The sequence below is a fragment of the Micromonospora sp. NPDC007271 genome, from assembly GCF_040634005.1.
Classification (GTDB): Bacteria; Actinomycetota; Actinomycetes; order Mycobacteriales; family Micromonosporaceae; genus Micromonospora.
Genome location: NZ_JBEYER010000007.1, coordinates 52103 through 100308, shown reverse-complemented (window position 1 = coordinate 100308; position 48206 = coordinate 52103). Strand labels below are relative to the sequence as shown.

Here is a 48206-nt window from a genome sequence, read left to right as displayed (position 1 = left end):
ATCCGCCCGATCGTCGACTTCGACAACCCCGATTTCTCGGCCATCGACTTGCGGGGGCCGGCGGTGTTCCAGTCGCGGCCCTCGCCGACGGAGACCTCCAGCGGCACCGACAGCGGGTACGCCTCGCCCATCTCCTTGCGGACCAGGGCCTCCAGGGTGGCCCGCTCGCCGGGCGCGACCTCGAAGACCAGCTCGTCGTGCACCTGAAGCAGCATCCGCGAGCGCAGCCCGGCCGCGCGCAGCGCGGTGTCGACGTGCAGCATGGCGACCTTGATGATGTCGGCCGCCGAGCCCTGGATCGGGGCGTTGAGGGCCATCCGCTCGGCCATCTCGCGGCGCTGCCGGTTGTCGCTGACCAGGTCGGGCAGGTAGCGGCGGCGACCCAGGATGGTGGAGGTGTACCCGTCCTGGCGGGCCCGGGCCACCACCTCGTGCAGGTAGTCGCGGACCCCGCCGAAGCCGGCGAAGTAGTTCTCCATCAGCCCGCGCGCCTCCTCGGCGCTGATCCCGAGCTGCTGGGAGAGGCCGAACGCGCTCAGCCCGTACGCCAGGCCGTAGTTCATCGCCTTGATCTTGCGCCGCTGGTCGGCGGTGACCTGGTCGACCGGGACGCCGAAGACCGAGGAGGCGGTGGCGGCGTGGAAGTCGTGCCCGCTGTTGAACGCCTCGATCAGCGCGTCGTCCGACGACAGGTGCGCCATGATCCGCATCTCGATCTGGCTGTAGTCGGCGGTGAGCAGGCACTCGTAGCCCGCGCCGACCACGAACGCGCGGCGGATCCGCCGCCCCTCCTCGGTGCGGATGGGGATGTTCTGCAGGTTGGGCTCGGTCGAGGAGAGCCGGCCGGTGGCCGCCACGGTCTGGTTGAACGTGGTGTGGATCCGCCCGTCGTCGGAGATCGACTTGAGCAGCCCGTCGACGGTCGACTTGAGCTTGGCCACGTCCCGGTGGCGCAGCAGGTACTCCAGCACCTTGTGCGGATTCTGCGCGTAGAGCCACTGGAGGGCGTCGGCGTCGGTGGTGTAGCCCGTCTTGATCTTCTTGGTCTTGGGCAGGCCCAGCTCACCGAAGAGGATCTCCTGCAGCTGCTTGGGCGAGCCCAGGTTGAACTCCCGGCCGACCGCCGCGTACGCGCCCTGGGCGGCGGCCTTCACCTCGGCGGCGAAGTGCGCCTCCAGCTCCGACAGGTAGTCGGTGTCGGCGGCGATGCCGGTGCGTTCCATCGTCGCGAGGACCCGCATCAGCGGCAGCTCCACGCCGGCCATCAGCCGGGCCGACTGCTCGCCGTCGCGGGACAGCTCGGCGTCGATCGCGTCGGCCAGGTCGAGGGTGGCCCGGGCCTGGAGCATCAGGTTCTGCTCGGCCTCGCCGTCGTTGCCCAGCCCCTCCAGGGTGAGCTGGCCGCTCTCCGGCGCGTCGACCCGCAGCTCCCGGTGCAGGTAGCGCAGCGCCAGGTCGGTGAGGTCGTAGGAGCGCTGGTCGGGGCGGGCCAGGTAGGCGGCGATCTGGGTGTCGCGGGCGATGCCCCGCAGGTCCCACCCGTGCGCGGCGAAGGCCAGCACCGCCGGCTTGCTGTCGTGCAGCACCTTGAGGCGCTCGGCGTCGGCCAGCCAGCCGGCCAGGGCGGCCTCGTCGGCGGCGTCGAGGGTGGCCGGGTCGAACCAGGCGGCCGCGCCCGCGGCGGTGGCCAGGGCCATCCCGGTCACCGCCGCGGTGTGCCGTCGGTTGGGGCCGGTGTCGAGCTTGACCGCCACGCCGACCGGGGTGCCGGCCGGGGCGTGGGTCTCCAGCCAGCCGGCGAGGGCGCCGGGCGCGGTGAGCACCTCCCCGGCCAACTCGAAGCCCGCCTCGGCCTCCGGCTCGACGGCCTCCAGGTACTGATAGAGCCGGTCGCGCAGGATACGGAACTGGAGGGTGTCGAAGACCTGGTGCACGGCCTCCCGGTCCCAGCCCTGCCAGCGGGCGTCCTCCGGGCGGATCGGCAGCTCCAGGTCGGAGACCAGGCAGTTGATCTCGTAGTTGCGGATCACGTCGGCAAGCCGCTCACGCAGGCTGTCGCCGGCCTTGCCCTTGATCTCGTCCGCTCGGGCGATCACGCCCTCGACCCCACCGTAGGTGTTGATCCACTTGGCGGCGGTCTTCGGGCCGACGCCCGGGATGCCGGGCAGGTTGTCGCTGGTCTCGCCGACCAGGGCGGCCAGGTCGCGGTAGCGCTCCGGGCCGACGCCGTACTTCGCCTCGACCGCGGCCGGGTCCATCCGGGCCAGGTCGGAGACGCCCTTGCGGGGGTAGAGCACGGTGATCCGGTCGCCGACGAGCTGGAACCCGTCCCGGTCGCCGGTGGTGATCAGCACCTCCATGCCCTGGTCGCGGGCCTGGCAGGCGAGGGTGGCGATGACGTCGTCGGCCTCGTACCCCTCCTTCTCCACCACCGGGACGCGCAGCGCGGCGAGGACCTCCTTCACCAGGCTGACCTGGCCCTTGAAGTCGGTCGGGGTCTCGCTGCGGCCGGCCTTGTACTCGGCGTACTTCTCGGTGCGGAAGGAGCGGCGGGAGACGTCGAAGGCGACCACGATGTGGGTGGGCTGCTCGTCACGGAGCACGTTGATCAGCATCGAGGTGAAGCCGTAGACGGCGTTGGTCGGCTGCCCCGTGGTGGTGGAGAAGTTCTCCACCGGCAGGGCGAAGAAGGCCCGGTATGCCAGGGAGTGTCCGTCGACGAGGAGCAGGCGCGGCGTCGTAGCTGTCACGGCTGCGACTCTAGTCCGTACCGCCGACAAGCCCGGCCCGCGGCACGGCCGGTCGGGCACGGCCCGTCCCGGATCCACTCGGGTGTCCGTTTCGTGGGATCCGGTGCGGCGGCGGACGCCGCACCGGACCCCACCGGGTCACAGGACCTTGGCCAGGAACGCCTTGGTCCGATCGTGGCGCGGGTTCCCGATCACCTCGCGCGGATTGCCCTGCTCGACGACCACGCCGCCGTCCATGAAGACCAGCGAGTCGCCGACCTCCCGGGCGAAGCCGATCTCGTGGGTCACCACGATCATCGTCATGCCGTCGCGGGCCAGGTCCTTCATCACGTCCAGCACCTCGCCGACCAGCTCCGGGTCGAGCGCGCTGGTCGGCTCGTCGAAGAGCATCAGCTTCGGCTGCATCGCGAGGGCGCGGGCGATCGCCACCCGCTGCTGCTGGCCACCGGAGAGCTGACCCGGGTACGCCCCGAGCTTGTCGCCCAGCCCGACCCGCTCCAGCAACTGCGCCGCCCGGTCCCGGGCCTGCGCCTTCTTGGCTCGGCGCAGCAGCACCGGCGCCTCGACGATGTTCTGCAGCACGGTCATGTGCGGGAACAGGTTGAACCGCTGGAACACCATGCCGATCGTCCGGCGCTGCGCGGCCACCTCCTTGTCCCGTAGCTCGTGCAGCTTCCCGCCGCGCTCCCGGTAGCCGATCAGGTCGCCGTCCACCCAGATCCGGCCAGCGTTGATCTTCTCAAGGTGGTTGATGCAGCGCAGGAAGGTCGACTTGCCGGAGCCGGACGGCCCGAGCAGGCAGCACACCTCCCCGGCACGGACCTCCAGGTCGATGCCCTTGAGCACCTCGAGGGACCCGAACGACTTGTGCACCTGCTCGGCCCGGACCATCAGGTCCGGCATCTCCTCCGCCGAACCCGCCTGCTGAGGAATGGCCATCTCAGTCATCGTTCCGCCGTCCCGCTCGCGTTGCCGCCGCTCTCGGCGACGATGTCACGCAGCCGCTGCCGGGCCCGCTCGCTGCGCCCGACGCCCTTCGAGAAGTGCCGCTCCAGGTAGTACTGCCCGACCAGCAGGATGCTGGTCAGGAACAGGTACCAGAGGGTGGCCGCGACGTACATCGGGAAGGGCTGGAAGGTCCGGGTGACGACCGCCTTGAGCTGGAAGAACAGCTCGGCGCTGACCGGCACGTAGGCCACCAGCGAGGTGTCCTTGAGCATCGCGATGGTCTCGTTGCCGGTGGGCGGGATGATCACCCGCATGGCCTGCGGCAGCACGATCCGGCGCAGGATCTGCCCCCGGCTCAGCCCGAGCGCCTGCGCGGCCTCGGTCTGCCCCTCGTCCACCGACTGGATGCCGGCCCGGACGATCTCCGCCATGTACGCGGCCTCGGAGAGGCCGAGTGCCAGCACGCCGGCGACGAACCCGGTGAGAACGTCCTTCGCGGAGAACCCGAACAGCCGCGCCTCGAAGTCGTGGAGGCCGAACAGCGCGCCGATCTGCCGGTCGAAGGGCAGGCCGAACTCCAGCCGGGACCAGAGAATGCCCAGGTTGCCGAAGAGGATGCCCAGCACCAGCCGGGGCACCGCCCGGAAGAACCAGGTGTAGACCCAGGCGACGCCCTTCAGGATCGGGTTCGGCGACAGCCGCATGATCGCGATGGCGATGCCGAGCCCGATGCCGATCAGCATGGAGAACACGAGCAGCGCGAGGGTACCGCGCAGCCCGGCGATGATCGGCGGCCGGAACATCTCGTCGACCATCAACGGCCAGTTGAACGCCGTGTTCGTCACCAGCAGGTGCACGAACATGGCGACCAGCACCCCGATCACCGCGATGGCGAGCCAGCGGCCGGGATGCCGCACGGGCACGGCCTGGATGGGTTCCGGCCGTGCCCGTTCGGGTGTATCCGTCTCGACCGACATGGTCAGCTGGTGGGGTTCAGTTCGGAGCTGGTGACGGCGCCGCCCTCGACGCCCCACTTCTCCAGCGCGGTCTTGTAGCTGCCGTCGGCGATGACCGCCTGGACGGCCTCCTTCAGCACCTCGGCGAACGCCTGCTGGTCCTTCTTCACCGCGTAGCCGTACGGGGCCGACTCGTAGATGTCGCCGAGCAGCTCCAGCTGGCCGCCGCTCTGCTTCACCGCGTACGCGCCGACCGGGGAGTCGGCGAGCATGGCGTCGTCCTTGCCGCTGATCACGGCAGCGGTGGCGTCGCTCTGCGCCTGGTACTGGTCGATGGTGATGGCCGGCTTGCCGGCGTCGGTGCACTTCTTCGACCGGGCGGTGATGTCGTCGACCTGCACGGTGCCGACCTGCACGGCGATCTTCTTGCCGCAGGCGTTCTCGTTGTCCACCCCGGACGGGTTGCCCTTCTTCGTCGCCCACTGGGTGCCGGCGGAGAAGTAGCTGACCATGTTGACGCTCTTGAGGCGCTCGGGGTTGATGGTGAACGACGAGACACCGACCTCGTACTTGCCGGAGTCGACGCCGGGCAGGATCGCGTCGAACGGCGCCGACTCGTACTCGGCCTTGAGGCCGAGCTTCTGGGCGACCGCGTTGAACAGCTCCACGTCGAAGCCGATGACCGTCTTGCCGTCGTTGTCGAGGAACTCCGCCGGAGCGTACGTGGAGTCGGTGCCGACCTTGATCACGCCGTCGGCCTTGATCGAGTCCGGCACCTTCGCGGCCAGGTCCGTGTCGGCCGCGGCCGTCACCGAGGGACCGCCGCCGGGCGTGCCGGCGTTCTCCTTCTCGCCGCAGGCGGCGAGGGAGAACAGCAGGACCGCCGCGCCGGCGACGCCCACTGCCGCCCGCCGGCCGCCAATGAGGTTGCGCATGGTTGAACTCCTTTGAGGGGTGACGGCCCGTCAGGCTACGCCGAGGTACGCCTCTTTGACCGCCGAGTCGTGCAACAGTTCCGCACCGGTGCCGCTCTTCACGATCCGGCCGGTCTCCAGCACGTACGCCCGGTGTGCCCGGGCCAGCGCCTGCTGGGCGTTCTGCTCCACCAGCAGGACCGTGGTGCCCTGCTGGTTGATCTCGGTGATGATGTTGAAGATCTGCTGGATCAACATCGGCGCGAGACCCATCGACGGCTCGTCGAGCAGCAGCAGCTTCGGCCGGCTCATCAGTGCCCGCCCGACCGCCAGCATCTGCTGCTCGCCGCCGGAGAGAGTACCCCCAGCCTGCTTGCGCCGCTCGGCCAGCCGGGGGAAGAGCTCCAGCACCCGGTCCAGGTCCTGGGCGATACCCGCGCGGTCGCGGCGGGTGTACGCCCCCATGTCCAGGTTCTCCAGCACGGTCATGCCCGGGAAGATGCCACGCCCCTCGGGGGCCTGGCACAACCCGCGCCGCACCCGCAGGTCCGCCCGGAGCTTGGTGATGTCCTCGCCCTCGAACCGGATGCGCCCGGAGGCCACCGGCCGGAGCCCGGAGATCGCCCGCATCGTGGTGGACTTTCCGGCGCCGTTGGCACCGATCAGCGCCACGATCTCACCCTCGCCCACCGTCAGGCTGATGCCGTGCAGCGCCTGGATCCGCCCGTAGAGCAGGCTCACATCTTCGATCTCAAGCAGCATCGTCCGGCACCCCCAGGTAGGCGGCGATCACCTTCGGGTTCTCCCGTACCTCGGCCGGCAGACCTTCCGCGATCTTCTTTCCAAACTCCAGCACCGCGATGCGGTCGGTGACGCCCATGACCAGCTTCATGTCGTGCTCGATGAGCAGCACGGTGGTGCCCCGATCACGGATCTTGCGGATGAGCTGCAGCAGCTCCTCCTTCTCCGCCGGGTTGAAGCCGGCAGCCGGCTCGTCCAGGCACAGCAGCACCGGGTCGGTGGCCAGGGCCCGGGCGATCTCCAGCCGGCGCTGCTCGCCGTACGAGAGATTGCGGGCCGTCTCGTGCATCCGCCCGGCGATCCCGACGAAGTCCAGCAGGTCGCGAGCCTTTTCCTGCCCCTCCCGCTCCTCCCGCCAGTGCCGGGGGAGCCGCAGCAGCGCCGAGATCACGCTCGTCTTGTGGTGCGCGTCCGCGCCCACCTGCACGTTCTCCAGCGCGGTCATCTCGGGGAAGAGCCGGATGTTCTGGAAGGTGCGGGCCATCCCCATCTTGGTGATCTGGTGCCGCTTCTTGCCGTTGATCCGCTCCCCACGGAACCGGATCTCGCCCTCGGTCGGGCGGTAGATGCCGGTCATCGCGTTGAAGCACGTGGTCTTGCCCGCGCCGTTGGGCCCGATCAGCCCGAAGATCTCACCCTTGTAGAGAGTGAAGTCCACGTCGTTGAGCGCGACGACGCCGCCGAAGCGGAGCGTGACGTGGTCGACCTCGAGCAGCGGCTCCCGTTCGACCTCGACCGACGCGGTCCGCTGCGCGGGAACGTTCTGCACCATCTCAGCCACCGACGATCACCTCCTTGCGCCGATCCTTGAACTCGGCCGCTCGACGCCGGTTGGCGATCAGGCCCTGCGGCCGGTAGATCATCATGATGATCAGGGCCGCACCGAAGAACATGAAGCGATACTCATACAGCTCGATGCCGAACAACTCCACGCCGCGGAAGCGTTCGATCAGGTAGAAGGCCAGGCCGCCGCCGACGATGGCGCCGAGGATGTTGCCGGAACCGCCGAGGATCACCGCCGCCAGGATGATGATCGAGTTCAGCAGTTCGAAGCTCTGGTTGTTGACGAAGTTCTGCTTACCGGCGAACAACGCCCCCGCCAGGCCACCGATGGCGGCACCGGCGGCGAACGCCCACAGCTTGAACTTGAACGTCGGCACCCCCATCAGCTGCGCCGCGTCCTCATCCTCGCGGATGGAGACCCAGGCGCGGCCGACCCGGCTGTTGGTCAGGTTCCGCACCCCGAGCACCACCAGGATGATCAAGGTGAGGACCAGCCAGTAGTACGGCTTCGAGTCCAGCACGCCGAAGACCGGCGTCCCGTCCGTGTTCTTGCCCGGCGGGTGCGGGATCTGGTTGAAGCCGCGCTGGCCCTTCAGGAACCCCGCGCTGGTCGCCGTCAGCCGGATCATCTCCGCGAAGCCCAGCGTCACGATCGCCAGGTAGTCGCCGCGCAGCCGCAGCGTCGGCAGACCCAGCAGCACGCCCGACACCATCGCCAGGCCGATCGCGATCGGCAGCACGGTCAGCCACGGCCACACCGTCTTGAGGTCGCTGTTGGGTGAGGTCAGCACCGCCACCGTGTACGCGCCGACGGCGAAGAAGCCGAAATAGCCCAGGTCGAGCAGGCCGGCGAAGCCGACCACGATGTTGAGGCCCACGGCCAGCAGCACGTAGATCGACATCATGAACAGCACCTGGCCGAAGTTGGACCCGGTGGTCGGGATCGGCCCGAGCCACTGGTAGAACTCCTTGTTCGGCAGGGCGTAGAAGAAGGCGATGACTGCCGCCACGGCAATCCAGTGCACCCAGCGCGGCAGTGCCCGCCAACGCTCGCCGGCCGCGTTCCGGCCCGCCCGGATCTTCTCCATCACGCTCGTCATGCCCGCGCTCCCCGCAGTGATTCGCCCAGCAGGCCGGTCGGCCGGAACATCAGCAGCACGACCAGCACCACGAAGGCGGTCAGGTCCTTCCACTGCGCACCGAACAGGCCCGAGGCGTAGTTCTCGGTCAGGCCGAGCAGCAGGCCGCCGAGCAACGCGCCGCGCAGGTTACCGATGCCACCGAGCACCGCGGCCGTGAACGCCTTGAGCCCCAGCAGGAATCCGACGCTGTAGGCCAGGGCCCCGATCCGCACGTTGTACAGCACGCCCGCCACGCCGGCCATCAGGCCACCGGCGATGAAGACGATCATGATGATCCGGTCCTTGTTCACGCCCATCAGCGCCGCGGTGTTCGGATCCTGGGACACCGCCCGGATCCCGCGACCGATCCGGCTGCGGTTGATGAACTGGTCGAGCGCGACCATCATCACCAGCGCGGAACCGACGATCAGCAGCTCCACCCAGCCGATCTCCGCCTTGCCGATCCGGAACAGGGGCTCGGTCGGCACCACCGCCGGCGCACCCCGCGACAGCCGCCGCGTGTAGACGCCGAACGCCTCCGAGATGACGATCGACGCGCCGATCGCCGTGATCAGGAAGGCCAGGGGCGGCGCGTTGCGCTTACGGAGCGGGCGGTAGGCCACCCGTTCGACCACGGTCGCCACCGTCGCCGAGGCCAGCGCCGCCACCAGCATCGCCACCAGCAGATAGAACAGGATCGAGCCCACCCCGGTGACCCGAGAGTTACCGGTCAGGCCGAACGCGGCCCAGGTGAACAGCGCGGCGTACGCGCCAGAGATGAAGACCTCGGAGTGAGCGAAGTTGATGAGCCTCAATACACCGTAGACCAGTGTGTAACCGAGCGCGACCAGGGCGTAGATCGCCCCCACGGTCAGGCCGGTCGTCGTGAGCTCTCCGAAGTTGGAGATCAATCCGTCGACGTTCAAGAAGGGTGCTCCAGCGACTTGAAGAGAAGCCAGGGTGCGGCCGGGAAAGGTGCTCCCGACCGCACCCGCAGCGATTTTCTGGCAGTCAGAACTGCCGTGGCACTACGTCAGCGGAACCCGCTTCACCGGCACGATCGCGCCGTTCTCGACCTTGTACGCCCAGATCTGGACGGCCGACGGGTCCAGCTCGCCGGTGTCGGTGAACTTGTACGACCCGACGACACCCTCACCGGTGTAGCCCTTCACGTACGCCAGCAGGTCGGCACGGGTGGTCTTGCCCGCCTTGATGCCGGACAGCAGGATGTTCGCCGCGTCGAAGGCGTTGTCGCTGTAGGTGCCCGGGTCGACGTTGAACATCGCCTTGTAGTCCGCGGGGAAGGTGCCCTTCACCTCGCTCGCCGGCAGGCACGGGCAGGTGAAGATGGTCCCCTCGGCCGCCGCCTTGCTCGCACCGTCGATGAAGGCCGGGTCCTTCATGCCGTCGGCGCCGATCATCGTGGCCTTGACACCGGCGTTGGTCAGCGCCTTGCGGATCAGACCGCCCTCGGCGTAGTAGCCACCGTAGAACACGGCCGTGGCGCCGGAGGCCTTCACCTTGGTGACGGTGCCGGAGAACTCGGTCTGCTTGCCACCGCCCTGCACCTTGTCCGTGTCGACGACCGCGGCACCGAGCGCCTTCTTGACCTCGTCGGCCAGCCCCGCGCCGTACGCCGACTGGTCGTCGATGACGAAGACCTTCTCGGCCTTGAGCTCTTCCTTGATGTACTTCGCCGCCGCCGGGCCCTGCGCGTTGTCGTTGCCGACCGAGCGGAAGAAGGTCTTCCAGCCCTGGCCACTCAGGCTGGGCCGGGTCGCGGACGCGGTGATGTGCACCAGCCCCGCCTCCGAGAAGAGCGGGTTGGCCGCCTCCGACTCACCGGAGAAGGCCGGCCCGACGATCCCGAGCACCTTCGCGTCGTCGATGGCCTGCTGGGCGAGCTGCGGCGCCTGGTCCGGGCTGCCCTGCGAGTCCAGCTGAAGCAGCGTGACCTGGCAGTCCTTGTTTTCCTTGTTGTACTTGTCGAGGGCGAGCTTCACGCCGTTGTTCTCGTTGATGCCCAGCCCCGCGTCGGGGCCGGTCAACGCCCCGAAGAACGCAATCTTGTAACCGCACTCGCCACCGGACGCCTCATTGCCGCTGTCGCTCTTGCATGCCGCGGTGCCACCAACGGCAAGCGCCAGAGCAGCGACTCCGCCGAGCACTCGTGTGAGCTTCTGCCTCAAGGCCCAGACCCTCCTCCGTCCCATGGTCCGAACCACCCGCTGCCGATTGGCCCTTGCGGGGGCGACCGAACCAGACCGTCGTCGCCGGTCTGGGGCCGGACGCTATCCCACCTAGCAGGTGTGACGTAAGCCCCAGGAGAGCGCGTTGACCGAACCGTTACACGCCGTGGCGGATTGGGAACGATCGCTGTAAGAGATCTACACTCGCGGAAGCCTTTTGGCGACATTCCGCCGGTAAGCACCGGAGGTTCGTTCACCCGCTACCGGCCGATCGCCGGCAGCCCCGCCCACCAGGCACGAGCCCCCACACCGTCATCGGCGAGCAACACCATTCGATCTTCGTCGGACGTTACCGCGACCGCCTTGTCCCCACCATCGGGCACCGCGACCGGCACCACCACGGGACGCCACGAAACACCCGCATCGGCCGAGAACCACAGACCATGACCGCTCCCGTCAGCGGTCACCGCCACCAACCCGCCGCCACCCACCGGCGCCAGCACGCGCACCGACGACACCCCCGTGCCCGCCGCACCGAACCCACCGACCCGCCGCCAGCCGGCGTCACCGATCCGCTCCGCACCGCCACCGGGAAGCGCCGCCCGCCACACCCCGAAACCAGCCCGCACCGGCCCGACCGCCACCACCGCGCCACCCACCAGAGCGACCCGCTGCGCCTGGCTCCGCCCGTCCGACGCCGGCAACGCCAGCCGCCGCCAGGTCCGCCCGTCCGCCGAAGCCCAGGCGAGCGGCAACGTCGCCGTCCCGTGCGGCGGCAGCACCGCACCCACCGCCAGCCACCCCGGCGGTACGGCCACCGCGTCGAGCCCGATCGTCCTGCCCCGCCCGTCCCCGGCCAACTCCGGCACACCCTCGTGCAGCGTGAACCGCTCGCCGTCCGGCGAGGTCCAGGCCGCTGCCCCGTCGGCCCGCGAGCCGACCACGAGCCATCCGCCCGGCCCGGCGACCAGTCGCGAGACGCTCACCGCCCGCGGCCCCCCGTACAGTTCGAACGGGGCCGCCGCCTCCCGCAGCCTGCCATCGGGGGCCAGCGCCCAGGTGCCCGTACGCGGATTGCCGTGCGCGCCCCCGCCCCGGGCCCCCAGCGCCCCCAACCGACCCTCCCGGCAGGCCGCCGCGTAGAGCACGTGCCGCCGGCCGTAGAAGGTGGACGCCGCGACCGGCACGGACGACCACGAGAGACCGTCCACACTGGCCCACGCCGCCGGACGGGTCTCCCCCGCCGGGCCGGCCACCGCGCCCACCACGAACCAGCGCCCCGCGCAGGCCACCACGTCCCGCAGCATCAGCCGGCCGGGCGCTCCCGGTGGCACCGGCAGGGTCAGCGCCCGCCATCGTGGACGGAGCGGTTCGGGCTCGACGCGCGCCGGCGACCGCACGCAGCCGGCGAGCAGCACGACGACGACGCCGAGCACCACCGTCAGCCGTCGCGCCGTCACGGATCACACTCTATCGATCAGCGCCGCTCCCGCGCATCGGCGAACCGGTGGCCCTCAGGTGGCCGGCTGCGCCACCTCACCGCCGGCGGTCTCGGCGAGGATCCGCTCGGCGACCTCCTTCATGGTCATCCGGTGGTCCATCGCCGTGCGCTGGATCCACTTGAACGCCTGCGGCTCGGTCATCCCGTACGTGGTCATCAGGGCGCCCTTGGCCCGCTCCACGGTCTTGCGGATCTCCAGCCGGTCGGTGAGGCCGGCGACCTCCGCCTCCAGCGCGGCGATCTCGGAGTAGCGGGACAGCGCGATCTCCACCGCCGGGACCAGGTCGCTCTTCTGGAACGGCTTGACCAGGTACGCCATCGCGCCGGCGGCCCGGGCCCGCTCCACCAGGTCCCGCTGGCTGAACGCGGTCAGGATGATCACCGGGGCGATCCGGGCGCCGGCGATGCGCTCGGCGGCGGCCAGCCCATCCATGATCGGCATCTTGATGTCGAGGATGACCAGATCCGGCTTCAGCTCCTCGGCGAGCCGCACGGCGGTCTCGCCGTCACCGGCCTCGCCGACCACCTCGTAGCCCTCCTCGGCGAGCATCTCGGCCAGGTCCAGCCGGATGAGCGCCTCGTCCTCGGCGATCAGCACCCGCCGGCGCTCGGCGTCCGTCTCCGTCTCGGCCACGAGCCACTCCCACCAGTTCAAGCCCGACACCGCCGGGCCGGGTGTCGTCGCTCCTAGCCTAGTAGGTAGTCTGTCAACGCCGAATGACGGAAGCCCCTGTACTCCAACCGGAAGAGAGACGGAGCTCAAACCTCCGACAGTGTGGGTTCGAGTCCCACCGGGGGCACAAAGTGTCATACAGGCGTTCGAAGATGCTTGGGTGCATCCACCCGAGATACGTGCCAGAGCACGCCGCCTGTACCTAGCCGGCGCTACCGTCGCGGAGGCCGCACGCGCCGTCGGGGTCTCCTACCCCACCGTCCGGCACTGGTGCAAGATCCAACCTGAGCCAAGGCAGCAGGGCACCGCGCTGCGCTGCTTCCGCTGCCGCCCCGACGTCGACCATCCGACAGATCCCGCTCAATACGCTTACCTGCTCGGCCTCTACCTCGGCGACGGTCACCTGGTCACCACCGCCCGAGTCCCGGTGCTGCGCATCAGCTGCGCCGATGCCTGGCCCGGTCTGATCGGCGCCTGTGAGGATGCCATGAAGAACGTCCTCGCGGCCTCGGTGCAGCGGGTGCAGAGCCAGGGCTGCGTCAGCGTGCAGAGTTACGGCAAACACTGGCCCTGCCTGCTTCCCCAGCACGGCCCGGGCAAGAAGCACGAGCACCCGATCGTCCTGGCCGACTGGCAGCGGGGCATCGTTGCAGCGCAAGCAGGAGACCTGCTGCGCGGGCTCTTCCATTCCGACGGTTGCCGGTTCAGCAACCGGGTCAGAGTCCGGGGAAAGGAGTACGTCTACCCGCGCTACATGTTCACCAACCGATCCACCGACATCATGGAGCTCTGCCAGTGGGCCCTCGATCTGCTCGGCATCCCGTGGAAGATGAACCGCGGCAACTGCCTCTCCGTCGCGCGGCGGGAGGCCGTGGCGGCGCTGGACCGCCACGTCGGCCCGAAGTCCTGAGCCCCGAGCGGCGGGTCAGATCGCGGCGAGCGCCTGTTCCAGGTCCACCCGCAGATCCTCCGGGTCCTCGAGGCCGACGGAGAGTCGCAGCAGGGCGCCGCCCGGCTTGGCGTCGCCCTCGACGGGCCGGTGGGTGAGCGAGGCCGGGTGCTGGATCAGCGTGTCGACGCCGCCGAGCGACACGGCGTGGGTGATCAGCCGGCAGGCGCCGGCGACGGTGGCCGCGGCGGGGGCGCCGCCGCGTACCTCGAAGGCGAGCAGGCTGCCGGGGCCGGACATCTGGCGGCCGACCAGCCCGGCCGGGTCGTGCAGCGAGGGGTGGTGGACCCGTTCGACGCTCGCGTGGCCGGTGAGCCAGGCGGCGAGTTTCTCGGCGCCGGCCTGCTGGGCGCGGACCCGCAGCGGGAGGGTCTGCAGGCCGCGGTGCAGCAGGTACGCGCCGAGCGGGTGCAGGATCGCGCCGGTGACGGCGCGGACCTGGCGCAGCCGGGCGGCCCAGGCGGGATCGCAGGCGACGGCGCCGGCGAGGACGTCGCCGTGGCCGCCGATGCTCTTGGTGGCGCTGTGCAGCACGAGGGCGGCGCCGTGCCGGGCGGGTTGCTGGAGCACCGGGGTGGCGACGGTGTTGTCGACGAGCAGCGGGACGTCGCCGGCGGCGGTGGCGAGGGCGGCGATGTCGACGAGGTCGAGGGTGGGGTTGGCCGGGGTCTCGACGACGACCAGGGCGGTGTCGGGGCGGATCGCCGCGGCGACCTCGTCGGCACGGGCCCAGGTGACGTCGGTGCCGAGCAGGCCGGTGGCGAGCACGTGGTCGGTGCCGCCGTAGAGGGGGCGGACGGCGACGACGTGGCGTTTTGCGTCGCGGGTGGCGGCGAGCAGGGTGGCGGTGAGGGCGGCCATGCCGCTGGCGAAGGCGACGGCTTCGGCGGTGCCTTCGAGGGTGGCGAGGGCGGTCTCGAAGCGGGCGACGGTGGGGTTCCAGAGCCGCTGGTAGACGGCGCTGCCGCCGGGCGGGAGGGTGCCGCCGGTGGCCAGGGTCTCGTACGCGTCGCCCCCGCTGGCGACGGACGGCAGCGGGTTGGTGGTGGAGAGGTCGATGGGCGGCACGTGGACGCCGAGCCCGGCGAGGTCGTCGCGCCCGGCGTGCACGGCTGTGGTGTCCACGGCGGTCATGGCCGGAAGCTTCGAACATGACGCCGGGATCTGGCAAGGCAGTCGAACAAGATTCTGTGAAATCCGCTTTCCATGCCGCAACATTCGATGGAAGATGCTTCCATGCCTGTCGCACCGAATGATGTACGGCGGTTCGCGGCGCTCGACGACGTCGACCGCGCGATCCTGACCGAGCTGGCGGCCGACGGCCGGCTGCCGAACAATGCCCTCGCCGAGCGGGTCGGGGTGGCGCCGTCCACCTGCCTGGCGCGTACCCGGGCGCTGCGCGAGTCCGGGGCGATCCGCGGCTTCCACGCCGAGGTGGATCCGGCGGCGGTGGGGTTGCCGTTGCAGGCGCTGGTGTCGGTGCGCCTGACGGCGCACGAGCGGGCGGCGGTGGACGCCTTCCGGGCCCGGTCGGTGCGGTTGCCCGGGGTGGTGTCGGTGTTCCACGTGGCCGGGGCGGAGGACTACGTGCTGCACGTCCGGGCGGCGTCGGGGGATGCGCTGCGGGACTTCGTGCTGGACCATCTGGCGGTGGATCCGGCGGTGCAGCACACCCAGACCAGCCTGATCTTCGAGCAGGCGCGCGGGGTGGGGTAGGCGGAAGGAACAATTCCGGCGCTCGGCGGGTTGATCAGGTTCGTGATCGACGTACCCTTGTCTGTTCTTGATCTTGCTCCGGTCGCTGCCGTCGGCAGCGTCGGGGAGGCCCTGCGGCACACCACCGAGCTGGCCCGGCGTACGGAGGAGCTGGGCTACCGCCGGTTCTGGGTGGCCGAGCACCACAACATGCCCTCGATCGCCTCGTCCGCGCCGGCCGTGCTCCTCGCGCACCTGGCCGCGCGCACGAGCACGATCCGACTCGGCTCGGGTGGGGTGATGCTGCCCAACCACGCACCGCTGGTGGTGGCCGAGCAGTTCGGCACCCTGGAGGCGCTGCACCCGGGCCGCATCGATCTGGGCCTCGGCCGGGCGCCGGGCACCGACCAGGTGACCGCGCTGGCGCTGCGCCGGAGCATGGAGGGATTGTCGGCCGAGCACTTCCCCCGGGAGCTGGCCGACCTGATGAACTACTTCAGCGGCGCCGAGCCGGGCCCGATCACGGCCACCCCCGGCCGGGGCCAGTCGCCGGCGATCTGGCTGCTCGGGTCGAGCGGGTTCAGTGCCCAGCTCGCCGGCCTGCTCGGGTTGCCGTTCTCGTTCGCGCACCATTTCAGCGCACAGAACACGCTGCCCGCGCTGCAGCTGTACCGGCAGAGCTTCCGGCCGTCGCGGTGGCTGGAGCGGCCGTACGCGATGGTCGCGGTGAACGCGGTCTGTGCGGAGACCGACGAGCGGGCGGAGTGGCTGGCCGGTCCGGCCGGGCTGTCCTTCCTGAAGCTGCGCTCGGGGCGGCCGGAGCCGCTCGTCACGCCGGAGGAGGCGGCGGCCTACCCGTACACGGAGCTGGAGCGGGAGTTCGTCGCGCAACGCCGGGAGGGGCAGGCGACCGGCGCGCCGGAGACGGTGGCCCGGCAGCTCGGCGCGCTGCTGGAGCGTACCGGCGCGGACGAGCTGATGCTGACCACGATGGTGTACGACGTGGCCGACCGGGTCCGCTCGTTCGAGCTGATCGCCGAGCGGGTCGCCGGCGGCCTGCGCCGGAACGGCTGAAACACGCTCTTCACAGCCGCGTCACCCCGCCGTCGCCCGGCGCCCCTAGGTTGGTGACCGGTGGTGGTACGGCACTCCCGGTCGGGACGGGTCAGGAGTGCCGCGGTGTGGTGCACCGGGCCGTCGTCGCGGGTTCCGCGGCCGGCGGCCCGGTGCCTTCCCGTTCAGCGCAGGTAGATGTCCGGTGCGGGTGGGCTGGCCATGCCGTCGCCGAGGTGGAAACCGGGGGTGCGGCGGCTGGTTGTACGCGGTGCTCTGCCCGGCGATGGCGACCCGGTACTGCGGGTCGTGCATCAGGGTGTGGATCCGCACGCTGGTTGTCGATCTTCGTGGCGCCGAGCGGTTCGCGGACCGGGTCGCCCACAACCACCACGGCGGCCCTTGCTCCGGCCGGTCCCGCCCTGATCCACTTCACGGCATGGCTGAGCACATGGATCCGGAGGAGTTCCGCCGCGCCGGGCACGCCGTCGTGGACTGGATCGCCGACTACTGGACGACGCTCGGGCGGCGGCCGGTGACCTCGCAGGACCCGCCCGGCGTGGTGGCCGCCGCGCTGCCCGCGGGGCCGACCGAGCGGGGCGAGCCGGTCGAGGCCGTCCTGGCCGACCTGGACCGGATCGTCACGCCCCGGCTGACCCACTGGCAGCACCCGGGCTTCTTCGGGTACTTCCCGGCCAACACCTCCGGCCCCAGCGTGCTCGGCGACCTGGTCAGCTCCGGGCTCGGCGTGCAGGGGATGCTCTGGGCGACCGGCCCGGCGTGCACCGAACTGGAGACGGTCATGCTGGACTGGCTGGCCGGCCTGCTCGACCTGCCGGAGCGGTTCCGCTCGACCGGGCGCGGCGGCGGGGTGATCCAGGACTCCGCCTCGTCGGCGACGCTGGTCGCCACGCTGGCCGCGTTGCACCGGGCCAGCAAGGGCCGCTGGCGGTCCGACGGCATCGACCGGCGCTACCGCGCGTACGCCTCGACGCAGGGGCACTCCTCGATCGAGAAGGCGGCTCGCATCGCCGGGCTGGGCGAGGAGGGGGTCCGCGCGATCGAGGTGGACCCGACGACGCAGGCGATGCGTCCGGCGGCGCTGCGGGCGGCGATCGAGGCCGACCTGGCGGCCGGGGTGGTGCCGACGGTCGTGGTGGCCACCATCGGCACCACGTCCACCACCGCCGTCGACCCGCTGCCGGAGATCGGCGCGATCTGCGCCGAGCACGGCGTCTGGCTGCACGTCGACGCCGCGTACGCGGGCGCCGCCGCGGTCTGCCCCGAGCTGCGGTGGTCGCACGCCGGGGTCGAGTACGCCGATTCGTACTGCTTCGACCCGCACAAGTGGCTGCTCACCGGCTTCGACTGCGACGCGTTCTGGGTGGCCGACCGGGGTGAGCTGATCGAGGCACTGACGGTGATGCCGGAGTTCCTGCGCAACGCGGCGACCGAGTCCGGGGCGGTGATCGACTACCGGGACTGGCAGGTACCGCTGGGCCGCCGGTTCCGCGCGCTCAAGCTCTGGTTCGTGCTGCGCTGGTACGGCGTGGAGGGGCTACGGGCGCACATCCGCTCCGGGGTGGCGCTCGCCGACCGGTTCGCCGCGCGGGTCGCCGCCGACGACCGGTTCGAGCTGGCCGCGCCGCATCCGTTCGCGCTGGTCTGCTTCCGGCTGCGGGCCGGCGACGAGGCGAGCGCCGAGCTGCTGCGCCGGGTCAACCACACGGGACGGGTGCTGCTGACCCACACCCGGATCGGCGGCCGCTACGCGCTGCGCCTGGCGGTCGGGTCGCCGCTGACCACCGAGCAGCACGTCGACGAGGCCTGGGACCTGCTCTCCGCCACCACCGACGACCTCCGCGCCGGCTGACCGCACCGCACCGCACCGCGCCGGGCTCAGGCGGCGGGCCCGTGCTCGATCCGGGAAGCAGTGGCCTCGACAGCACCGGGAGGCCACTACTTCCACGATGTAGCGCGATCTTGGCGGTCTGCGGCGGCTCCCCCGGCGGTGGCGCGGGGTGGGGTGTCCGGGTCAGCGCTCGGCCGCGGCGGCGAGCCGCTGGGACTCCTTCGGCGTCGCGGTGTCGGGCTGGGCCACCGCCGCGCCGGGCCCGGGCACGGCCTCGGGACGCGCGCCGAGGGCCACCTCGGTCACCGCCGCGCCGGGCCCGGGCACGGCCCCGGCCCGCGCGCCGAGGGCCGCCTCGGCGACGGCCCGGGCCCGGCGGGTACGGCGCAGCGCCCGCACCGCCAGCCCCAGCGCGACCAGCCAGCCGGCGCCGAGGACCGCGTAGAGCAGGGGCGGGAGTGGGCCGCCCAGCTCGCCGGCCCGCAGCAGCGTCCGGGCGTTGGTCAGCACGATCACCCCGCCGATCACCGCGCCGAGGAGCTGGGCGGGAACGATCCGGACCAGCCAGGCGGCGATCGGCGCGGCGATCAGGCCGCCGATCAGCAGTGCGGCCACGGTGGACAGCAGGAAGCCCTCGGCGCCGAGCCCGATGAGGAAGCCGGCACTCGCCGCGCCGGCCACCAGGAACTCGGCGGTGTCGACCGAGCCGATGACCTTTCGCGGCTCCATCCGACCGGAGACCAGCAGCGCCGGGGTGGCGACCGGGCCCCAGCCCCCACCGCCGGTGGCGTCGACAAAGCCGGCCACCAGCCCGAGCGGGGCGAGGAAGCGGCTGCGCAGGCGGCCGGCGGCCCGGTTGGCCCGCAGTGGCCGGGCGAAGCGGACCAGCAGGTACGTGCCCAGGGTGAACAGGATGGCGGCCATCCACGGGGCGGCAGCCCCGGTGGAGATGGAGCTGAGGAAGGTGGCGCCGGCGAACGCGCCGAGCGCTCCGGGCAGCGCGATGCGGGCGACCACCCGCCAGTCGACGTTGCCGAACCGCCAGTGCGCCACGCCCGCGGCGAGGGTGGTGCCGATCTCCGCGAGGTGCACCGAGGCGGACGCGGCGGCCGGCGCCACCCCGGCGAACAGCAGCAGGGTGGAGGAGGTCAGCCCGTACGCCATGCCGAGCGCGCCGTCGACCAGCTGCGCGGCGAGCCCGACCAGGGCGAGGATCAGCAGCTTGCGCACGAGCGCCCCCCGACTTTTCGGTATCTCCTATCGACTTGGTCGACAATGCGGCACGGCGGCGCTCCGGTCAAGTCCTCCATCCGGTTGGTGGGAACGCGCCGGACGGCGCGAGCGGGGCACGAGTCAGCGCACCGCCCGCCGGTGACCGGGCGGGGCCGCGGCCGTCAGGTCCAGGCGCTCGGGTCGGCGGCGAGGTCGTTGACCCGGCCGGGCAGTTGACCGCTGGCCACGTCGGCGATGGTGACCAGCTCGAGGATCTCGCGTTCGCTGGCTCGCAGGGCGATCCAGACGTCCTGCAACGCCCGGGCCGCCCCCTGGTAGCCGAGCTGCTCGGGGCGCTGGCCGCGGACGTGCGCCAACGGACCGTCGATCACCCGGATCACCTCGGCCAGGGAGATCTCCGCGGCGGGCCGGGCCAGCCAGTAGCCACCCTCGGGGCCACGCTGGGCGTGCACGATGCCGCCCCGGCGCAGCTGAAGCAGGATGCTCTCCAGGAACTTCGGCGGGATGTCCTGGGCCCGGGCGATCTGCTCGGCGGTCACCGGCCGGCTCCGCCGGGCGCCCGTGCCGCCGGCCACCGCGGCCAGCTCGGCGGCCGCGCGGAGGGCGTAGTCGACCCGGGCGGAGAGACGCATGCCGGCTAGGTTAGCCCGCTTGTCCGCCGACCGGTCTTTCGACCCTGGACCGAACGGTCACGACTCGCAGGTCAGGCGCCGACCCGGCGCAACAGTCCCTCCTGCACGGCGCTGGCGATGTGCCGGCCGTCGGTGGTGAACATCCGGCCGGTGGCCAGGCCGCGAGCGCCGGAGGCGGACGGGCTCCAGCAGTCGTAGAGGAACCACTCGTCGGCGCGGAAGGGCCGGTGGAACCAGAGCGCGTGGTCCAGGCTCGCGCCCACCACTCCCCCGGGCCCCCAGACCTCGCCGTGCACGGACAGCACCGAGTCGAGCAGGGTCAGGTCCGAGGCGTACGTCAGGGCACAGGCGTGCAGCAGCGGGTCGTCGGGCAGCTTGCCGTCGATGCGCATCCAGACCCGCTGGTGCGGCTCGGCGGGCCGGTCGCCGGGGCGCACCCAGCCGGGCTCGCCGACGTAGCGGACGTCGATCGGGCGGGGGATCTGGCCCCAGATGCCGAGCCGCTCGGGGTAGCGGGAGAGCCGGTCGGTCATGGTCGGGACCTCGTCCGGACCGGGCACGTCGAGGGGGGCCGGTGCCTGGTGGTCCAACCCCTCCTCCTGCCGCTGGAACGAGGCCGACATGAAGAAGATCGGCTTGTCGTGCTGGAACGCGACCGACCGGCGCACCGAGAACGAGCGGCCGTCGCGGATGTTCTCCACCTGGTACTCGATCGGCTCGGCCGGGTCGCCGGGGCGGACGAAGTAGCCGTGCAGGGAGTGCACGAAGCGCTCCGGGTCGACGGTGCGCCCCGCGGCGACCAGGGCCTGGCCGGCGACCTGGCCGCCGTACACCCGCTGCGGGCCGACCGGCGGACTCATCCCCCGGAAGGTCATCTCGCCGGTGTGCGCCAGGTCCAGCACCTCGAGGAGCTGGTCGACAGCGGCCTGGCCGGTCGCCACCGGCTCGCTCACGGGGTCACCACGCTACCGAGTCGGATGGCTCGCTCGCTCCGCTCGCTCACTGCAGCGCCCGCGCGGACGCAGCGTCGACCAGCGAGCCGAGCTGGTGCACGCGCAGGGTGTTGGTGGAACCGGGGGTGCCGGGCGGGCTGCCCGCCACGATCACCACGTAGTCGCCGGGGTTGGCCCGGTTGAGCCCCAGCAGCGCCTGGTCGACCTGGCGGAACATGTCGTCGGTGTGCGCGACGAAGGGCATCAGGAACGTCTCGACACCCCAGGAGAGGGCGAGCTGGTTGCGCACCTCGGGCACCGGGGTGAACGCCAGCAGCGGCAGGTCGCAGTGCAGCCGGGCGAGCCGCTTGACGGTGTCACCGGTCTGCGAGAAGGCGACCAGCGCCTTGGCGCCGATGGCCCGGGCGATCGAGGACGCGCCGACGGTGAGCGCGCCGCCGTGCGTACGCGGGTCGTGCTGCAGCCGCGGCACGCGGATCGAGCCGGACTCGGTGGTCTGGATGATCTTGGCCATGGTGCTGACGGTGAGCACCGGGTACTTGCCGACGCTGGTCTCGCCGGAGAGCATCACCGCGTCCGCGCCGTCGAGCACCGCGTTGGCCACGTCCGAGGCCTCGGCGCGGGTCGGCCGCGAATTCTCGATCATGGAGTCGAGCATCTGGGTGGCCACGATGACCGGCTTGGCGTTCTCCCGGCAGAGCTGCACGGCCCGCTTCTGCACCAACGGCACCTGGTCCAGCGGCAGCTCCACGCCGAGATCGCCGCGGGCGACCATGACACCGTCGAAGGCGAGCACGATCGCCTCCAGGTGGTCGACCGCCTCGGGCTTCTCGACCTTGGCCAGCACCGGGCGCTGCACGCCCTCCTCGGCCATGATCGCGTGCACCAGCTTGATGTCGTCGGCCGAGCGGACGAAGGAGAGCGCGATCATGTCGACGCCCAGGCCGAGGGCGAAGCGCAGGTCCTCGGCGTCCTTCTCCGACAGGGCCGGGACGCTGACCGCGACGTTCGGCAGCGAGACGCCCTTGTTGTTGGAGACCGCGCCACCTTCCGTGACCAGGACGCGGATGTCGTTGCCGGTGACGTCGCTGACCTCGACCGCCACCCGGCCGTCGTCGATCAGCAGCCGGTCGCCCGGCTTCACCTCCTGCGGGAGCTTGCGGTAGGTGCAGGAGACCCGGTCCTTGCTGCCGACGATGTCGTCCCCGGTGATCACCACGGAGTCGCCGGTGCGCCACTCGTGCGGGCCGTCGGCGAACCGGCCGAGCCGGATCTTCGGGCCCTGCAGGTCGGCGAGCACCGCGACGGGCCGCCCGGCCGCCTCGGCCGCCTCCCGGACGAGCCGGCAGACCGCCTCGTGATCGGCGTGGCTGCCGTGGCTGAAGTTGAGCCTCGCCACGTTCATGCCCGCCTCGACCAGGCCCCGGATGCGCTCGGGGGACGAGGTGGCGGGGCCGAGTGTGCAGACGATCTTCGCGCGGCGTGTCACGCCCATCAGGCTAGTCTCTCCTCCGGGTCGACCCACCGGCCGGCCCCTTTCGGAACGCGGAACATTTGTCCAACGACGCGCGATTCCCGCGCAGCGGGCGGTGCTTCGACGGCACCCGGGGCGTCGTGTGCGGCGGGCATCGGCGACCGCGCGGCCGAAATCGTACCCCTCCCCGTCATCCCCCGGCCGCCCGCTCTCGACCGCCCCGCGAGCGCCGTTCGAGGCGGCGTCGCCCGTCGCTCGGCCGCCCTCAGCTCTGCGTCCTGGCCAGCGGGAACTCCAGCGAGCCGGCCGGGCAGAGAAAGGTCAGCACGTCCACCCGGTAGAGCCCGGCCTGCACCGCCGGGTCGGCCTCCATGACGCTGCGCACGTCGTCCACCGAGCCGGTCCGGGCCAGACCGAAGCCGATCGGCGGATCCGGCTCCCGGGCCGGGCCGTCCACCGAGCCGGCGACCAGGATGACGCCCCGCCGTTGCAGCGCCCGCATGTGCTGGAGGTGGTCGGCCTGCAACCGCTGCACCGTCTCCTCCGGCAGCGCCCGGCCCGACGGCCCCGGATAGAGCACGATGCATTCGTACGTGTCGAGCGCGAAGTCGACCCGCGGTGTTGCGGCCATGGCGCACCTCCAGGCGTACGGCCCACTCCGGCCCAGCGTCGCACGGCGCGGGCCGCTCACCGAGTCGTTCCGGCACGTCGGCCGGCCGCCTTCCCCGGCCCGGCGCACGTCGCGCCCGGAGCCCGCCCGACATCGACGCTTCCCGCCGCGTGACCGATTCGCTACCGTCTGAAGGATTCTCACGGAGGCGGGGGTCCGAGGTGGGCGAGTACGACTACGTCATCGTCGGGGCGGGCGCGGCCGGCTGCGTACTGGCGAACCGGCTCACCGAGGACCCGGGCACCCGGGTGCTGCTGATCGAGGCGGGCGGCTGGGACCGCAGCCCCTTCGTCCGCGTACCCAAGGGCTTCTCCCGCCTGATGGACGACCGGCGCACCGCCTGGCACTATCCGGCGACGACCGGGTCGGGGCGGGAGGAGACCTGGCAGCGGGGGCGGATGATCGGCGGCTCGACCTCGCTCAACGGCATGATCTACGGCCGGGGCGGGCAGCCGGACTACGACGCGCTGGAATGCCTCGGCAACCCGGGCTGGGGCTGGTCCACCATGCTGCCGATCCTCAACCGGCTGGAGGACAACCCGCTGGGCGCCGCGCCGCTGCGCGGCACGGGCGGCCCGCTGCGCCTGTCCACCGCCACCGGCACCGACGAACTCTGCGAGGAGATGATCGAGGCCGGCGCGGAGCTGGGCTGGCGCCGGGTCGACGACCTGAACGCCGACGACGGCGAGCGGATCGGCTACGCCATGGCCACCATCCACGACGGGCGCCGGGTCAGCGCCGCCGCGGCGTTCCTGCACCCGGTGCGCGGCCGGCCGAACCTGACCGTCGCGGTCGACACCCTCGCGCTGCGGGTGCTGGTGCGCGACGGCCGGGCGGTCGGGGTACGCGCCGAGCACCGGGGCCAGCCGGCCGACCACCTGGCCGCCGCCGAGGTGATCCTCGCCGCGGGCGCCCTCGCGACGCCGCAGCTGCTGCAGGTCTCCGGGATCGGGCCGGCCGACGTCCTGCGCGCCGCCGGGGTGGAGGTGCTGCTCGACCGGCCCCGGGTGGGCGCCGGCCTGCGGGAACACCGGTCGATGGCGCTGCAGTACCGGCTGGCCGGGCCGGGCGGCTACAACGCCCGGCTCAGCAGCCCCCTCGGGCAGGGCCTGGCCGCCCTCCGCTACCTGCTCACCCGCCGTGGCCCGCTCGCGCTGCCGGTGCTCGACGTGGTGGCGCACATCAAGTCCCGCCCGGAACTGGACCGCCCGGACGCCCACCTGCTGATGGCCCCGTTCTCGGCGGCGCCGCGGCGGCCGGGGCGGGCGCTGGAGCTGGAGCGCGAGCCGGGCCTGATGTGCCTGGGGACGGTGACCTACCCGGACAGCGAGGGCAGCCTCGCCGTCACCGGGCCGGATCCGCGTACGCCGCCGGCGATCGTGGCGAACTACCTCGACACCCCGCACGACCGCACGGTCGCGGTGGACACCTTCCGGCGGATGCGGGAGCTCTTCGCCACCGCGCCGATCGCCGACCGGATCGCGGCGGAGGTCCTGCCCGGCCCGGCGACGCGGACCGACGAGGAGATCGTCGAGGCGGCCCTGGCGCACGGCTACTGCGGCTACCACGCCATCGGCACCTGCGCGATGGGCCCGGACGAGGAGCACGTCGTCGACCCGCAGCTGCGGGTGCGCGGCGTGACCGGCCTCCGGGTGGTCGACGCGTCGGTGCTGCCGATCATGGTCTCCGGCTACACCAACGCGCCGGTGACCGCGCTGGCCTGGCGGGCCGCCGACCTGATCCTCGGCGGGACCACCGCGGCCTGACCGACGGGCGGCGCGCCGGGCCGCCCGTCGGGGATCCGCTGCCGTGCGGGTGCGCCGGGGCGACGGCACGCCCGGGTCAGATGGCGAAGCAGTCGGGCCGGATGGCCGCGCCGGCGAGCGCCTGCCGGACGACGGTGTACGTCGTACCGTCGAGGACCAGCCCGACGTGGCCGACCACCCGCAGCGGGCACCACCCCTGGACCAACACGTTGGTGGCGCCGTCGGCGAGCATGGCGTTGTCGACCGGGCGGACCAGTTGGTGGATCCGCACCCGGTAACCGTCGGCGCGCAGCCGGGCGGCGATCGGCTCGTACGCGATGGAGATGCCGATGAGGCCGCCGACGACGATGACGGGATTGGCCGAGGCGGCGGCGCCGACGGTACGGCTGGGGGTGGCCGGGTCGGCCGCGGGGACGGCGGCCCGCGCGGCGGTCGGGGCGAGCAGGGTGGCGACGGTGACGGTGGCGATGCCGGCGAGGATCTTTCGGAGCAGCATGGCTGCACCTCCGGTGGGAGGCACCCGGAAGCACGGAGGGACGGGTCGGGATCCGATTGATCGTGGAAACGATGATGCGTGGCCGATTTCGCATACGTCAATGAATAGTTACGCGTCGGTAACCCGATGTTCCACTGTCGGCACAAAGCGGCGTAACGGACGTCGCCGGAATGAGCGAGGGGAGCTGCCCGCTCACTCCGCAGTCGTCTTGGTCACCCCCGTCGCGGTGGCCCGCAGCGCCTGGGCGTCGGGGCGCTCCGGGTCCAGCAGCACGTCGACCGCGACGCCCGGCCCCACCAGCCAGAACGCCTCGCTCTCGCTGATCAGGCCGGGGCCGTCGGGGTGGGCGAAGTCGGCCAGCTCCCACCCGGCGGGGTCGCGTTCGTGGTATTCGGCGAGGAAGTCGTGCAGCGCCGCCAGGTCGTTGAGCCGGTCGCCCCGGAGCACGTGCACCCGCAGGTCGACCCGGTAGCCCCCGTCGACCTGCCGCTCCCACACCCGGGTGGCGACGGTGACCTCGTCCCACTCGGTGGCGAAGTCCGTCACCTCTCGGCCGACGCCGTCCGGAACGTGGCCGATCCGGAAGCCGTCCAGCTCGCCGCCGTCGCCGCTGACCGACTCGTCGATGCCGCCCATCGTGCTCAGTTCCCCAGCGCCTGGACCTTGGCGATCGTCTCCTGGACGTGCTGCCGCGCGGGCGCGCCGCCCTGGGCGGCCTGGGCCAGCGCCTGCCGGTAGGCGTCGATCACGCCGATCAGCGGGCCGGCCGCCGCGCCCTCCAGCGCTCCGGCCACCAGCGCCCGCGCCTCGGCCGCGTCCTGCGCCGCGGCGGCCGTCTTGGCCTTCGCCTCGTCCAGCTTCTGGGCCGCCGCCGCCAGCCTGGCGATGATCTGCGCTGCGCTCACGCACCCTCCCGAAGTCGCCCACCTCGCTCGGCCCGCGCCACCCCACCGGCACCGGCCACACAGGAGCCTACGAGATCACCACACACTCCGCGACCACGAGATCACGGAACCCGCTGGAAGATCTTGGAAGGATGTGGCCCTCATGGGGGCCACATCCTTCCAAGATCTACAGGTTGACGGACCCGGCACACCGGTTGGGTCACCGCAGGAGGCGGAACGCCAGGAGGTAGAGGCAGAAGAGCGACGGGGAGAACAGCGCGCAGATCACGAACCCGAGCGGGAGGTACCGCGACGGCGGGGGGCCGGTGCTGATCGGCGGCCGGCCCCACCGGCCGAGTACCAGGTGCCCGGCGAGGAACGACAGCAGCGGGACGCCCGCGCAGGAGGCGGCGGCCAGCAGGTCGAGCCCGCTGGCCGGGATCGGCGAGCCGATCAGCGCGACCAGCATGAGCAACGAGCCGGCCAGCGCGCAGGCCGCGTAGACCGCGGCGGCCCGGGCCGCGGGTGACCAGGTGGGCAGCAGCGGGGGCCGGTGCCCGAGCACCTCGGCCTGCTGCCCGTGTCGGTCCGCCTCGTCGGCGAGCTGCTGGGCCGCGGCCAGCTCCGCCGCCGGATCCACCTCCGCCACGCGGGGTGCGGGCAGGCCTTCCGGATACGCCCCGACCCCCGGCCGCCCCGGCGCGGCGGCTGCGCCGCCGGTCGCCCCCGCCCCGGTTTCGGGTGCCGGTGCCGCGCCCGGCGTGGCCAGGGCCGGCACGGTCGGGGCACCCTGCGGAACCACTGCCGGAGCGGGGCCGCCGACGGCCCGGCCCAGCTGGTCGAGGTGCTGGCCCTGGGTGGCGAGCCGCTGCCCGAGCTGCTCCACGGCGGTCTGCAGCGCGCGGCGGCGGTCCGCCTCGGCGGCGACCGCCCGTTCCCCGCCGCGCTGCCGGGCGGTGAGCTCCCGCACCAGGGCCGCGTACTCCTCGAATCCGGTCACCGGTCGTCTCCGTCGCCGACGAAGGGCACGATCAGGATGGTCCGCTGGTCGTGCCGGTCCACCAGCAGGGCCCGCCCGTCGCGCGGGGTGTAGTGAAGGTCGGGCACGCCGAGGTGCAGGCCGAGGTCGGTGCCCGGCACGTTCAGCGCGACCAGGCAGGCCACGTCGTCGCGGTTCTGCGTACCGCCGAGGTCCTCGCCGAGCCGGCGCAGGCCCCGCCACCAGCCGAGCAGGTGCATCCCGTGCGCCGGCCCCTGGCGCAGCACCGCCCGCAGGTCGTCGTGCCCGGTACGGAAGGTGGCCGGATCGGCGGCGGCGAGCGCGCCCGAGGCGGCGTCCACTCCGAACACCACGAGGTAGGTCCGGCCGTCACGCGGCGCGGGGTCCGCGCCCAGCTCGGCGAGCTGGGCGCAGAGGGCCGGGCTGTCGAGCCGGCGTACCGGGTGACCGGCGGCGGCCAAGGTCATCGCCAGGTCGTCGGCGATGTCGGTGGTACCGGGTGCCAGGGGTGCGAGCAGGAAGCGGGCCGTGCCGGGGGCGTGCTGCCGGGCCAGGCTGAGGGTGGCCGACCGGAGCACGTCCGCCCCGGCGGCGGCGGTGCCGACCACCGCCAGGTGCCGGCCGGGAACGGGATCGAGGCGGACGGCGGCGCTGCTGCCGGCCACGTCGACCGTCCGGCCGAGCAGGGCGACCGGTGGGTCACCGCCGGGCCGCAGCCCGGCCCAGGCGGGATCGTCGACCAGCCGCGGCGTCTCGTACCCGCGGAACACGGTGGGGGGCGGCGAGCCTGCCGGCCGGGCCTGGAACAGCTCCTGCCGCAGCGCCGCCAGGTCGGCGCGGGCGGCGTGCGCGTCCGGGAAGCGGACCTCGGTGTTCGCGCCGGCGGCGCCGCCGGCGGCGTTGACCACGGCCGTGCCCACCGGGAGCGCCTTCGCGGCGTCGTTGACCGGGTCGAGCACGCCACCCCCGCCGGGCAGCGCCACCCGCAGCGGGAACTGGCCGAAGATGGTCTCGGCCCGGCCGTAGAGAGCCTCGATGCCGCTGGTGCTCTGGCTGGCCAGCACCAGGTGCAGGCCGTACGAGCGGCCCTTGCGGGCCAGCTCCTCCAGCAGGTCGACGGCCTGCCGGGCGAGCGCGTCGTTGCCGGCGAAGAGCACGTGGAACTCGTCGACCACGGTGACGATCCGGGGCGGCCGGGCGTTCGGTGGCAGGTCGGCGAGCTTGGTGACGCCGTGCTTCTTCAGCAGGGCGGCCCGGCGGGCCGCCTCGGCGCGCAGCTCGCGCAGCACGGCGACGCCGTACTCGCGGTCGGACTCGATGCCGACCGCGCGGGCGTGCGGCAGCCAGGACGGATCGCGCTCGGTCGGGACGAACTCGGTGAAGCTGACCCCCTCCTTGAAGTCGAGCAGATGGAGCTGGAGCTCGGCCGGGGAGTAGCGGGCGGCCAGGCCGTAGAGCACGTCGAGCAGAAACACCGTCTTGCCGGCGCCGGTCCGCCCCCCGACCAGCCAGTGCGGGGTGGCATCGTCGAAGGCGACGGTGACCGGCTCTCGGCCGACAGCTCCAGGTCGTGGCGCGGCGTCAGACGCGCCGAGCTGGAGTTGTCGCCCGGCCCGGCCCAGCACGGTGCGCAGCCCGTCCCCGGATGACTCGGCCCAGCGGCGGGCCGGGAGCAGGTCGGTGAAGGTGACCGCCGCCGCCCGGCGGGTGGCCGGGCCGAGCCGCCCGGCCAGCCCGGTGACGGTGGCGTGCGACGGGTCGCCGTCGAGCACGACCGGGGCGGCCAGACCGGTGCCGTCGGCGCTGAACGGCTGCCCGGGCGGGTCGCCGACCAGCGCGTACCGGTCGTTCAGCCGGAGCTGGGTGGTGGCGCCGAGCGGTGGCGGCGGATCGCCCGGGCCGGCGGCCCGGTAGCCGGCCAGCAGGACGCAGACCGCCGCGCCGGGGCCGGCGTGGGTGAGCGCGGCCAGCCGGGCCAGCTCCCGGGGCGGCGGGGCGGACGCGGCGACGAGCAGCAGCAGCTCCTCGTCGCCCCGGGCGGTCCGCTGGGCGTCCCGGGCGTGCCGTTCCGCCTCGTCGAGCAGCGCGGTGATCTCGGCGGCGGTGGTGGCGGCCGGGGCGAGCACCCCGGCGTCGAGCAGCGGGCGCAGCGGCAGGAACGCGGCGCCGAACGCGGCCGGGTCGAGGCCGGCGACCCGGACCGTGCCGGCCGGCGCGGCGGCGAGCAGCCGCACCACCAGGTTTCGCAGCAGCTCGCCCACCCGGGGGTCGCGGGCGTCCGCGTCCACCGCGAGATGGGTGCCACCGGACAGCGGCACCAGCACCGGGAAGCCACCGTCCAGGGTGGTCGCCTCGCCGAGGCGTACCGGGACGGGTGTGGCGGCGGGTCGGGCCGCGCCGGGCGCGGGGGCGGCCAGCGCGGCACCGAGCCGGGCCAGCCGGGCGACCAGCTCGGGGCTGCCGGGGGCCACCGGCCCGGCGGCGGCCAGCGCACGTCGGGCGGCCTCCCACCGCCGCAGGGCCTGCCGGTGCAGTGCGACCGCCTGCCCGTACGCCGTCGCGAGCCTGCCCACCGTCCGCCCCTCCGCCGCCCGGTTGTCGATCGAGGGAACCCTAACGGACGCGCGACGGCCCGGCACAGTACGTGACGCTCGTTCAGGGTTTGTCTACTGTTCACCTCGCGGATCCCGGCCGCGTCGGCGCCGTTCCCCCGCCGCCGTTTCCCTGTGGGCGGAACCATCGTGAACAGGAAAGGCGACGACGTGAGCTCCTCCCCCATCTCCCGCCGCTCCGTGCTGCGCGGCAGTGCCGCCGGTGCCCTCGGCATCGTGGTGGCCGGCAACCTGGAAGCGATCGCGGGACCGAAGGCGGCGCGGTCCGCCGCGCGCCCGGCGGTCGGCTACGGCGAACTCGTTCCGGACCCGGCCGGTCTGCTGGCCCTGCCGCCCGGCTTCTCGTACACCATCGTGGCGCAGGCCGGCGTGACCCTGCTCGAGTCCGGGCAGGCGACCCCGAGCGACGCCGACGGCACCGGCTGCTTCCTCGGCCGTGAGGGCTCGGTGCTGGTCAACAACCACGAGATCGGCGGCAGCGAGCCCTTCCCGGTGCCCGCGCTGGCGGGCCTCACCTACGACCCGGGTGCCCGTGGCGGCACCACCACCATCGAGGTGGACGCCCAGGGCCGGCGGCTGCGCGAGTACGTCAGCCTGGCCGGCACGCACAACAACTGCGCCGGCGGCATCACCCCGTGGGGCACCTGGCTGAGCTGCGAGGAGACCGAGCAGCGCAGGGGCGGGAAGTACCTCTACGACCACGGGTACACCTTCGAGGTCGACCCGCACGACCCGTCCGCCAACCAGGACCCGGTGCCGCTGAAGTTCCTCGGCCGGTACGCGCACGAGGCGGTGGCGGTGGACCCGTACACCCACGCGATCTACCTGACCGAGGACGCCGGCGGGCCGAACGGCCTCTACTTCCGGTGGACGCCGCCGGCCGGCTTCCGGGGCGGCAAGGGCGCGCTGCGCGCGCTCGCCCAGCGCCCCGACGGGGACACCGTGGGCAGCCTCCAGGCGATGACGTGCTACCTGGGCAGCCAGCACGTCGCCGACCTCTCCGAGGCCACCACGCCGGGCACCCGCTACAAGGTGGAGTGGGTGGACGTGCCGGACCGGGACGCGAAGACCGTCTCGGTGCGCAAGCAGTTCACCGACGAGCAGGTGACCCGCAGCCGCAAGCTGGAGGGCGCCTGGTGGGCCGACGGCGGCGCGTACTTCGTGGCCAGCTTCGCCCGGCACTCCGACGGCAGCACCAACGAGCACGACGGCCAGGTCTGGTTCTACGACCCGCGGACCGAGACCGTCACGCTGAAGACCATCTTCGGGGTGAACCAGGACCCGGACACCGACAAGGGCAACTTCGACGGGCCGGACAACATCACCGTGTCGCCGTACGGCGGGGTGATCCTGGCCGAGGACGGCGAAGGCGTGTCGCACCTGGTCGGGGTGACCGAGCAGGGCAAGGCGTACCCGCTGGCCCGCAACGAGCTGAACGAGAGCGAGTTCACCGGGCCGACGTTCAGCGCGGACGGGCAGATCCTCTTCGCCTGCATCCAGTCCCCCGGCTACGTGTTCGCGATCACCGGTCCGTGGGGCCGGCCGAGCAACGCCGACCTTTCGGCAGCCCGCTCCTGATCCGGGTCCGACGGCCGGCGGCTCCCCTGCGGGTGCCGCCGGCCGTCGGCGTTCAGCCGGGCCGTCGAACCGCGGGCTACGCCACCAGGTCCGTAGCGGGTCCGGGCCCAGCCAAGCCGGGCGGCGACGGCGGAACCGGCGACCGGTGGGCGAGCCGCTCCCGCCCGGCCACCCGGCGCGGGCGGAGCCGGCCGCGTCGGGCAACGCCGCCCGGGACCGGCGCCGCGACCGGTGCGACGCGCGGGCCGCGCACTCGCGGCCCGGACGGGCGGACCACGCGGGCGGCGGTGGCCGCGAACCGGCGTGCCGGGCGGCGCACGGCGGGTGCGGCCAGCACCAGGGTGAGCCGGCGACGCAGCCGCCGCTCCCGGAGCCGGTCCAGGGCCACCCCGGCCGCGACCGTGGCCACGGTGGTGAGCACGCCGGCCAGCACCAGGGTGTGCCTCGGCCCGGCGTGCTCGGCGAGCCAGCCGAGCAGGGGCGCGCCGACGGCCGCGGAGACCGAGCCGGTGACGGCCAGGGCGGACAGCACCCGGCCCCGCATGGCGTAGTCGGTGTCGAGCTGGGCGCGGGTACCGACCGTGGTGTCGATGATCACGGCCGCCGCCGCCACGGGCAGGATCACCGCGGCGAAGCTCAGCGTGCCGGGGGCCAGTCCGGCGACGATCTGCAGGACGCTGGCCAGCAGGCCGGCCACCAGCAGCACGCGGTAGCCGAGCTCCCGGCGGCGGGCCGCGACCAGCGCGCCGAGCACGGTGCCGACCGCGAAGACGGTGGAGAGGAAGCCGTACCCGGACGCCCCGCCGCGCAGCGGCCCGTCGCTCATCGCCGCCATGGTGACCTGGTAGTTGCGCCCCAGACTGCCGAGCACGAACGACAGGGCCAGGGCCACCAGCACCACCGGCTGGCGTAGCAGGTAACGGAAGCCGGCCCGAATGCTGCGGTCCGCCGGCGCCGGATCGACCGCTTCCGCGCTGGTGTGCCGCTCCCCCTCGCGTACGGCGAAGAGGGCCGCCACGACCGCGACGAAGCTGGCGGCGTTGATCGCGAAGAGCAGCGCGGGGCCGACGACGGCGACCACGACGGCGCCGACGCTCATGCCGAGGATGCGTCCGGCGGAGTTGGTGAGCGAGCCGAGGGCGAGGGCGTTGCCGAGGCTCTCCCGGTCCACCAGGGTCGAGCACCAGCGGCCCATCACCGGGCCCTCGATCGCCGACACCGCGCCGGTGGCCAGGGAGATCGCGTAGATCGCCGGCAGGCCGCCGGCACCGGTGAGGGCGACCAGGGCCAGCCCGGCGGCGAGCAGCGCGTGGGCGGCCTGGGCGGCGATCAGCAGTGGCTTGGCGGGCAGCCGGTCGGCCAGCGCGCCGCCCCAGACGCTGAGCACCAGGCTGGGCAGCGCCTGGAGCAGGACGGTGAGGCCCATCGAGGTGGCGGATCTCGTCTCCGCCAGCACGTACCAGTTGACGCCGAGGACCTGCATCCAGGTCCCGATGACCGACACGAACCCGGCGGCGGCCCAGATCCGGTAGTTGCGGTGGCGCAGCGCGGCGAACGTGGCGCCGAGGGCCATGAGGATTTCCCCGTCCAGTGGGTGACACGACGAAAGCCGGACCTCGCGGGTCCGGCCAGTCGCCAAGTCTGACCCCGGCTAAACCTCATTGCCGCTGTTCGTGAGGCGTTTCACGGGCTGCGCCCGGAGTCCGGGGCGGGGCCCGCCGGGAACCGGATGGGCATTTCCGGAATCCCCGGTCCGGGCCGGCTCGGCCCGGACCGGGTCGGTGACCGCGACCGATCAGCGCGCGGCGAGCGGCTGCCGGGCCGGGTCCACCGGCGCGGGCAGGCTGCCCACCCCACCGAGGTACGCGTGGACGGCCGCCGCGGCGGCCCGCCCCTCGGCGATCGCCCAGACGATCAGCGAGGCCCCCCGGTGCATGTCCCCGGCGACGAACACCCCGTCTGCGTCGGTCCGCCAGTCGGGGCGGGCGTCGACCGAGCCCCGGGCGTTGCGGGTCACCCCGAACTGGGTCAGCAGCGGCTGCTCCTCGGTGCCCTCGAAGCCGATGGCCAGCAGCACCAGGTCGGCCGGCAGTTCCCGCTCGGTGCCGGGCAGCGCGGTGACGATCCGCCGGCCGTCCCGCTTGGCCACGCTCACCTCGGCGATCCGGACCGCCCGCACCTGGCCGGTGCCGTCGTCGACGAACTCCTGCACGGCCACCGCGAAGACCCGCTCGCCGCCCTCCTCGTGGGCCGGGTAGTTGCGCAGGATCCACGGCCAGGTGGGCCACGGGTCGCGGGTGGCGTCCCGGCCGGCCGGCGGCTCCGGGTAGAGGTCGAGCTGGTGCACGCCGGCCGCACCCTGCCGGTGCGCCACGCCGAGGCAGTCCGCGGCGGTGTCGCCACCACCGATGATCACCACGTGCCTGCCGGCCGCGTCGATCGGCGTGCCGTCGGGCAGGGTGGCCCGCGCCGGCCGCCCCTCGCCCGCCGCGGCGACCGCGCGGTTCGCGGCCACCAGGTGGTCCATCGCCTGGTGTACGCCGCGCAGCGCCCGGCCCGACGTCTCCGGGGTGTCCCGGCCCTGCAACGCGCCGCAGGCCAGCAGCACCGCGTCGTGCTCGGCGCGCAGCTGCTCGGCGGTCACGTCGACGCCCACGTTCACCCCGGCCCGGAAGACCACGCCCTCGGCGGTGAGCTGGGCCAGCCGCCGGTCGACGTGGTGCTTCTCCAGCTTGAAGTCGGGGATGCCGTAGCGGAGCAGGCCGCCGAGCGCGTCGTCCCGCTCGTACACGCTGACGGCGTGCCCGGCGCGGGCGAGCTGCTGCGCGGCGGCGAGCCCGGCGGGGCCGGAGCCGACCACGGCGACGGACTTCCCGGTCGGGGTCGCCGCCGGGCGGGGGCGCAGCCCGCCCCGGGCCACCGCCGCGTCGGCGATCTCCACCTCGACCTGCTTGATGGTCACCGGCTGCTGCCCGCCGAGGCCGAGCACGCAGGCCGCCTCGCAGGGCGCCGGGCAGAGCCGGCCGGTGAACTCGGGGAAGTTGTTGGTGGCGTGCAGCGACTCGACCGCGGCGTCCCAGTCACCGGTGCGGACCAGGTCGTTCCAGTCCGGGATGCGGTTGCCCAGTGGGCACCCGTCGTGGCAGAACGGGATGCCACAGTCCATGCAGCGGCTGGACTGCTCGCGGATCAGCTCCTCGCCGGCCGGCGGGTACACCTCCCGCCAGTCCATGATCCGCACCGGGACCGGACGGCGGGCGGGCAGCCGCCGGTCGTAGCGCAGGAAACCGTTCGGGTCAGGCACGAGCCACCTCCTGGGCGACCGCCCGCGGGGCGGGCGGCACCGGCACGGACGAATCGGCGGAAGCCGGTACGGACGAATCGGAAGGCGCCGACTGTGATGCTGAGGCGGCTGGCGCCGCCAGGGCGCTCATCACCGCCTCGTCGACGTCGCGGCCGGCGGCTTCGGCGGCCCGCATGATCTCCAGCACCCGGCGGTAGTCCCGGGGCACCACGGCGGTGAACTCCTCCACCGCCTCCGGCCAGCGCTTGAGCAGCTCCTCGGCGACCGCCGAGTCGGTCTCGGCGAAGTGCCGCTGGACGAGGTCGTGCAGCCGGTCCCGCTCCTCGTCGCGCAGCGGCGACAGGTCGACCAGCTCGGTGTTGACCAGCCGCCGGTCGAGCTGCCAGACATACGCGGTGCCCCCGGACATGCCGGCGGCGAAGTTGCGCCCGCATCCCCCGAGCACCACCACCGTGCCACCGGTCATGTACTCGCAGCCGTGGTCGCCGACCCCCTCGACGACGGCCACCGCACCGGAGTTGCGCACCGCGAACCGCTCGCCGACCCGGCCACGCAGGAACATCTCCCCGCCGGTGGCCCCGTACAGCAGGGTGTTGCCGGCGATGATCTGATCCTCGGCCCGCTCCCCCGGCCCGGCCGCCTCCGCCACGAACGGCGCGGTGGCGGGCGGGCGCACGATGATCCGCCCGCCGGAGAGGCCCTTGCCGGCGTAGTCGTTGGCGTCCCCGTGCAGGCGCAGGGTGACCCCGGGTGGCAGGAACGCGCCGAAGGACTGGCCGGCGGTGCCGCGCAGCAGGAACTCGATGGTGTCGGCGGGCAGGCCGGCGCCGCCGAAGCGGCGGGTCACCTCGCCGCCGAGCATCGCGCCGACGCTGCGGTGCTCGTTGCGCACCGGCACCTCGACCCGGACCGGCGTGCCGTCCCGGAACGCCGGCTCGGCCAGGGCGATGAGCTGGTTGTCCAGGGCCAGCGCCAGGCCGTGGTCCTGGGCCCGGACACCGCGCCGCGCCGCGCCCGCCGGCAGCTCGGGCAGGTGCAGGACGCGGCTGAGGTCGAGCCCGCGCCCCTTCCAGTGCGCGACGGCGCCGGTGACGTCGAGCAGCTCGGTGTGCCCGATCGCCTCGTCGATGCTGCGGAGGCCCAGTTCGGCCAGGTAGCCGCGGACCTCCTCGGCGAGGAAGAGGAAGAAGTTCTCCACGAACTCCGGCCGGCCGGTGAAGCGTTCGCGCAGCACCGGGTTCTGGGTGGCGATGCCGACCGGGCAGGTGTCCAGGTGGCAGACCCGCATCATCACGCAGCCGGAGACGATCAGCGGGGCGGTGGCGAAGCCGAACTCCTCCGCGCCGAGCAGCGCCGCGATCAGCACGTCCCGGCCGGTCTTGAGCTGGCCGTCGACCTGCACGGTGACCCGGTCGCGGAGCTTGTTGAGCAGCAGGGTCTGCTGCGCCTCGGCCAGGCCCAGCTCCCACGGGGTACCGGCGTGCTTGAGCGAGTTGAGCGGGGACGCGCCGGTGCCACCGTCGTGGCCGGAGATCAGGATGACGTCGGCCTTGAGCTTGGCGACGCCCGCCGCGACCGTGCCCACCCCGACCTCGCTGACCAGCTTGACGTGCACCCGGGCGGCCGGGTTGACGCACTTCAGGTCGTGCACCAGCTGGGCGAGGTCCTCGATGGAGTAGATGTCGTGGTGCGGCGGCGGGGAGATCAGGCCGACGCCCGGGGTGGCGTGCCGCGTCCGGGCGATCCACGGCCAGACCTTGTTGCCCGGCAGCTGGCCGCCCTCGCCGGGCTTGGCGCCCTGCGCCATCTTGATCTGCAGGTCGTCGGCGTTCACGAGGTATTCGCTGGTCACCCCGAACCGGCCGCTGGCGATCTGCTTGACCGCCGAGCGGCGCTCGGGGTCGTGCAGCCGGTCGACGTCCTCGCCGCCCTCGCCGGTGTTGGACTTGCCGCCGAGGCGGTTCATCGCGATGGCCAGGGTCTCGTGCGCCTCCGCCGAGATCGACCCGTACGACATGGCGCCGGTGGCGAACCGCTTGACGATCTCGCTGGCCGGCTCCACCTCGTCGATCGGCACCGGCGGGCGTACGCCGGTGCGCAGGGTGAACAGGCCGCGCAGCGAGCCGGCCCGGGCGGCCAGCTCGTCGACCTCGGCGGTGTACCGGCGGAAGACGTCGTACTGGCGGCTGCGGGTGGCGTGCTGGAGCAGGAAGACCGTCTCCGGGTTGAACAGGTGCAGCTCGCCCTCGCGGCGCCACTGGTACTCGCCGCCGACCTCCAGCCGGTCGGAGGGCTGCGCGCCCGGCGCGGGCCAGGCCAGCGCGTGTCGGGCGGCCACCTCGGCGTGGATCTCGGCCAGGCCGATCCCGCCGATCGTGCTCGGGGTGCCGCGGAAGTAGCGCTCGACCAGCCGGCTGTCCAGGCCGACCGCCTCGAAGACCTGGGCGCCGCAGTACGACGAGACCGTCGAGATGCCCATCTTGGACATGATCTTCAGGACGCCCTTGCCGAGCGCCTTGACGTAGTTGCGGACCGCCTTCTCCGGGTCGACCCCGGCCAGCGCCCCCGTGGAGATCATGTCCTCCACCGACTCGAAGGCCAGGTACGGGTTGACCGCCGCCGCGCCGTACCCGATCAGCACGGCCGCGTGGTGCACCTCGCGGCAGTCGCCCGACTCGACGATCAGCGCCACCTGGGTACGCGTCTGCTCGCGTACCAGGTGCTGGTGCACGGCCGCGGTGAGCAGCAGCGACGGGATCGGGGCCAGGTCGGCGTTGGAGTCCCGGTCGGAGAGCACCAGGATCCGGACGCCGTCCTCGATCGCCTCGGAGACGTGCCGGCAGATCTCGGTCAGCCGGGCCTTGATGCCCTTCGCGCCCTCGCGGATCCGGTACAGCCCGGAGACCCGGACGGCCTTGAAGCCGGGCAGGTCGCCGTCCTCGTCGATGGAGAGGATCTTGGCCAGCTCGTCGTTGTCGATCACCGGATAGGGCAGGACGATCTGCCGGCAGCTCGCCGGACCCGGGTCGAGCAGGTTGCCCTCCGGGCCGATGGTGGACGCCAGGCTGGTCACCAGCTCCTCCCGGATGGCGTCCAGCGGCGGGTTGGTGACCTGGGCGAAGAGCTGGTGGAAGTAGTCGTAGAGCAGCCTCGGCCGGGTGGACAGCGGGGCGATCGGGGTGTCCGTGCCCATCGAACCGATCGGCTCCGCGCCGCTGCGGGCCATCGGGGCGAGCAGGATCTTCAGCTCCTCCTCGGTGTAGCCGAAGGTCTGCTGCCGGCGCCGCACCGAGTCGTGGGTGTAGACGATGTGCTCGCGCGGCGGCAGCTCGCCCAGCTCGATCAGGCCGGCGTGCAGCCACTCGTCGTACGGCCGGGCGGCGGCCAGCTCGGCCTTGATCTCGTCGTCGTGCACGATCCGGCCGGCGACGGTGTCGACCAGGAACATCTTCCCCGGCTGGAGCCGGCCCTTGGCGACCACCGAGGCCGGGTCGAGGTCGAGCACGCCCGCCTCGCTGCCCAGCACGACCAGCCCGTCGGTGGTGCGCCACCAGCGGCCGGGACGCAGGCCGTTGCGGTCCAGCACCGCGCCGACGATCTCCCCGTCGGTGAAGGCGACCGAGGCGGGGCCGTCCCACGGCTCCATCAGGCTGGCGTGGAAGCGGTAGAAGGCACGCTTGTCGGCGCGCATCTCCGGGTCGTTCTCCCACGCCTCGGGGATCATCATGAGCACCGCGTGCGGCAGGCTCCGCCCGGCCAGGTGCAGCAGCTCGAGGACCTCGTCGAAGTTGGCCGAGTCGGAGGCGCCGGGCGTGCAGACCGGGAAGACCCGGCGGAGGTTGCCGGGCAGGTTCGGGGTGCGTAGCAGCGCCTCCCGGGCCTGCATCCAGTTCCGGTTGCCGCGAATGGTGTTGATCTCGCCGTTGTGGGCGATGAACCGGTACGGGTGGGCCAGCGGCCAGGAGGGGAAGGTGTTGGTGGAGAACCGCGAGTGGACCAGGGCGATGGCGCTGACCATCCGCTCGTCGGTCAGCTCCGGGTAGAACGCGGGCAGCTGCTCCGGGGTGAGCATCCCCTTCCAGACCATGGTCCGCGCCGACAGCGACGGGAAGTACGCCGGCACCCCGCGCTCGGCGGTCTCCCGCTCGGCCTGCTTGCGCACGCAGAACGCCACCCGGTCCAGGTCGAGCCCGGTGAGCGGGGAGCCGGCCGGGCCGGCGGGCGAGGCGGTGAGCCGCCGCGCGGCGAGGAACAGCTGCCGGACCCTTGGCATCGCCGCCAGGGCGGTCTCGCCGAGGCCGCTCGGGTCGGTCGGGACGTTCCGCCAGCCGAGGATCTCCGCCCCCTCGACCAGGGCGTACTTCTCCACCACCTGGCGGGCCCGGGCCTCGGCCGCGTCGTCGTCGGGCAGGAACACCAGGCCGGTGGCGTAGTGGCCGGCGGGCGGCAGCGGGACGCCGGCGACCGCGCGCAGGAACGCGTCCGGGACCTGGATCATGATGCCGGCGCCGTCACCGGTGTTGTGCTCCGCGCCCCGGGCACCCCGGTGGTCCAGCCGGCAGAGCGCCGCGAGGCCGTTGGCGACGACCTCGTGCGAGCGGCGGCCGTGCAGGTCGGCCACGAAGGCCACCCCGCACGCGTCGTGCTCCCGGGCGGGATCGTAGAGCCCCGTCGCCTGAGGGGTCAGCGGGCTGAGAGAGTACGGAAAGGCCACCGGGCCTCCTGTCGTCACTCCGGTCGGATCTTGTCTCGGGACGACGTCGGCCCTTGCTGGCTAATTGAGTCTACGTTAGGGCGAGTGGCGCAAGGCCAGTGCAGATTGATCACACCTTCCAAACTCTGGGACGTGTAGTCTCGCCGGGTGGATGTCGTACGCGCCGACGTACTCGACCGGTTGGAACGCTTCTACGACGCGGTGCCCCGGGACGGCGCCCGTGTCGAGGAGTACGGCCCGCTGGTGCTCTTCGTCCGGGACGGCGCCGGTTGGCCGTTCTACGCCCGGCCCCGGCTCGGCGCCACCACGCCGCCCGCGCTGGCCGACGTCAACGCGGTGCGGGCCCGACAGCGCGAGCTCGGCCTGCCGGAGGCGTTCGAGTGGGTGCACGAGGTCACCCCCGACCTGCTGGCGGTGGCCCGCTCGGCGGGGCTGTCCGTGCTGGAGGCACCGCTGATGGTGCTGGACCCGGCCCGCCTGCCCGAGCCGGCGGCGCTCAGCGACGTACCGGTGCGGGTCCTCGACCCGGCCGACCCGGGCTTCGCGGCGGACGTGGCGGTCCGGCGGGCCGTCGCGGCGGTGGGCTTCTCGAACGGCGGCACCACGCGGGGCGCGGCCGGGCCGGCCGAGCGTGACGCCGCGGTCTCCCGGCTGGACGTGGCCGCCCTGGAGGAGGAGGCCGTCCGGATCGCCGACGGGCGGCGCATCTCCGCCCTCGCCGAGACCCTGGAGCAGGGGGCGCTGGCCAGCGGGATGGCGATGCGGGTCGGCGACGTGGCGGAGATCGCCGGGGTGGCCACCCTCCCGGTGGCCCGCCGGCGCGGGCTCGGCGGGGCGCTCACCGCCGCCCTCGCCCGCGAGCTGCGCGCCGCCGGCACCGACCTGGTCTTTCTCTCCGCCGGCAGCGAGGAGATCGCCCGGGTCTACCTGCGGGTCGGCTTCCGCCGGGTCGGCACCGCCTGCATCGCCGAGCCCGCCGCCCTCATCAACTGACCGGGCGGGCCCGCCCTCAGGCCGGCGGGTGCCAGGAGACGGCGGCGGAGGCGGCCGTGTTGCGCAGCCGGGGGCTGATCGTGCCGAGCGCGGCGTCGCGGGCGCGCAGCGCCAGCCGGCCCCGGGCCCGCAGGACCGCCGACATCCGCCGGGTCTGTCGCACCATGGTCGCCGCCCGGGGCCGGCGCAGCCGGTCGTACGCGGCCACCGCGTCGGGCAGCCGGGACTCGCGCAGCAGCGCGGAGAGCGTGGCGGCGTCCTCGAAGGCGAGGCAGGCGCCCTGCCCGAGGTGCGGGGGCATGGCGTGCGCGGCGTCACCGAGCAGCACCACCCCGCCCGGCCCCGCCGGGAAGCCGTACGCCCGGGGCAGCGGCCGCAGCTCGCGGATCTCCTGCTGCACCAGGTCGGCCGCCTCGGTGGCGTCGAGCAGCTCGGCGATCGGCGCGGGCCAGCCCGCGTACCAGCGCTTGAGCAGGGCGAGCTGCGTCTCCGGCGGCTCCGGGCGGGGCGCGCCGGCGGCGGTGGCCACCCAGTAGATGCCACCGCGGCGGGAGGCGCCCGCGCTGCCCCGCTCGCCCAGCGAGGCGGCCACGAAACGGTAGCCGGCACCCAGCGTCTCCCCGTGCACCGGCATGTCGTCGGGGAGTTTCGGGGCCCGGTACCAGGGGATGACCGCCCGCCAGGCGGCGCAGCCGGAGCTGACCACCGTCGCCTCCGGGGCGAGCTGCCGGCGGATCTCGCTGTCCGTGCCGTCGGCGGCGACCACGAGATCCGCGGTCAGGGTGTGCCGGCCGTCGCCGACCGCCGGGCGTTCCCCGGGGACCGCCCGGACGGTCCGCACGGTCACCCCGGTCCGCAGCTCCACCTGGTCACCCAGGCCGGCGATGAGCGCGTCGTGCAGGTCCTCCCGGTGCACCACCACCGGCGTCCGCTCCGCCGGGGTGGGACGCGGCTGCGCCAGCCAGTGCCCGTCGGGGCGGCGTACCCCACCGTCCGGGAGCGGGGTGGCGATCGCGTCCAGCCCGGCGCCGAGGCCGAGGGCGCGCAGCGCGCGTACCCCGTTGGGCCACAGCACGACGGCGGTCGGCTCCGGGCGGACCCGGTCGGCCCGATCGAGGAGGGTGACCCGCCACCCGGAGCGGGCCAGCGCACCGGCCACCGCCAGGCCGCCGAGGCCGGCGCCGACCACCACCGCGGTACGCATCGCTCCCCCGCTCAGCTGTCCCGGTCGCGGGCGGACGCCGTGGCGTCGGCGTCCGCCGGGGCGGTGCCGGCCTCGACCGCCGCCGGCTCCTCGTCCCGCGCCGCCGGCTCCTCGTCGACCGCCGCCGGCTCCTCGTCGGGGAGCGTGCCGGTCTCCCGGTACGTGCGGAACTGCTCCTCGTCGACCACCCGGTAGCCCTCCGGCGCGACCTGGCGCGGCCCGGCCTCCGCGGCGGCGAGGTCGACCTGCGACACGTCGCCGCCGGCGGGCGGGACCGGGGCGGCCGGGGCGCCGATCGGGACCAGGTACTCGCGGGGCCCCCGGACCCGCACGAAGTAGACGAGCGCGCCGAGGAAGACCAGGGCCGCGGTCCACACGTTGAGGCGCAGGCCCAGGATGTGGTTGGCCTCGTCGGTGCGCATCATCTCGATCCAGAACCGGCCCACGGTGTAGCCCATGACGTAGAGCGCGAAGGCCCGGCCCCGGCCGAACCGCAGCTTCCGGTCGAGGGCGAGAACAAGGCCGGCGACGCCGACGTTCCAGAGCGCCTCGTAGAGGAAGGTCGGGTGATAGAGCCCCGGCTCGAGGACCGGGTGCCCGGCGGCGTCGCGCAACGCGTGCCCGGGACGTTCCGGATCCATCACGTGCACCCGGAGGCCCCAGGGCAGGCTGGTGGGCCCGCCGTACAGCTCGTTGTTGAACCAGTTGCCGAGCCGGCCGACCGCCTGGGCCAGCGGCAGGCCCGGCGCCAGCGCGTCGGCCACCACCGCGAACGGGATGCCGAGCTGCCGGGCGGCCATCCAGGCGCCGATCGCGCCGCCGGCGACCGCGCCCCAGATGCCGAGCCCGCCCTCCCAGATGGCGAACACCTTGAGCAGGTGCCCCCCGGCGCCGAAGTACTTCTCGGGCGAGGTGATCACGTGGTAGATCCGCGCGCCGACGATGCCGGCCGGCACCGCCCAGATGGCGATGTCGAGCACCGCGCCGGGGGCGACGCCGCGCCGGCGCAGCCGGTGCTCGGTCACCACGCAGGCCACCGCGATGCCGACGATGATGCAGAGCGCGTACGCCCGGAGCGGAAACGGTCCGAGCTGCCAGACGGCGGTGCTGGGGCTGGGCAGGGCCGCCAGTGGGGTCATCGGGGCGAGGGTCACGGGTGAACACGCTACCCGTGCGGACCGTGCTTCCGGCACCCCGGTCGGCCCGCCGTGCGGGTCGGCTGACTTCTGGTTTGCGCGGTCGTAGGGTGTTTGTCCATGAGCGCACTCACCTGGGCGGTCGCCGCGGTCGTCACCGACCAGGCCGGCCGGGTGCTGCTCTGCCGACGCTCCGGCGGCGGGCGCTGGGCGTTGCCGGGTGGGCGGCTGCGCCGCGACGAGAGCCCGCTGCCGGCGGCGGTACGCGCGGTCCGGGCGGAGACCGGTTGGCGGGTCGAACTGGTCGACCTGGTGGGTCTCTACCGGCTCGGCGACCACGCCGGGGCCCCACCACCGGCCGGCCGCTGCGGGGCGCTGCCGGACGTGCTGGTACACGTGTTCCGCGCCCAGGCCCGCGACGACGGGCCAGCCGGCCCCCCGGTCGGCGGCTGTCAGCTGAGCTGGCACCCACCGGACGCGCTCCCCGAGGCGCTGACCCCGACCACCCGCGCCGCCCTCGCCGACGCCCTGGCCGGCCGGTCAGGGGCGTTGCGGGAAACGCCACCGGAGACCGTGCCGGCCGGCCAAAACGGCGGATCGGAATCAACCGGGGCCGGGGGCGCGCCGCCCGGGCAGCGGACCGCCGGCCCGCTCGGGGCCGGCCAGCGGCGCCCCTGACCGGCGTGGACCCTGACCGGCGGTGGCCCAGACCGGCGGTGGCCCAGACCGGCTGTGACCGGTCTGCGGTGGCTCCGGTCGGCGGTTGGTCGGCAGGGGGCGAGGTGACTCGGGAGCTCCTTTGGAGCTGATGTCGCAGACGACTCGCCCGGGACCGGGCTGTTTCACCCGCACCGGCCGGGAGTTCCCACGGATTACGGGGTGAGGTCGGACCGGACAGGCCCCGAGATCGTGGACGACTCAGCTCCAAAGGGCATGAACAGCGATGCCACGGGCGGCGCCGAGGCGCTTCGCCAGCGCTTCGGCCCGCGCCGCCCCGAGGGCCCGAGGGCGGTCGCCGTCCCACGGCGTACCGCTCAGGACAGACGGCCGCTCAGGACAGACGGCCGCTCAGGACAGACGGCCGCTCAGCACAGCCGGTGGCCAGCCGGGGCCGGCGCAGTCAGCGGACCGGGTTACGCACGCCCTCGGCGAGCTCGGCACTCAGCGCGCGCAGGGCGGCCAGGCCGGCGGCCTGGTCCGGGGCGTCGAGCACGCAGCGGACGAGCGCGCTGCCGACGATGACCGCGTCGGCGTATCCGGCGACCGTGCCGGCCTGCGCGCCGGTGCCCACGCCCAGCCCGACGCCGACCGGCAGGTCGGTGACCGCACGCGCCCGGGAGACCAGGACCGGCGCCGCCTCGGAGGTCTGCGCCCGGGCGCCGGTGACCCCCATGATCGCGGTCGCGTAGACGAAGCCTCGGCAGTGCTCGGCCGTCATCTTCAGCCGCGCGTCCGTGGACGACGGGGAGACCAGGAACGTGCGGTCCAGCCCGTACGCGTCGGAGGCGGCCAGCCACTCGCCGGCCTCCTCGGGGATGAGGTCCGGAGTGACCAGGCCGGTGCCACCGGCCGCGGCCAGGTCGCGGGCGAAGGCGTCGACGCCGTACTGCTCGACCGGGTTCCAGTAGGTCATGGTGACCACCGACGCGCCGGTCGCCGCCACCGCCTCGATGACCCGCAGCGTGTCCCGGGTACGCACGCCGCCGGCCAGGGCGATGTCGCTGGCCCGCTGGATGACCGGGCCGTCCATCACCGGGTCGGAGTAGGGGATCTCCACCTCGATGACGTCCACGCCGGCCTCGACCATGGCCTTCATCGCGTCGATGCTGCCCTCGACGGTCGGGAACCCGGCCGGCATGCAGCCGACCAGCACGGCCCGGCCGTCCGCCCGGGCCTTGTCGAACGCCACGCCGATCCGGCTCACGCCACCGCCTCGCTTCGCTCCGCGGCGGCGCGAGCCGCCACGCTGCTGAGCTGAATGGTTCGCTCGCTCCGCTCGCTCACGCCTACTCCTTGTCGAGGATGCCGAAGTAGCCACCGGCGGTGTGCACGTCCTTGTCGCCCCGCCCGGAGAGGTTGACCACGATGACCGGCTCCCGGCCCAGCTCGGCGGCGAGCTGCGGGGCGATCTTGCAGGCCCCGGCGAGCGCGTGCGAGCTCTCGATGGCCGGGATGATCCCCTCGGTACGGCAGAGGAGCTCGAACGCGGCCATCGCCTCGTCGTCGTCGACCGGCAGGTACGTCGCCCGGCCGCTGTCGTGCAGCCACGCGTGCTCCGGCCCGACGCCCGGGTAGTCCAGCCCGGCCGAGATCGAGTGCGACTCGATCGTCTGCCCGTCTGCGTCCTGCAGCACGTACGTGCGGGTGCCGTGCAGCACACCCGCGGAGCCGCCGGTGATGCTGGCCGCGTGCCGGCCGGTCGCCACGCCCTCGCCGCCGGCCTCGAAGCCGTAGAGCCGGACGCCGGCGTCGGGCACGAAAGCGTGGAAGATGCCCAGCGCGTTGGAGCCGCCGCCGACGCAGGCGGCGACCGCGTCCGGCAGCGCGCCGGTCAGGTCGAGGCACTGCTGGCGGGCCTCCTCGCCGATGCCGCGCACGAAGTCGCGGACCATCTCCGGGAAGGGGTGCGGGCCGGCGGCGGTGCCGATCAGGTAGTGGGTGCTGTCGACGTTGGCGACCCAGTCCCGCATCGCCTCGTTCATCGCGTCCTTGAGCGTCCGCGAGCCGTTGGTGACCGGGACGACGGTGGCGCCGAGCATCCGCATCCGGGCCACGTTGAGCGCCTGCCGCTGGGTGTCCACCTCGCCCATGTAGACCACGCACTCGAGGTCGAACAGGGCGGCGGCGGTGGCGGTGGCCACGCCGTGCTGGCCGGCGCCGGTCTCGGCGATCACCCGGGTCTTGCCCATCCGCTTGGTGAGCAGGGCCTGGCCGAGCACGTTGCGGACCTTGTGCGCGCCGGTGTGGTTGAGGTCCTCCCGCTTGAGCAGGATCCGGGCGCCGGCCTTCGCGGAGAACCGCCGGGCCTCGTAGAGCAGCGAGGGGGTGCCGGCGTAGTCCCGCAGCAGGGCGTCGAACTCGGCGAGGAAAGCCTCGTCGGTGATCGCCTTCCGGTACGCCGCGTCCAGCTCGTCGAGCGCCGCGACCAGCGCCTCCGGGACGAAGCGCCCACCGAACCGGCCGAAGTGACCGGCGGCGTCGGGGACCCGGGCGGCCGGGGCGTCAGCGGTCATGGCGCTGTCCTCTCGCTGCGTGTCGGGCCCGGCGCGGCTCAGCGCACCGGGCGGGGCGTGGCCGGGTGGTTGCCGGCGTTGACCAGCTCGGAGACCGCCTCGCGGGGGCTCTTCTGGGTGACCAGACCCTCGCCGACCAGCACCGCGTCGGCACCCGCCGAGGCGTACCGGATGAGGTCGTGCGGACCGCGTACCCCGGACTCGGCGATCTTGACGACGCTGCTGGGCAGGCCGGGCGCGATCCGCTCGAACACCGACCGGTCGACCTCCAGGGTACGCAGGTCACGGGCGTTGACGCCGATCACCTGCGCGCCGGCCTCCAGGGCCCGGTCGGCCTCCTCCTCGGTGTGCACCTCGACCAGCGCGGTCATGCCGAGCGACTCGATCCGCTCCAGCAGCCCGACCAGCACGTTCTGCTCGAGGGCCGCGACGATCAGCAGCACCAGGTCGACGCCGTGCGCCCGCGCCTCGTGCACCTGGTAGCTGGAGACGACGAAGTCCTTGCGCAGCACCGGAATGCCGACCGCGGCCCGCACGGCGGCCAGGTCGTCCAGCGACCCGCCGAACCAGCGGCCCTCGGTGAGCACGCTGATCGCCCGGGCGCCCCCGGCCGCGTACTCGCTGGCCAGGTCGGCCGGATCGGCGATCTCGGCCAGCCGTCCCTTGGACGGCGACGAGCGCTTCACCTCGGCGATCACCGCCACGCCCGGCCGGCGCAGGGCCGCGTACGCGTCCAGCGGCGGCGGCGCGGCGGCGGCCAGCTCACGGATCCGCTCCAGCGGCACCTGTTCCTGCCGCCGGGCCACGTCCTCGCGCACGCCGGCCAGGATCTCGTCGAGTACGCCTGCGGACGCCGCCGACCCGGCCTCGTCCCCCTCCGCGCGCGCATGCTCAGCAGTCACCAACGGACTCCCCTCTCCGGGTGTCATGGGCCGATGCTAGGGGGCGCCACGTGGCGACAAGTGCCGGGGGTATGGCGCTCCTCACCACAGGGGCTGTGGCATGATGGCCGACCTGCGTGAACGGGATGTCACGCAGGGCCACCCCCCGGACGTTGTGACCAAACTCAAGGACGAACGACTCTGCCCAGGTCGCCCCGGCTCCCGGACAGTTGACCTGGACGTCATGGCGGCGAAACGCGAGCCGGGCAGGATTCCGCTCGGGCAGACTCGATGCGACGCCCGTCAGCCGGCGTCAACGATCTCGTGCGGAGTGACCATGAGCGCCAACGGGCCGAACCACATCGGGCTCACCACCATCTCCCGGACGGTCGCCTCGCTCGCCGTCGGCGTGGTGCACACGCTGGAACGCGCCGTGATCGGCGACCGCCGGATGCGGACCGCGCGCGGCAACGCCTGGGAGGCCGTCTGCGCCGACCGGGCGCGCGCCGCCCAGCGCCGCGAACTGGACCGGCTGGTGGCCGAGCTGGTCGCCGCCCGCGTCGCGGTCGCCGAACGCCCCGACGAGCACGACGGCCAGCCGGTCAGCTGACCGTCGGGTCCTCGCCCCGGTCGAGCGCCTCCCAGGCGTCCCGGGTGCCCCGTTCCACCGCCGGCCGGCCGGTGTCCGCCGGCCGGGCCGACCGCTCGTAACGGGCACCCATCGCCGGCCAGCCGTCGCCGCGCAGCGCGGTGAACACCCCGCCGGCCGCCGCGAACAGCCCGCCGACCAGCACGAGCGCCGGCCACTGCCGGCCGACCCCGCCGCCGACAGCGGCGGTCAGGCCGTACCCGCCGCCGGCCGCCACGGCCAGCCCGACCAGAGTCAGCAGACCGCCCAGCAGGCGCCGGAGCCGGCCCCGGGTGGCCAGCACCGCGCCGCCGCCGGCCAGCCCGACCAGGGCGAGGGCGGAGACCCAGGGCAGCAGGTCCGCGCCCGCGCGGGCGTGCCGCACCGGCGGCAGCGACCCCCGGGCGGCCAGCTCGACCGACCAGGTCCGGGTCACCGCCCACAGGCTCAGGCCCGCCCCGGCCAGGCAGAGCAGCATCGCGTACGTCAGCTCGCGCCGGCCCCGGGCGGCTGCACTCCTCGCGCTCACCGGACCCGCCTTTCGTTCGCGACTGCGGGGCTCCGCTGCGCTGCGCTCCTCGCGCTCACCGGACCCGCCTTTCGTTCGCGACTGCGGGGCTCCGCTGCGCT

Annotated in this window: 41 protein-coding genes and 1 tRNA gene; 10 read left to right on the top strand and 32 right to left on the bottom strand. The window is 73.4% G+C overall.

Annotated elements, in window-relative coordinates; translation table 11 throughout:
* The 11 genes from polA to ABZ570_RS04795 all read right to left on the bottom strand — a co-directional run.
* Positions 1–2750: DNA polymerase I (polA, locus tag ABZ570_RS04845; protein ID WP_358056847.1), on the bottom strand; the 2750-nt coding region annotated here is incomplete at its 3' end.
* A gap of 138 nt (positions 2751–2888) precedes the next feature.
* A complete protein-coding gene (locus ABZ570_RS04840) occupies positions 2889–3653 on the bottom strand; it encodes an amino acid ABC transporter ATP-binding protein (RefSeq protein WP_358056861.1) in 765 nt (254 codons plus the stop codon).
* Between the two features lie 41 nt (positions 3654–3694).
* The gene (locus ABZ570_RS04835; RefSeq protein WP_358056845.1) at positions 3695–4675 is read right to left on the bottom strand and encodes an amino acid ABC transporter permease; all 981 of its coding nucleotides are present in this window, start codon (positions 4673–4675) and stop codon (positions 3695–3697) included.
* 2 nt (positions 4676–4677) lie between these two features.
* A complete protein-coding gene (locus ABZ570_RS04830) occupies positions 4678–5589 on the bottom strand; it encodes an ABC transporter substrate-binding protein (RefSeq protein ID WP_358056843.1) in 912 nt (303 codons plus the stop codon).
* A 30-nt stretch (positions 5590–5619) separates the two neighbouring features.
* Positions 5620–6330 (bottom strand): ABC transporter ATP-binding protein, encoded by a 711-nt coding sequence (locus ABZ570_RS04825; protein WP_358056841.1) that lies wholly within the window; start codon positions 6328–6330, stop codon positions 5620–5622.
* A complete protein-coding gene (locus ABZ570_RS04820) occupies positions 6320–7141 on the bottom strand; it encodes an ABC transporter ATP-binding protein (RefSeq protein WP_358056859.1) in 822 nt (273 codons plus the stop codon). Before ABZ570_RS04820 ends, ABZ570_RS04825 begins: the two co-directional genes overlap by 11 nt.
* A gap of 1 nt (position 7142) precedes the next feature.
* Positions 7143–8252 (bottom strand): branched-chain amino acid ABC transporter permease, encoded by a 1110-nt coding sequence (locus tag ABZ570_RS04815; protein WP_358056839.1) that lies wholly within the window; start codon positions 8250–8252, stop codon positions 7143–7145.
* Positions 8249–9199, bottom strand: coding sequence for a branched-chain amino acid ABC transporter permease (locus ABZ570_RS04810; RefSeq protein WP_358056837.1), 951 nt, complete (start codon positions 9197–9199; stop codon positions 8249–8251). Before ABZ570_RS04810 ends, ABZ570_RS04815 begins: the two co-directional genes overlap by 4 nt.
* Positions 9200–9301: 102 nt before the next feature.
* Positions 9302–10462, bottom strand: coding sequence for a branched-chain amino acid ABC transporter substrate-binding protein (locus ABZ570_RS04805; protein ID WP_358056835.1), 1161 nt, complete (start codon positions 10460–10462; stop codon positions 9302–9304).
* A gap of 260 nt (positions 10463–10722) precedes the next feature.
* The gene (locus ABZ570_RS04800; protein ID WP_358056833.1) at positions 10723–11922 is read right to left on the bottom strand and encodes a hypothetical protein; all 1200 of its coding nucleotides are present in this window, start codon (positions 11920–11922) and stop codon (positions 10723–10725) included.
* Positions 11923–11976: 54 nt separating this feature from the next.
* Positions 11977–12597 (bottom strand): response regulator, encoded by a 621-nt coding sequence (locus ABZ570_RS04795; RefSeq protein ID WP_358056831.1) that lies wholly within the window; start codon positions 12595–12597, stop codon positions 11977–11979.
* A gap of 92 nt (positions 12598–12689) precedes the next feature.
* Here ABZ570_RS04795 and ABZ570_RS04790 point away from each other — a divergent pair.
* Together ABZ570_RS04790 and ABZ570_RS04785 are read left to right on the top strand one after the other, a co-directional pair.
* A tRNA-Leu gene (locus ABZ570_RS04790) sits at positions 12690–12763 on the top strand.
* 33 nt (positions 12764–12796) lie between these two features.
* Positions 12797–13546, top strand: coding sequence for a helix-turn-helix domain-containing protein (locus tag ABZ570_RS04785; RefSeq protein ID WP_358056829.1), 750 nt, complete (start codon positions 12797–12799; stop codon positions 13544–13546).
* A 15-nt stretch (positions 13547–13561) separates the two neighbouring features.
* Here the strand turns inward: ABZ570_RS04785 and ABZ570_RS04780 are convergent, their stop codons facing one another.
* Positions 13562–14719 (bottom strand): aminotransferase class I/II-fold pyridoxal phosphate-dependent enzyme, encoded by a 1158-nt coding sequence (locus ABZ570_RS04780; RefSeq protein ID WP_358056827.1) that lies wholly within the window; start codon positions 14717–14719, stop codon positions 13562–13564.
* Between the two features lie 102 nt (positions 14720–14821).
* On the opposite strand from ABZ570_RS04780, the gene ABZ570_RS04775 reads away from it, so the two are divergent.
* Both ABZ570_RS04775 and ABZ570_RS04770 read left to right on the top strand, forming a co-directional pair.
* On the top strand, positions 14822–15301 hold the full coding sequence (locus ABZ570_RS04775) for an Lrp/AsnC family transcriptional regulator (protein WP_358056825.1): 480 nt from the start codon (positions 14822–14824) through the stop codon (positions 15299–15301).
* Between the two features lie 42 nt (positions 15302–15343).
* Positions 15344–16354 (top strand): LLM class flavin-dependent oxidoreductase, encoded by a 1011-nt coding sequence (locus ABZ570_RS04770; RefSeq protein WP_358056823.1) that lies wholly within the window; start codon positions 15344–15346, stop codon positions 16352–16354.
* A gap of 45 nt (positions 16355–16399) precedes the next feature.
* Here the strand turns inward: ABZ570_RS04770 and ABZ570_RS04765 are convergent, their stop codons facing one another.
* A complete protein-coding gene (locus tag ABZ570_RS04765) occupies positions 16400–16648 on the bottom strand; it encodes a hypothetical protein (RefSeq protein ID WP_358056857.1) in 249 nt (82 codons plus the stop codon).
* A 124-nt stretch (positions 16649–16772) separates the two neighbouring features.
* Between ABZ570_RS04765 and ABZ570_RS04760 the strand changes: the two genes are divergently transcribed.
* Entirely contained in the window at positions 16773–18206 is a 1434-nt protein-coding gene (locus ABZ570_RS04760; protein ID WP_358056821.1) for a pyridoxal-dependent decarboxylase, read from the top strand.
* A gap of 162 nt (positions 18207–18368) precedes the next feature.
* Here the strand turns inward: ABZ570_RS04760 and ABZ570_RS04755 are convergent, their stop codons facing one another.
* From ABZ570_RS04755 to ABZ570_RS04735, 5 genes are all read right to left on the bottom strand, one after another.
* Positions 18369–19415 carry a sulfite exporter TauE/SafE family protein gene (locus ABZ570_RS04755; RefSeq protein ID WP_358056819.1) on the bottom strand — a complete coding sequence of 349 codons (1047 nt, stop codon included), beginning with the start codon at positions 19413–19415 and terminating at the stop codon, positions 18369–18371.
* A 164-nt stretch (positions 19416–19579) separates the two neighbouring features.
* On the bottom strand, positions 19580–20050 hold the full coding sequence (locus ABZ570_RS04750; RefSeq protein ID WP_358056817.1) for an Rrf2 family transcriptional regulator: 471 nt from the start codon (positions 20048–20050) through the stop codon (positions 19580–19582).
* 71 nt (positions 20051–20121) lie between these two features.
* Complete coding sequence (locus ABZ570_RS04745) at positions 20122–21003, bottom strand: acyl-CoA thioesterase II (protein ID WP_358056815.1); 882 nt, start codon at positions 21001–21003, stop codon at positions 20122–20124.
* Between the two features lie 46 nt (positions 21004–21049).
* On the bottom strand, positions 21050–22498 hold the full coding sequence (pyk, locus tag ABZ570_RS04740) for a pyruvate kinase (RefSeq protein WP_358056813.1): 1449 nt from the start codon (positions 22496–22498) through the stop codon (positions 21050–21052).
* Between the two features lie 244 nt (positions 22499–22742).
* A complete protein-coding gene (locus tag ABZ570_RS04735; protein ID WP_358056811.1) occupies positions 22743–23108 on the bottom strand; it encodes a YciI family protein in 366 nt (121 codons plus the stop codon).
* A gap of 200 nt (positions 23109–23308) precedes the next feature.
* On the opposite strand from ABZ570_RS04735, the gene ABZ570_RS04730 reads away from it, so the two are divergent.
* The gene (locus tag ABZ570_RS04730) at positions 23309–24913 is read left to right on the top strand and encodes a GMC family oxidoreductase N-terminal domain-containing protein (RefSeq protein ID WP_358056809.1); all 1605 of its coding nucleotides are present in this window, start codon (positions 23309–23311) and stop codon (positions 24911–24913) included.
* 76 nt (positions 24914–24989) lie between these two features.
* On the opposite strand, the gene ABZ570_RS04725 is transcribed toward ABZ570_RS04730, so the two are convergent.
* The 5 genes from ABZ570_RS04725 to ABZ570_RS04705 all read right to left on the bottom strand — a co-directional run bounded on the left by ABZ570_RS04725 (position 24990) and on the right by ABZ570_RS04705 (position 29866).
* Positions 24990–25409: a hypothetical protein gene (locus ABZ570_RS04725; protein WP_358056807.1), complete on the bottom strand. Its 420-nt coding sequence runs from the start codon at positions 25407–25409 to the stop codon at positions 24990–24992.
* 192 nt (positions 25410–25601) lie between these two features.
* Positions 25602–26045, bottom strand: coding sequence for a hypothetical protein (locus tag ABZ570_RS04720; RefSeq protein WP_358056805.1), 444 nt, complete (start codon positions 26043–26045; stop codon positions 25602–25604).
* 5 nt (positions 26046–26050) lie between these two features.
* A complete protein-coding gene (locus tag ABZ570_RS04715) occupies positions 26051–26314 on the bottom strand; it encodes a DUF6244 family protein (RefSeq protein ID WP_358056803.1) in 264 nt (87 codons plus the stop codon).
* A gap of 199 nt (positions 26315–26513) precedes the next feature.
* Complete coding sequence (locus tag ABZ570_RS04710) at positions 26514–27293, bottom strand: hypothetical protein (RefSeq protein ID WP_358056801.1); 780 nt, start codon at positions 27291–27293, stop codon at positions 26514–26516.
* On the bottom strand, positions 27290–29866 hold the full coding sequence (locus ABZ570_RS04705; protein ID WP_358056799.1) for an FtsK/SpoIIIE domain-containing protein: 2577 nt from the start codon (positions 29864–29866) through the stop codon (positions 27290–27292). Before ABZ570_RS04705 ends, ABZ570_RS04710 begins: the two co-directional genes overlap by 4 nt.
* A 189-nt stretch (positions 29867–30055) precedes the next feature.
* Here ABZ570_RS04705 and ABZ570_RS04700 point away from each other — a divergent pair, with 189 nt between their 5' ends.
* Complete coding sequence (locus ABZ570_RS04700; RefSeq protein WP_358056797.1) at positions 30056–31483, top strand: alkaline phosphatase PhoX; 1428 nt, start codon at positions 30056–30058, stop codon at positions 31481–31483.
* Positions 31484–31559: 76 nt separating this feature from the next.
* Here the strand turns inward: ABZ570_RS04700 and ABZ570_RS04695 are convergent, their stop codons facing one another.
* The 3 genes from ABZ570_RS04695 to gltB form a co-directional block, all read right to left on the bottom strand.
* Positions 31560–33056, bottom strand: a complete 1497-nt coding sequence (locus ABZ570_RS04695) for an MFS transporter (protein ID WP_358056795.1) — start codon at positions 33054–33056, stop codon at positions 31560–31562.
* Positions 33057–33278: 222 nt separating this feature from the next.
* Entirely contained in the window at positions 33279–34787 is a 1509-nt protein-coding gene (locus tag ABZ570_RS04690; RefSeq protein ID WP_358056793.1) for a glutamate synthase subunit beta, read from the bottom strand.
* A complete protein-coding gene (gltB, locus tag ABZ570_RS04685; RefSeq protein ID WP_358056791.1) occupies positions 34780–39501 on the bottom strand; it encodes a glutamate synthase large subunit in 4722 nt (1573 codons plus the stop codon). Before gltB ends, ABZ570_RS04690 begins: the two co-directional genes overlap by 8 nt.
* Positions 39502–39648: 147 nt before the next feature.
* On the opposite strand from gltB, the gene ABZ570_RS04680 reads away from it, so the two are divergent.
* A complete protein-coding gene (locus ABZ570_RS04680; protein ID WP_358056789.1) occupies positions 39649–40494 on the top strand; it encodes a GNAT family N-acetyltransferase in 846 nt (281 codons plus the stop codon).
* Positions 40495–40510: 16 nt separating this feature from the next.
* Here ABZ570_RS04680 and ABZ570_RS04675 read toward each other — a convergent pair whose 3' ends face one another.
* Together ABZ570_RS04675 and lgt are read right to left on the bottom strand one after the other, a co-directional pair.
* Positions 40511–41698, bottom strand: a complete 1188-nt coding sequence (locus ABZ570_RS04675) for an NAD(P)/FAD-dependent oxidoreductase (protein WP_358056787.1) — start codon at positions 41696–41698, stop codon at positions 40511–40513.
* An 11-nt stretch (positions 41699–41709) separates the two neighbouring features.
* Positions 41710–42852: a prolipoprotein diacylglyceryl transferase gene (gene lgt / locus ABZ570_RS04670; RefSeq protein WP_358056785.1), complete on the bottom strand. Its 1143-nt coding sequence runs from the start codon at positions 42850–42852 to the stop codon at positions 41710–41712.
* A gap of 102 nt (positions 42853–42954) precedes the next feature.
* On the opposite strand from lgt, the gene ABZ570_RS04665 reads away from it, so the two are divergent.
* On the top strand, positions 42955–43512 hold the full coding sequence (locus ABZ570_RS04665) for an NUDIX domain-containing protein (protein ID WP_358056783.1): 558 nt from the start codon (positions 42955–42957) through the stop codon (positions 43510–43512).
* Between the two features lie 442 nt (positions 43513–43954).
* Here ABZ570_RS04665 and trpA read toward each other — a convergent pair whose 3' ends face one another.
* The 3 genes from trpA to trpC form a co-directional block, all read right to left on the bottom strand.
* The gene (gene trpA, locus ABZ570_RS04660; RefSeq protein ID WP_358056781.1) at positions 43955–44758 is read right to left on the bottom strand and encodes a tryptophan synthase subunit alpha; all 804 of its coding nucleotides are present in this window, start codon (positions 44756–44758) and stop codon (positions 43955–43957) included.
* An 82-nt stretch (positions 44759–44840) separates the two neighbouring features.
* Positions 44841–46067 carry a tryptophan synthase subunit beta gene (gene trpB, locus ABZ570_RS04655; protein ID WP_358056779.1) on the bottom strand — a complete coding sequence of 409 codons (1227 nt, stop codon included), beginning with the start codon at positions 46065–46067 and terminating at the stop codon, positions 44841–44843.
* 38 nt (positions 46068–46105) lie between these two features.
* Positions 46106–46969 carry an indole-3-glycerol phosphate synthase TrpC gene (gene trpC / locus ABZ570_RS04650; protein WP_358056777.1) on the bottom strand — a complete coding sequence of 288 codons (864 nt, stop codon included), beginning with the start codon at positions 46967–46969 and terminating at the stop codon, positions 46106–46108.
* A gap of 316 nt (positions 46970–47285) precedes the next feature.
* Between trpC and ABZ570_RS04645 the strand changes: the two genes are divergently transcribed.
* Complete coding sequence (locus ABZ570_RS04645) at positions 47286–47558, top strand: hypothetical protein (RefSeq protein ID WP_358056775.1); 273 nt, start codon at positions 47286–47288, stop codon at positions 47556–47558.
* On the opposite strand, the gene ABZ570_RS04640 is transcribed toward ABZ570_RS04645, so the two are convergent.
* Positions 47551–48054, bottom strand: coding sequence for a Trp biosynthesis-associated membrane protein (locus tag ABZ570_RS04640; protein ID WP_358056855.1), 504 nt, complete (start codon positions 48052–48054; stop codon positions 47551–47553). The two genes, ABZ570_RS04645 and ABZ570_RS04640, sit on opposite strands and share 8 nt — an antisense overlap.
* Positions 48055–48206 lie beyond the last annotated feature (152 nt).

Excerpts from the sequence above, each read along its gene's own strand:
- ABZ570_RS04840 (WP_358056861.1), bottom strand. The coding sequence starts at position 3,653 with ATGCCGGACCTGATGGTCCGGGCCGAGCAGGTGCACAAGTCGTTCGGG.
- ABZ570_RS04835 (WP_358056845.1), bottom strand. The coding sequence starts at position 4,675 with ATGTCGGTCGAGACGGATACACCCGAACGGGCACGGCCGGAACCCATC.
- ABZ570_RS04830 (WP_358056843.1), bottom strand. The coding sequence starts at position 5,589 with ATGCGCAACCTCATTGGCGGCCGGCGGGCGGCAGTGGGCGTCGCCGGC.
- ABZ570_RS04825 (WP_358056841.1), bottom strand. The coding sequence starts at position 6,330 with ATGCTGCTTGAGATCGAAGATGTGAGCCTGCTCTACGGGCGGATCCAG.
- ABZ570_RS04820 (WP_358056859.1), bottom strand. The coding sequence starts at position 7,141 with ATGGTGCAGAACGTTCCCGCGCAGCGGACCGCGTCGGTCGAGGTCGAA.
- ABZ570_RS04815 (WP_358056839.1), bottom strand. The coding sequence starts at position 8,252 with ATGACGAGCGTGATGGAGAAGATCCGGGCGGGCCGGAACGCGGCCGGC.
- ABZ570_RS04780 (WP_358056827.1), bottom strand. The coding sequence starts at position 14,719 with ATGACCGCCGTGGACACCACAGCCGTGCACGCCGGGCGCGACGACCTC.
- ABZ570_RS04775 (WP_358056825.1), top strand. The coding sequence starts at position 14,822 with ATGCCTGTCGCACCGAATGATGTACGGCGGTTCGCGGCGCTCGACGAC.
- ABZ570_RS04765 (WP_358056857.1), bottom strand. The coding sequence starts at position 16,648 with ATGCACGACCCGCAGTACCGGGTCGCCATCGCCGGGCAGAGCACCGCG.
- ABZ570_RS04760 (WP_358056821.1), top strand. The coding sequence starts at position 16,773 with ATGGCTGAGCACATGGATCCGGAGGAGTTCCGCCGCGCCGGGCACGCC.
- ABZ570_RS04750 (WP_358056817.1), bottom strand. The coding sequence starts at position 20,050 with ATGCGTCTCTCCGCCCGGGTCGACTACGCCCTCCGCGCGGCCGCCGAG.
- pyk (WP_358056813.1), bottom strand. The coding sequence starts at position 22,498 with ATGGGCGTGACACGCCGCGCGAAGATCGTCTGCACACTCGGCCCCGCC.
- ABZ570_RS04735 (WP_358056811.1), bottom strand. The coding sequence starts at position 23,108 with ATGGCCGCAACACCGCGGGTCGACTTCGCGCTCGACACGTACGAATGC.
- ABZ570_RS04725 (WP_358056807.1), bottom strand. The coding sequence starts at position 25,409 with ATGCTGCTCCGAAAGATCCTCGCCGGCATCGCCACCGTCACCGTCGCC.
- ABZ570_RS04720 (WP_358056805.1), bottom strand. The coding sequence starts at position 26,045 with ATGGGCGGCATCGACGAGTCGGTCAGCGGCGACGGCGGCGAGCTGGAC.
- ABZ570_RS04695 (WP_358056795.1), bottom strand. The coding sequence starts at position 33,056 with ATGGCCCTCGGCGCCACGTTCGCCGCGCTGCGCCACCGCAACTACCGG.
- ABZ570_RS04675 (WP_358056787.1), bottom strand. The coding sequence starts at position 41,698 with ATGCGTACCGCGGTGGTGGTCGGCGCCGGCCTCGGCGGCCTGGCGGTG.
- ABZ570_RS04665 (WP_358056783.1), top strand. The coding sequence starts at position 42,955 with ATGAGCGCACTCACCTGGGCGGTCGCCGCGGTCGTCACCGACCAGGCC.
- trpB (WP_358056779.1), bottom strand. The coding sequence starts at position 46,067 with ATGACCGCTGACGCCCCGGCCGCCCGGGTCCCCGACGCCGCCGGTCAC.
- ABZ570_RS04645 (WP_358056775.1), top strand. The coding sequence starts at position 47,286 with ATGAGCGCCAACGGGCCGAACCACATCGGGCTCACCACCATCTCCCGG.
- ABZ570_RS04640 (WP_358056855.1), bottom strand. The coding sequence starts at position 48,054 with ATGCTGCTCTGCCTGGCCGGGGCGGGCCTGAGCCTGTGGGCGGTGACC.